This is a genomic window from Butyrivibrio sp. AE3004 (genome assembly GCF_000703165.1).
In the GTDB taxonomy this organism is placed as follows: domain Bacteria; phylum Bacillota; class Clostridia; order Lachnospirales; family Lachnospiraceae; genus Butyrivibrio.
The window spans coordinates 1-56,095 of the sequence record NZ_JNLQ01000002.1 but is presented as its reverse complement, the minus strand read 5'-3'; the positions used below and the strand labels follow the sequence as shown (position 1 = coordinate 56,095).

Annotated in this window: 69 protein-coding genes and 1 pseudogene (1 of these 70 cut by a window edge); 6 read left to right on the top strand and 64 right to left on the bottom strand. The window is 40.2% G+C overall.

Annotation, left to right across the window (positions count from 1 at the left end):
- From BV60_RS0102530 to BV60_RS0102505, 6 genes are all read right to left on the bottom strand, one after another.
- On the bottom strand, positions 1-625 hold the 5' portion of the coding sequence (locus BV60_RS0102530; protein ID WP_029319271.1) for a DUF6339 family protein. 119 nt of this gene lie to the left of the window's left edge; 625 of the gene's 744 nt are visible here — the first part of the coding sequence; the start codon lies at positions 623-625; its stop codon lies off the left edge, out of view.
- Between the two features lie 5 nt (positions 626-630).
- Positions 631-1,494, bottom strand: a complete 864-nt coding sequence (locus BV60_RS0102525) for a hypothetical protein (RefSeq protein ID WP_029319269.1) — start codon at positions 1,492-1,494, stop codon at positions 631-633.
- On the bottom strand, positions 1,478-3,439 hold the full coding sequence (locus tag BV60_RS23420; protein ID WP_051656466.1) for a hypothetical protein: 1,962 nt from the start codon (positions 3,437-3,439) through the stop codon (positions 1,478-1,480). Before BV60_RS23420 ends, BV60_RS0102525 begins: the two co-directional genes overlap by 17 nt.
- Before the next feature lie 12 nt (positions 3,440-3,451).
- A complete protein-coding gene (locus BV60_RS0102515; RefSeq protein WP_029319265.1) occupies positions 3,452-3,676 on the bottom strand; it encodes a hypothetical protein in 225 nt (74 codons plus the stop codon).
- Between the two features lie 186 nt (positions 3,677-3,862).
- The gene (locus BV60_RS0102510) at positions 3,863-5,284 is read right to left on the bottom strand and encodes an NYN domain-containing protein (protein WP_242840931.1); all 1,422 of its coding nucleotides are present in this window, start codon (positions 5,282-5,284) and stop codon (positions 3,863-3,865) included.
- Between the two features lie 78 nt (positions 5,285-5,362).
- Positions 5,363-5,548 carry a hypothetical protein gene (locus BV60_RS0102505; RefSeq protein ID WP_029319262.1) on the bottom strand — a complete coding sequence of 62 codons (186 nt, stop codon included), beginning with the start codon at positions 5,546-5,548 and terminating at the stop codon, positions 5,363-5,365.
- A gap of 437 nt (positions 5,549-5,985) precedes the next feature.
- Between BV60_RS0102505 and BV60_RS0102500 the strand changes: the two genes are divergently transcribed.
- On the top strand, positions 5,986-6,540 hold the full coding sequence (locus BV60_RS0102500; RefSeq protein ID WP_029319260.1) for a helix-turn-helix domain-containing protein: 555 nt from the start codon (positions 5,986-5,988) through the stop codon (positions 6,538-6,540).
- Between the two features lie 96 nt (positions 6,541-6,636).
- On the opposite strand, the pseudogene BV60_RS20785 reads toward BV60_RS0102500, so the two are convergent.
- The 28 genes and pseudogenes from BV60_RS20785 to BV60_RS0102360 form a co-directional block, all read right to left on the bottom strand.
- Positions 6,637-7,209 (bottom strand): annotated as a pseudogene (locus BV60_RS20785) (MT-A70 family methyltransferase).
- Between the two features lie 17 nt (positions 7,210-7,226).
- Positions 7,227-7,433, bottom strand: a complete 207-nt coding sequence (locus tag BV60_RS22975) for a hypothetical protein (protein WP_156035923.1) — start codon at positions 7,431-7,433, stop codon at positions 7,227-7,229.
- 20 nt (positions 7,434-7,453) lie between these two features.
- Positions 7,454-8,851, bottom strand: coding sequence for a relaxase/mobilization nuclease domain-containing protein (locus tag BV60_RS0102490; protein ID WP_029319258.1), 1,398 nt, complete (start codon positions 8,849-8,851; stop codon positions 7,454-7,456).
- Positions 8,852-8,912: 61 nt separating this feature from the next.
- Positions 8,913-9,242: a plasmid mobilization protein gene (locus BV60_RS0102485; RefSeq protein ID WP_029319256.1), complete on the bottom strand. Its 330-nt coding sequence runs from the start codon at positions 9,240-9,242 to the stop codon at positions 8,913-8,915.
- 1 nt (position 9,243) lies between these two features.
- Entirely contained in the window at positions 9,244-9,867 is a 624-nt protein-coding gene (locus tag BV60_RS24140) for a helix-turn-helix domain-containing protein (protein WP_330376176.1), read from the bottom strand.
- A gap of 7 nt (positions 9,868-9,874) precedes the next feature.
- On the bottom strand, positions 9,875-10,375 hold the full coding sequence (locus BV60_RS0102475) for a hypothetical protein (protein ID WP_029319252.1): 501 nt from the start codon (positions 10,373-10,375) through the stop codon (positions 9,875-9,877).
- Entirely contained in the window at positions 10,375-10,698 is a 324-nt protein-coding gene (locus tag BV60_RS0102470) for a hypothetical protein (RefSeq protein WP_029319251.1), read from the bottom strand. Before BV60_RS0102470 ends, BV60_RS0102475 begins: the two co-directional genes overlap by 1 nt.
- Entirely contained in the window at positions 10,698-11,912 is a 1,215-nt protein-coding gene (locus BV60_RS0102465; protein WP_156035922.1) for an ArdC family protein, read from the bottom strand. The genes BV60_RS0102470 and BV60_RS0102465 overlap by 1 nt, the downstream gene beginning before the upstream one ends.
- 71 nt (positions 11,913-11,983) lie before the next feature.
- Positions 11,984-12,739: a DUF4366 domain-containing protein gene (locus tag BV60_RS20780; RefSeq protein ID WP_035777030.1), complete on the bottom strand. Its 756-nt coding sequence runs from the start codon at positions 12,737-12,739 to the stop codon at positions 11,984-11,986.
- Entirely contained in the window at positions 12,726-13,046 is a 321-nt protein-coding gene (locus BV60_RS0102450; protein WP_029319248.1) for a DUF4315 family protein, read from the bottom strand. The genes BV60_RS20780 and BV60_RS0102450 overlap by 14 nt, the downstream gene beginning before the upstream one ends.
- A gap of 50 nt (positions 13,047-13,096) precedes the next feature.
- Positions 13,097-14,902 carry a C40 family peptidase gene (locus tag BV60_RS0102445; RefSeq protein ID WP_051656464.1) on the bottom strand — a complete coding sequence of 602 codons (1,806 nt, stop codon included), beginning with the start codon at positions 14,900-14,902 and terminating at the stop codon, positions 13,097-13,099.
- 17 nt (positions 14,903-14,919) lie between these two features.
- The gene (locus tag BV60_RS0102440; RefSeq protein ID WP_029319245.1) at positions 14,920-17,322 is read right to left on the bottom strand and encodes a VirB4-like conjugal transfer ATPase, CD1110 family; all 2,403 of its coding nucleotides are present in this window, start codon (positions 17,320-17,322) and stop codon (positions 14,920-14,922) included.
- A gap of 19 nt (positions 17,323-17,341) precedes the next feature.
- Positions 17,342-17,728, bottom strand: coding sequence for a PrgI family protein (locus BV60_RS0102435; RefSeq protein ID WP_029319244.1), 387 nt, complete (start codon positions 17,726-17,728; stop codon positions 17,342-17,344).
- A 17-nt stretch (positions 17,729-17,745) separates the two neighbouring features.
- Entirely contained in the window at positions 17,746-18,615 is an 870-nt protein-coding gene (locus tag BV60_RS0102430) for a VirB6/TrbL-like conjugal transfer protein, CD1112 family (RefSeq protein WP_029319242.1), read from the bottom strand.
- A gap of 225 nt (positions 18,616-18,840) precedes the next feature.
- Positions 18,841-19,053, bottom strand: coding sequence for a Maff2 family mobile element protein (locus tag BV60_RS0102425; protein ID WP_029319240.1), 213 nt, complete (start codon positions 19,051-19,053; stop codon positions 18,841-18,843).
- Between the two features lie 233 nt (positions 19,054-19,286).
- Entirely contained in the window at positions 19,287-21,050 is a 1,764-nt protein-coding gene (locus tag BV60_RS0102420) for a VirD4-like conjugal transfer protein, CD1115 family (RefSeq protein WP_029319238.1), read from the bottom strand.
- The gene (locus tag BV60_RS0102415; RefSeq protein WP_029319237.1) at positions 21,047-21,514 is read right to left on the bottom strand and encodes a PcfB family protein; all 468 of its coding nucleotides are present in this window, start codon (positions 21,512-21,514) and stop codon (positions 21,047-21,049) included. The genes BV60_RS0102420 and BV60_RS0102415 overlap by 4 nt, the downstream gene beginning before the upstream one ends.
- Before the next feature lie 11 nt (positions 21,515-21,525).
- Entirely contained in the window at positions 21,526-21,951 is a 426-nt protein-coding gene (locus tag BV60_RS0102410; RefSeq protein WP_029319236.1) for a hypothetical protein, read from the bottom strand.
- A 2-nt stretch (positions 21,952-21,953) separates the two neighbouring features.
- On the bottom strand, positions 21,954-22,148 hold the full coding sequence (locus tag BV60_RS0102405) for a hypothetical protein (RefSeq protein ID WP_029319234.1): 195 nt from the start codon (positions 22,146-22,148) through the stop codon (positions 21,954-21,956).
- A 139-nt stretch (positions 22,149-22,287) separates the two neighbouring features.
- On the bottom strand, positions 22,288-23,466 hold the full coding sequence (locus BV60_RS0102400; RefSeq protein ID WP_051656463.1) for a DUF5688 family protein: 1,179 nt from the start codon (positions 23,464-23,466) through the stop codon (positions 22,288-22,290).
- A 302-nt stretch (positions 23,467-23,768) separates the two neighbouring features.
- Positions 23,769-25,529, bottom strand: a complete 1,761-nt coding sequence (locus BV60_RS0102395) for a YARHG domain-containing protein (RefSeq protein WP_029319231.1) — start codon at positions 25,527-25,529, stop codon at positions 23,769-23,771.
- Positions 25,530-25,577: 48 nt separating this feature from the next.
- Positions 25,578-27,275, bottom strand: coding sequence for a hypothetical protein (locus BV60_RS0102390; RefSeq protein ID WP_029319229.1), 1,698 nt, complete (start codon positions 27,273-27,275; stop codon positions 25,578-25,580).
- Between the two features lie 268 nt (positions 27,276-27,543).
- The gene (locus BV60_RS0102385; RefSeq protein ID WP_029319228.1) at positions 27,544-28,404 is read right to left on the bottom strand and encodes a YARHG domain-containing protein; all 861 of its coding nucleotides are present in this window, start codon (positions 28,402-28,404) and stop codon (positions 27,544-27,546) included.
- A 251-nt stretch (positions 28,405-28,655) separates the two neighbouring features.
- On the bottom strand, positions 28,656-28,832 hold the full coding sequence (locus tag BV60_RS22965) for a hypothetical protein (RefSeq protein ID WP_156035921.1): 177 nt from the start codon (positions 28,830-28,832) through the stop codon (positions 28,656-28,658).
- A gap of 30 nt (positions 28,833-28,862) precedes the next feature.
- Positions 28,863-30,614, bottom strand: coding sequence for a KAP family P-loop NTPase fold protein (locus BV60_RS0102375; RefSeq protein ID WP_156035920.1), 1,752 nt, complete (start codon positions 30,612-30,614; stop codon positions 28,863-28,865).
- A 19-nt stretch (positions 30,615-30,633) separates the two neighbouring features.
- Positions 30,634-31,908, bottom strand: coding sequence for a PDDEXK-like family protein (locus BV60_RS21565; protein ID WP_029319226.1), 1,275 nt, complete (start codon positions 31,906-31,908; stop codon positions 30,634-30,636).
- A gap of 182 nt (positions 31,909-32,090) precedes the next feature.
- Positions 32,091-32,531 (bottom strand): hypothetical protein, encoded by a 441-nt coding sequence (locus BV60_RS0102365; RefSeq protein WP_029319224.1) that lies wholly within the window; start codon positions 32,529-32,531, stop codon positions 32,091-32,093.
- A gap of 9 nt (positions 32,532-32,540) precedes the next feature.
- Positions 32,541-33,527, bottom strand: coding sequence for a helix-turn-helix transcriptional regulator (locus tag BV60_RS0102360; protein WP_029319222.1), 987 nt, complete (start codon positions 33,525-33,527; stop codon positions 32,541-32,543).
- Positions 33,528-33,668: 141 nt separating this feature from the next.
- Between BV60_RS0102360 and BV60_RS0102355 the strand changes: the two genes are divergently transcribed.
- Positions 33,669-34,019: a DNA gyrase subunit A gene (locus BV60_RS0102355; RefSeq protein ID WP_029319221.1), complete on the top strand. Its 351-nt coding sequence runs from the start codon at positions 33,669-33,671 to the stop codon at positions 34,017-34,019.
- 185 nt (positions 34,020-34,204) lie between these two features.
- On the opposite strand, the gene BV60_RS0102350 is transcribed toward BV60_RS0102355, so the two are convergent.
- The gene (locus tag BV60_RS0102350; RefSeq protein WP_029319219.1) at positions 34,205-34,426 is read right to left on the bottom strand and encodes a hypothetical protein; all 222 of its coding nucleotides are present in this window, start codon (positions 34,424-34,426) and stop codon (positions 34,205-34,207) included.
- 226 nt (positions 34,427-34,652) lie between these two features.
- Between BV60_RS0102350 and BV60_RS0102345 the strand changes: the two genes are divergently transcribed.
- The gene (locus BV60_RS0102345) at positions 34,653-34,844 is read left to right on the top strand and encodes a hypothetical protein (RefSeq protein WP_029319217.1); all 192 of its coding nucleotides are present in this window, start codon (positions 34,653-34,655) and stop codon (positions 34,842-34,844) included.
- A 62-nt stretch (positions 34,845-34,906) separates the two neighbouring features.
- Here the strand turns inward: BV60_RS0102345 and BV60_RS20770 are convergent, their stop codons facing one another.
- From BV60_RS20770 to BV60_RS0102320, 5 genes are all read right to left on the bottom strand, one after another.
- Positions 34,907-36,568, bottom strand: coding sequence for a recombinase family protein (locus tag BV60_RS20770; protein ID WP_051656462.1), 1,662 nt, complete (start codon positions 36,566-36,568; stop codon positions 34,907-34,909).
- A 228-nt stretch (positions 36,569-36,796) separates the two neighbouring features.
- Complete coding sequence (locus BV60_RS0102335) at positions 36,797-37,504, bottom strand: PBECR4 domain-containing protein (protein ID WP_029319215.1); 708 nt, start codon at positions 37,502-37,504, stop codon at positions 36,797-36,799.
- 348 nt (positions 37,505-37,852) lie between these two features.
- The gene (locus BV60_RS0102330; RefSeq protein WP_029319213.1) at positions 37,853-38,062 is read right to left on the bottom strand and encodes a hypothetical protein; all 210 of its coding nucleotides are present in this window, start codon (positions 38,060-38,062) and stop codon (positions 37,853-37,855) included.
- On the bottom strand, positions 38,052-38,894 hold the full coding sequence (locus BV60_RS0102325; protein ID WP_029319211.1) for a DegV family protein: 843 nt from the start codon (positions 38,892-38,894) through the stop codon (positions 38,052-38,054). Before BV60_RS0102325 ends, BV60_RS0102330 begins: the two co-directional genes overlap by 11 nt.
- A 17-nt stretch (positions 38,895-38,911) precedes the next feature.
- Positions 38,912-40,399 (bottom strand): radical SAM protein, encoded by a 1,488-nt coding sequence (locus tag BV60_RS0102320; RefSeq protein WP_035777023.1) that lies wholly within the window; start codon positions 40,397-40,399, stop codon positions 38,912-38,914.
- Between the two features lie 93 nt (positions 40,400-40,492).
- On the opposite strand from BV60_RS0102320, the gene BV60_RS23995 reads away from it, so the two are divergent.
- Both BV60_RS23995 and BV60_RS0102315 read left to right on the top strand, forming a co-directional pair.
- Positions 40,493-40,624 carry a hypothetical protein gene (locus tag BV60_RS23995; RefSeq protein WP_255358081.1) on the top strand — a complete coding sequence of 44 codons (132 nt, stop codon included), beginning with the start codon at positions 40,493-40,495 and terminating at the stop codon, positions 40,622-40,624.
- Positions 40,617-41,147: a TetR/AcrR family transcriptional regulator gene (locus tag BV60_RS0102315; protein WP_197029509.1), complete on the top strand. Its 531-nt coding sequence runs from the start codon at positions 40,617-40,619 to the stop codon at positions 41,145-41,147. Before BV60_RS23995 ends, BV60_RS0102315 begins: the two co-directional genes overlap by 8 nt.
- 82 nt (positions 41,148-41,229) lie before the next feature.
- On the opposite strand, the gene BV60_RS0102310 is transcribed toward BV60_RS0102315, so the two are convergent.
- The 3 genes from BV60_RS0102310 to BV60_RS20765 form a co-directional block, all read right to left on the bottom strand.
- Positions 41,230-41,847 (bottom strand): flavodoxin family protein, encoded by a 618-nt coding sequence (locus BV60_RS0102310; RefSeq protein WP_029319207.1) that lies wholly within the window; start codon positions 41,845-41,847, stop codon positions 41,230-41,232.
- A gap of 19 nt (positions 41,848-41,866) precedes the next feature.
- Positions 41,867-42,724 (bottom strand): aldo/keto reductase, encoded by an 858-nt coding sequence (locus tag BV60_RS0102305; RefSeq protein ID WP_029319205.1) that lies wholly within the window; start codon positions 42,722-42,724, stop codon positions 41,867-41,869.
- Between the two features lie 133 nt (positions 42,725-42,857).
- On the bottom strand, positions 42,858-43,214 hold the full coding sequence (locus BV60_RS20765; protein WP_051656461.1) for a flavodoxin: 357 nt from the start codon (positions 43,212-43,214) through the stop codon (positions 42,858-42,860).
- Positions 43,215-43,347: 133 nt separating this feature from the next.
- Between BV60_RS20765 and BV60_RS20760 the strand changes: the two genes are divergently transcribed.
- Positions 43,348-44,046 (top strand): LysR family transcriptional regulator, encoded by a 699-nt coding sequence (locus BV60_RS20760; protein WP_051656460.1) that lies wholly within the window; start codon positions 43,348-43,350, stop codon positions 44,044-44,046.
- 305 nt (positions 44,047-44,351) lie between these two features.
- Here the strand turns inward: BV60_RS20760 and BV60_RS0102290 are convergent, their stop codons facing one another.
- The 21 genes from BV60_RS0102290 to BV60_RS23410 form a co-directional block, all read right to left on the bottom strand.
- Positions 44,352-44,645 (bottom strand): hypothetical protein, encoded by a 294-nt coding sequence (locus BV60_RS0102290; RefSeq protein ID WP_029319204.1) that lies wholly within the window; start codon positions 44,643-44,645, stop codon positions 44,352-44,354.
- Between the two features lie 2 nt (positions 44,646-44,647).
- Positions 44,648-45,079 (bottom strand): DUF6017 domain-containing protein, encoded by a 432-nt coding sequence (locus BV60_RS0102285; RefSeq protein ID WP_156035919.1) that lies wholly within the window; start codon positions 45,077-45,079, stop codon positions 44,648-44,650.
- A gap of 128 nt (positions 45,080-45,207) precedes the next feature.
- On the bottom strand, positions 45,208-45,708 hold the full coding sequence (locus tag BV60_RS20755; protein ID WP_051656459.1) for a replication initiator protein A: 501 nt from the start codon (positions 45,706-45,708) through the stop codon (positions 45,208-45,210).
- A 9-nt stretch (positions 45,709-45,717) separates the two neighbouring features.
- Positions 45,718-46,125, bottom strand: coding sequence for a replication initiator protein A (locus BV60_RS0102275; RefSeq protein WP_051656458.1), 408 nt, complete (start codon positions 46,123-46,125; stop codon positions 45,718-45,720).
- Positions 46,115-47,101 carry a ParB/RepB/Spo0J family partition protein gene (locus BV60_RS0102270; protein ID WP_029319198.1) on the bottom strand — a complete coding sequence of 329 codons (987 nt, stop codon included), beginning with the start codon at positions 47,099-47,101 and terminating at the stop codon, positions 46,115-46,117. The genes BV60_RS0102275 and BV60_RS0102270 overlap by 11 nt, the downstream gene beginning before the upstream one ends.
- A 14-nt stretch (positions 47,102-47,115) precedes the next feature.
- A complete protein-coding gene (locus BV60_RS0102265; protein WP_029319196.1) occupies positions 47,116-47,898 on the bottom strand; it encodes a ParA family protein in 783 nt (260 codons plus the stop codon).
- Positions 47,886-48,137, bottom strand: coding sequence for a DUF6462 family protein (locus tag BV60_RS0102260; protein WP_029319195.1), 252 nt, complete (start codon positions 48,135-48,137; stop codon positions 47,886-47,888). Before BV60_RS0102260 ends, BV60_RS0102265 begins: the two co-directional genes overlap by 13 nt.
- A gap of 2 nt (positions 48,138-48,139) precedes the next feature.
- Complete coding sequence (locus tag BV60_RS0102255) at positions 48,140-48,487, bottom strand: DUF6462 family protein (protein ID WP_330376171.1); 348 nt, start codon at positions 48,485-48,487, stop codon at positions 48,140-48,142.
- Between the two features lie 454 nt (positions 48,488-48,941).
- Positions 48,942-50,189 carry a site-specific integrase gene (locus BV60_RS0102250; protein ID WP_029319193.1) on the bottom strand — a complete coding sequence of 416 codons (1,248 nt, stop codon included), beginning with the start codon at positions 50,187-50,189 and terminating at the stop codon, positions 48,942-48,944.
- Between the two features lie 128 nt (positions 50,190-50,317).
- Positions 50,318-50,590: a DUF6462 family protein gene (locus tag BV60_RS0102245; RefSeq protein ID WP_029319192.1), complete on the bottom strand. Its 273-nt coding sequence runs from the start codon at positions 50,588-50,590 to the stop codon at positions 50,318-50,320.
- A 42-nt stretch (positions 50,591-50,632) separates the two neighbouring features.
- Positions 50,633-51,217 carry a hypothetical protein gene (locus BV60_RS0102240; protein ID WP_029319191.1) on the bottom strand — a complete coding sequence of 195 codons (585 nt, stop codon included), beginning with the start codon at positions 51,215-51,217 and terminating at the stop codon, positions 50,633-50,635.
- A gap of 129 nt (positions 51,218-51,346) precedes the next feature.
- Complete coding sequence (locus BV60_RS0102235; protein WP_255358140.1) at positions 51,347-51,583, bottom strand: helix-turn-helix domain-containing protein; 237 nt, start codon at positions 51,581-51,583, stop codon at positions 51,347-51,349.
- Positions 51,584-51,812: 229 nt separating this feature from the next.
- On the bottom strand, positions 51,813-52,466 hold the full coding sequence (locus BV60_RS0102230) for a hypothetical protein (RefSeq protein ID WP_156035918.1): 654 nt from the start codon (positions 52,464-52,466) through the stop codon (positions 51,813-51,815).
- Between the two features lie 160 nt (positions 52,467-52,626).
- Complete coding sequence (locus BV60_RS0102225) at positions 52,627-53,028, bottom strand: helix-turn-helix domain-containing protein (RefSeq protein WP_029319188.1); 402 nt, start codon at positions 53,026-53,028, stop codon at positions 52,627-52,629.
- A 478-nt stretch (positions 53,029-53,506) separates the two neighbouring features.
- Complete coding sequence (locus tag BV60_RS0102220; RefSeq protein ID WP_029319187.1) at positions 53,507-53,776, bottom strand: hypothetical protein; 270 nt, start codon at positions 53,774-53,776, stop codon at positions 53,507-53,509.
- Positions 53,777-53,941: 165 nt separating this feature from the next.
- Positions 53,942-54,136: a hypothetical protein gene (locus tag BV60_RS0102215; RefSeq protein WP_029319186.1), complete on the bottom strand. Its 195-nt coding sequence runs from the start codon at positions 54,134-54,136 to the stop codon at positions 53,942-53,944.
- A gap of 65 nt (positions 54,137-54,201) precedes the next feature.
- Positions 54,202-54,357: a hypothetical protein gene (locus BV60_RS22960; protein WP_156035917.1), complete on the bottom strand. Its 156-nt coding sequence runs from the start codon at positions 54,355-54,357 to the stop codon at positions 54,202-54,204.
- Positions 54,341-54,658: a hypothetical protein gene (locus BV60_RS0102205; protein WP_029319185.1), complete on the bottom strand. Its 318-nt coding sequence runs from the start codon at positions 54,656-54,658 to the stop codon at positions 54,341-54,343. The genes BV60_RS22960 and BV60_RS0102205 overlap by 17 nt, the downstream gene beginning before the upstream one ends.
- 177 nt (positions 54,659-54,835) lie before the next feature.
- Positions 54,836-55,087, bottom strand: coding sequence for a hypothetical protein (locus BV60_RS23415; RefSeq protein WP_051656457.1), 252 nt, complete (start codon positions 55,085-55,087; stop codon positions 54,836-54,838).
- 521 nt (positions 55,088-55,608) lie between these two features.
- Positions 55,609-55,884 (bottom strand): AlkZ-related protein, encoded by a 276-nt coding sequence (locus BV60_RS21555; protein ID WP_442856310.1) that lies wholly within the window; start codon positions 55,882-55,884, stop codon positions 55,609-55,611.
- The coding region (locus tag BV60_RS23410) for an AlkZ-related protein (protein WP_330376169.1) at positions 55,862-56,095 on the bottom strand (234 nt) is incomplete at its 5' end. The genes BV60_RS21555 and BV60_RS23410, both read right to left, overlap by 23 nt.

Here is a 56,095-nt window from a genome sequence, read left to right as displayed (position 1 = left end):
CAAAATGGTATCTTCCGATTTTTTCTCCCCTATCCTCACGCTCTCTTATTGCATCTATTACCCCCAAAATCAGTTTTTTGTTAGCAGCAAAACCATTAGAAGATAGAAGCACAATCAATGACGCATAAGCATTTTCACAGACAAAATTAACCGCCTCATAATGCTTATCGCTATCAGCATCATATAGCAAAAAGCCTGTCCACCATAACCTAGCTAAACAATTAATAAAACAACTTCTCTTTGTGCCTCTCATAAATAAGAAAGAATTTAAAACGTCTTGTTTATCTCCAGATTCTAGTTCTTTACATCTTCTATATCTAACATAATCCCAGAACTGACAAAAAAGCATACCAGCCCATAGCCTTTCATCTGTAGCAATCGCTGGGCTTAAATCCTTAAGTGCTTCATATATTATCCTGACATTTTCCGCATCAGTAATAGTATAATCTCCCTCCGTAACAAACCTAAACTCATTGCATTGTACTTTAGATTCTTTTATCCATCCATTTTCTGAGAATCTTTTTATAAACCACCTATTCGTGTCATCTTCAAAGTGATCTTTATATTTTTCAAAATTGAGTTTAATATCATCAATAGCCCTTTGATCCAAATACATCAAAACCATATAGACTATCCCATCCTTTCACTTCTATCCTGTAGTTCTTTAAAACTTCTTGCTATAGGATCCGAAAAAACTTTCTGGCATACTTTGAGCAAACTATCATCCTCTGCTGAAATATTTTCAAGCTTACAATCATTTTTTTCCAACAGATCTCTGATTACCTGAAACCAGTGTCTTGAAGCAACATCTTCTTCATCCTTGCAAGCATGCATCCTCTGCAGCACAATCATCAATGCTGGCATAAGAACCAAACTAAAAGCTGTTGCTTTAAACCTATTTTTCCCCAGATTTCTATACAGATCATAAACTTCTTCCGTTAGTCCTATGATTATATGCTCATCATTATCGGTATTAACTGCTATGGATCCTCGCTTACTATCATTTAACTTCTCTATTGTAATAATGGACGGAAGCGAATCCAAATCTCTATCATCATTCTTTATCTTAAAATCTTTTGCTGTCCCTACAGCAATTATCTGATGGGCAGAAAGGTTAAAAGTCTGGCCCGCATAATCAGGATGGAATTTTTTAGAAGAAAACCCTTCTACGTTTTCAGTTAGCACCACAAACGTGCGTATTTCAATAACTTTAGATACTTCAGTACTATCTAATCTAAAACTCAAATAAGGTTCATACGATTTCAATATTGTCCTATAACATGTTGATGGGCATTCCACATGTGCAATAAATTGAGCCTTTTTGCTATCTATTAAGTTTTCAATATCTTCATTATCAAGCTCGAAGAATAGCTCTCCAGTAATCTCTGAAAATTGTGTTTTTACAACATACTCAACTCTGAACGATGAATCCAAGTAATCATCACCAAAATCGTTTAATATCGGATATGGAGACAAACTATCTTTTATTCGCATAATAATCCACCTCCATCATGCAGTAACCATCAAAATCCACCTTTAGCTCCAACGTAATTGTCTCTCCCTTTCTCATATCATCAAGCTGTACAGAATTGCCAATTATACCCGAAACAGCTGTTGATTCAGAGCCAGATACAATTGCTGCTTCTCTTATTGGCAAATCAAAATCGCTCTGTTCCCCAGAAATAGAAAATTTCAGCTTACCTTTTGATGCATCAGATGGAACAATCATTCTTAAGGTATATACCCCATCACTTGCATTCTTGCATATGAGTCTTTTTTTTACGCTTATTTCTTTATACGAAGTTGGATTTTCTTCCTGTTCTCCATGCCCGTTATCATTGTCTCCATTATTCGGTCCTGGCTCAGGTCCTGGATTTGGGCCTGGACCCGGTCCTGGATTTGGGCCTGGCGGATTTGGTCCCGGATTTGGTCCTGGCACAGGTTGTTTTTCATGGCTTCCGCTGCCAACTCCAGATACCATTTCATCCACATCAACTAAATCTAACGCTTTTGATTTTTTATTATTAGGAATTCTATCAGCAGTATCTATATTGATTATCCTCGTGCTTAATTCGTTTTTTTTCAGTTTTTCCTCTTCATCGCTAATAGTATCTGGCAAAAAATCGCTTGCTCCTATTGCATCCATTGATGTCGTATTATCCTTGGCAAAGCTATCTATTACACATCCTTTTATGTACCTTTTAAAATCAGCCAAAATTGCTGTATACCTTTTGACCTCTCCTCGACATCTTCCTGGCTCCCAAGCATCATGAGAAGGAACCTCCATCTTTTTGAATGCTTCATTCATATTATCGCCATCGATTATCATGACTCCAGAAAACTCAATGGATCCACTAATTCTGTTTTGTTCCAAAATCCGCATACCAGCTCGTCTTGTAATCAACACTTTCCTATTCAAGCCTTCTGATTCCTGCAAATATAACGTGCACTCTCCATCCTTAAATCCATACTTCTCACCATATACTTTTGAATCAAGCTTTATCTCTTTTATTGTAGGATCATTAGAAGTCAAAATATGATAGTAATCCAATAATTCCTTTGCCTCATCTGATTCATAAGGATTAATCGCTGCCATATATCTAGGAAGACTATTTTTATCTATAACCTTATCTTGGACTTTGACAGAAAGTTTACCTTTAATTATCGAAACCATGAAGTCAAACAGAACAGCATTCGTAAATGTTTTTTCAAAATCATCAACCTCATGCATTCCTATTACATAAATATCTGTCCCTGAACTGTTTCGCTCATAATCTGGATCAAACTGTGCCAATTCTGATATTGCAACAAATCTTTTATCATCCGAATAATAACATGTCCCAGTAGTTAAGCCACCAACAGATTCATCTTCAAATGACACTAGTTTTGCGACACCTATATTGGACAGCAATCCTTTGGTATCTTTTGACGAGTAAAATACCGTTCGTAAATCTGAGCATGCAAAAGACGCGGATTTTCCAATGCCAAAACTGCCACCTGACCCTTGTCCCTTATTAGATGAGCCACTCTCTTTTACAAGTCTGCTCCAACTTGTCCCTTTTTCACATGTATCAGATCCTTCTAACCCTATCGTATTATGGTCACTGATTCGTAAAACACTCACCTTTTTTTGTGATATGACCTTTTCAGCTGTCTCAAAAAACTTAAACGCATCCGGTTCGTTTCTATTACTTTTTTTGCATTTAGTAATAGCATCCTGCAATGTGTCAACATCTGGTATTCGTTCTCTAGGCACGTCAAACAAAACAAATTCAACCTCAACAGGTTTTTCTGTATTAGTCAGAACAGCATCTAAGGCGTTTTGGACGTTTTCACGTACAAGTGACTTATTCATGTTAGCTGTAAAAGTCTCTATTCCCGCATCATTTATTCCTACTATTGTAGAATTATTATTTGAAATATATCTCCAGCGTTTCATAATCACTTCTCCTTACAACTCAAACTTCTTATTTTTCTGTTTTGACTGATATTTGGCTTTAGTCAATCTAAGCTCATTTTCTATCGCAGAGAAGATTTTTCTTATATCCTCTTCACTATATTCGTAATTCGACTTATTGGCGCAGTTCCCGAGCAATCTAATCTGATCAATTATCTTATTTGTCCTACCCTCTGCTACTCTTTTGAAGCGTTCACTTTTTTCCTTTTCTGTCGACATATATATTCTCCTATTATAAGCAATACTTTGCATATATTAGACAATATATGGCGTATATTGTCAACATGTATTATATATTACCCCGATGTCAAAAAGGGCAATCCCCTGTAAAAGACTGCCCCAATAATCTCCGTTATTTATACTATCCATTATTATTTCAATTATTGTCTTAAAGTAAATCAAGTATTACTTTTTAAATCTATAAGACAACACTACCTCGCCATCTTCTTTAACATCAACTGATAGTTGATTCTTTACCTTCCTCTTGATGAAACCTTCTATCTCAGCATCGGTCATATGAATCCTTGTTCTATTAAGAACATCACACATCAACTCTTTCAGATTCAAATCAAGAGATGCCTTTACTGACCTTGCCAGTTCCTTCTGAATAGCCTCCATCTTAATATCGTCTGCTCCACCAGCATAGAAGCTATCTATATAACAATAGAAAACATCATTTTTTATTAACGTCTCTTTCAACGCATAGCTTGTCTTCTCATGCTCCAGCATTACTAAAAACTTCGCCTCAGGAAGTTCTTCCATCAATCCCCAGTAATCAGAGTCGCTTGATACCAGTACAAATGAATCCACATTATTTGTATAGAACTCCTTGCAGGTGCGAGCTGCAACCTTTACATCTGCCAGGGACTTATTATCCTTAAGGCGCTCTATCATTATGTACTCAACCGGAATCTTTACATATGATCCAAGCAGTTCCCATGCCGATGCAGCATGAATATCGTCGAACAAAATGATTTTCTCTATTTTTTGCAAACGCTCCGGTTCCAAATTCCTAATCGCAGCACACAGACTATATGGATCGGAGTTTTCACAATCAACTATAAATACACACTTATCACTGTTTTCAATAAAGGTATAAATATTTGCTTTTGTCTTCTCACTGACATCTGAAACCAGACTGAGATTCTGAAATTCATCATTGTTCCATCGATACAGTAATGTAACAAACTTCCTGTCATTAAGAAGTATGTTTCCCTCATCCTCTGCAGGCCAATTAAGATACTGCTTATAAGGATAACAGTTCATGTTTTCATAGTAATAAGCCGCTGCCTTTTTTGTTCCCTCTTCAGACAAACCATCTGGCATGATAAAAATGTCAGAAAGATAGTTCCAGTTAATCCACTCTGGAAAGAGATCCCTGCAGTTATTGATACGGCTCTTGATATTCTGATTAAGATTTATCAAGTAAGGCGTGGGCTCCTTCATATGAACATATATCTCAATGCCATCATCTGAAAGCTGCTGCATAGCATCCAATGGCATGTACTCAGGCATCCCAAGAATACTTCGACCTTCCTGTTGAATTCCCTGGCATACTTTCAGAAAATTATGTTCAAGCTGAGTCCTTAGTATGCATAGATTTCTTATGATGCGAGCCTTCTTATCCATCTCCAATTTCTTGTATATTGCAAGCTTTGGTGGCTCAGCCTCGTTTTCAAATATCCGTTTATTTATGCCAAGAAGGTAAGCAACCTTCGACACTATATCGTATTGCTCACCATGCAAATTGGCATGTTCCTGTTCATTTATCATTGAAAGCACATCAGAAAAATCTAATGATGTACTGCTATTTGCACTAATACCCATACACAAAATACCTCAAATTATATTATAAGCCGAAGCCCCCAGGCCAACTTATTAAAGATTGCTAAAAAGGATAAATTTTCACATATCATCAAGTTCACCCTCCAGGAAAAACCATCCCATAAGCCTGTCTTCGTCTCTCTCTCGTCTAAGCTGCTCCTGTTTACGATCAAACTCTCTGCAATCTTTCTTACTCATGCTGCTGACAAGATTTTTATACTGAGCATCAGGTATTCTTACATACTTATCTCTTTTTCCAAAAAACATAACTGCTCCTTTCTGCAGCTCACAAAGGGCATGCTATTAACATAAATATATATGTGGCTATTCCCAATAAAACTTTTATCTTTATACTCATGGCCGCCTCCTATGCTAAGTCACCGTCTCGTTTACAGAATTCATAGAACTCGCACGTCACACAAAAATGTTTACAAAACTTATTGTTTCTATGAATGCATTTCTTTATCCAATAAATCAGTCTGCTCATGGCTATCACCTCATTTGAAGCTCATTTCACCTTACACTCTATTAATGACATATCTCGAGTCCAATAAAAATGACAGTTCCATAAGTCCACTATTTATCTGAATCTGTAATCATTTTTCATTCGCAAAAAAATATAGAATTGTTGTTTTATGTCCTACACTTTTCAAAACTAATTCGATAAGCTTAATTCACAAATAGTTTACGGAGGTAATTTGAACATGAAAAGCAACGGTATCTCTGCAGATGACCGACATTTTTATAAAGAAATAGCAAAAAGACTGCGCATAGAAAGACTCATGAACAACCTAACTCAGGAAGAGATGGCTGAAATAATGGACGTGTCTCCAAGACATTATGGCAGGTATGAATCCGGGAGATATCCCATTCCCTTCGACAAGATAAGTGTTCTTCTCGAGGCCGGACTAGATTGCTACTATATAGTTACGGGAGAAAGATATTTTGACAGACTGTTCATAGATGGATTAACAAAAATGCCTGATGAAGAACTATTTGAACTCGCAAAAGATTTACCGGAGTCGTGCAAGTCATTACGGCCTGGTGAAGAATGCATCGCCGATATTATAACTGATCGCGAAAAAGCATGGAGTCTTATCATAAAAATAGTGTCCTATGGTCGTAACCATCATAACGATCCATACATAAGTGATACTTCCATTGACGGCTTGATAGCTCTCCATGCAGAGGAAATTGAACAAGCTCTTGCTGGAAACAAGCAATATGAAATGTTGAAGAAGGGATTTGCACAAGACTAGTTTTCCCACAAATAAAAAACACCGGAGGGCATCTCTGCTCTCGGGCATAATAGTCACTTCTTATTTACGTCATCTCTTATTGCTGGCAATAAACAATCATGCCACCAACTCCAAATCATTTTCCACTTCATTCCCCCAGGTATCCCAACCAGGAGTCTTTTGCCTAGCAAACAGTTCCACTCTTGAAACATCACCCATGAGATTTACGATCCTATCTCTTGTCTCTGCAGGCTTCTTACTATGCTCCTCGATGTGACTGATGATGACCTAATGAACATCCCTGCCAATTCTTTTTGGATGACCTTTGGTTGCAATGATGCACATCTCGACATTGGATCTTGTCCAATAGCCAAGGCCCATGAAAAGAGAATCCGATTTCTTATTCTGTTTCACCCAGACAAATGCAACTGTCTTGTAAGTAAATCCCCAGGCATCGATAACTGCAAACGCTTCACGTAAATTTGGAAATGTCACCCACATGAACAGCGCACAATTCTCCGCAGCAATATCCGCTACAGGTAATGCACAGATATCCTCTAGCTTCATGGTAGGATAATGTCTATCCGCATTTCTGCCCTTGCCTTTTTCAGAATGGACTCTGAATCTCCAGGGCGGATCCGCATAGATCACTTCGTATTTCTTTTTGTTATTTTCATTTTCTTTTTTCATTTTTAAAAATCCCCCTTTTAAAAAGCATCACCTGCCCCATCCCCGGTAAACCGGCACGCTAACGTGGCAAGTGGGGCAGATGTGTCCACATTCTGCTCACTTGTTGGGGCACATCCCCAATCCCCTCGCATCAGATTTGAAAATCTGACTACGCTTCTTCGAAGCTTTTTCTGGAAATAGCCACCGATGATTACCGGCAAAGAAACAAATATGGGCACCGCCATGGATAGCGATGCCCTGATGCTTAACGTGTATGTTCCTGATGTTTTGTTTCTTTCTGCTGACCATCAATGCCAAGTATCTTATCAATGTCATACTTCGCAACCTGATATGTCTGCATATCTTTTTTCACTTCTTTGTATTCTGCATAAGCAGTTTTCTTTTTCGCCAGGACTTCTTCATACTCAGCGGTCAACTCTTTTACCGAAGGAAGCTTTCCTTCTATCCTGTTAAAAGAATCCTTTGCAGCTTTGTGAGCCATGATATCATCCTTATGTTCTGCAAAAAACTTTTTGCTGTAGCCCGATTGTCTGTACTGAGTATACACATCCTTGGTCTTTCCATAGGTAATGATATTTCCACGAAGCTCTGAGATTTCCTTTAATCTTTTTTCATAAGCCTTTATATCGCTGCTGACTTTATCAAAGCGGTCTGCTTTATCTCCTGCTCTCTTTTCCAGCTCAGCATAACTTCTAAGTCCCTGCTCCTGAAAAAAGATAAGAGCCTTCATAACATTTTTTACATTGTACTTCTTTGCCCAGGTCTCATAGCCAGGACCTTTTCCCTTAGCAATGATGTCCTGAAGATTAAGGAGAAGGTCAAAACTATCATCCTTATATGAAGGTTTCTTTTCTTTGTTAAGGTCAGTCCCTTTAGCTACACCTTCAATTTTCTTCCTGAGCTCATCCTCCGTATATCCTTTACCCAGAGAACGAAATCTGATGAAGCGCTTCTGCCCTTTTCCTCTGACAGATGTATGCTTGCCTCTCTTAATCTCATAGCCCTGTGCCAATAATTCTGATAGAAAATCCTCAAATGTCTTTGGCTTTTTTGAAAGAGCAATGTCTACTGCATCACGAAGTTTGTCCCGGAAGCTCGGACCTCTGTCTTCATGGATGTATGTTGTCTTACTATGATATGGTTTTGGAGCAATGATGGAATAACCATTTTCCAAGCAGACGATATTACTAAGTCGTCCCAAAGCCATTCCCGATCCGAGGAAATCCCTGAACTTTCTATGACAATCAAGCGTAGTAGAGTTAAAGATCACATGATTATGAACATGAGCTTTATCAGTATGTGTTGCCACAACAAAAGCATGATTTCCTTTTGTAAATCTCATTGCAGTTTCATAACCGATGCGGTTCGCTTCCTCTGGTGTTATCTCGCCCGGACGAAACGACTGCCTTATCTGATATGCTATGACCTCATCTTTTCTCTTCCGACCTGTGATCTGCTCATAATTTCTTTTTGACAAAAGAAACTCTTCACTGGCTGTCTTTGGATCACACGCATATGAAGTTACATAAGTACCATCATCTGTTTTGTCAGGGTTCATAGCGTAATCAGTTCTCTCGCTGAGACACTTATGAAGCGTCCTGCCCTTTGTATGATGTAATGCAATCAGTCTTGTTGCTGCCATATTTCCTCCGTGGAATCAAAAAAACGGCCATGAGACTTTTACTAATCCCATGGCCATCCAACTATTGTATTGCAGCAAGGCGGGCAAGAACCCCCTTTACTGCTATCCATATTTCTTCCTGCTGTTCTTTAAGCTGCTGGATATCATGCTGGTAAATACTGCCATTCTCATTTGCTTTCTTTGCATACTGATTAAGATTGTTGCTGTTGATACGCATGAGCCTGACCACTTCTTTTATGTCCGACAAGTCCAGGACAATGATATAACCATCAATTGCCATCTTCTTGATATAAGCACTTAGGTTTTTTACACCTGCGGAATCCATCTTTGCTTTGATCATATCCTTATCATGGTCGGATATCCTAAGATGGATCTCTGTGTTCTTTTCCATATCAAAGCACCAGCTCAGGGGCGAGTTGCCTGTGAGGTCTGTCATCTGCTTCGGGCTTGCAGTCATGAAGCATTTTCAAAAGAGATGTCTTCTCTTCTTTTTCTTTAACACTGACCTTGGGCATGCTGACTTTCTCTGTAGCAGTTTGCCTCTCATAAAGCTTTTCATCCTCATCAGGGATTCCATTGGCGTTATCATCAATGACATTGACTGTGTTATTGATTATTCCATCACCAATCATATTGTCATTCTGCTCTATCTGGTCTTCAAGTCCTCTTCTGACATTACCGATTGTATTGGGATCAAGTTCCTGAGGGAGCTTAATACCAAACTCAGACCTGACTTTATACTCGATGAGTGAAAACACATATGCTGGCATTGTCCGGAGATTATTCTCCCAGTCGCTCATGGTCCTGTAAGGAATATCAAGATATTCAGCAAACTCTTTTCTGTTCATACCAGTCTGTTCACGAAGCTGCGTAAAACGTTCTCCCTGTGAAACATCTCCGGTGATCATGGGCATGACATTTGTATCCCGTTCCGCTCCTATATTCTGAGTCGGGGCAGAGATGGTTCCATTTACTTCATCCCACTTTTCTATGGGTATTCCTGTTCTTGGTTCCATAACGATATCACTCCCTTCGCTGCTTACTTTGGGGAAATCGTATCTCGAAGTGAGACCTCTGTTCCTCATCAATGGTCATGTCAACATAGCAGCTGAACTTATTGCCGGTCCTTTTTGAAACACAGTTTTCCAGCTTTACCGTTCCACAGTTCACAAGATCATCGGCGACTTCTCTTGTCATCTCCTTGCCTATTGCCTGGAAAAATCTGTTGTTCTTCCATAAAGCAAAATGGCACTCCATGTTATCACAGAAGAATCCTTTCTCCCTCTCGATAACATGAGTGCCACATAGAGGACATTCACCTACTATTTCCTCTTCGTTGTATACCTGCTTTGTACCGCTACCATCATCGAAATTCCCAAATGGAAGTTCATCACCGCCACTCTCTGCAGCTTTTCTCTGTCTAAGGGCAACAAGCCTTTTCTCATTTTCTTCATCACTCTCAAATGGAATGTAGCCGTCATAATCTTCGGCATTGATCCATCCATCATCTTCAGGTATTCCCATCACAATTCCTCCTTCGGATCGACATATGGATATGCGACCTCACGTTCATATTCACGTTCCCAACTGATCTTATAGTTCTCAACAAGGATATCCGCCATGTCCTTTATGGACTCTGTAAGATCCTTTGATGACTGGAACAAGTCTCCCACTTCTCCAAATATGGAAAGCTCATCCTCTGCAAGCTTAAGGCCTCTTTCTTCCGCAACAGCCAGATCCTTTATAAGCTGGGCTATTTCTGAGCCCTTCTTAAGAGCCTTTAGAAGTTTTATGTTTTCCTCAAGGAGCTCTATGTTCCTTGAAGCATAATCATGTCTCTTACCCATCAGATTGCTACCCCCTTTGCATCTTTACTGTCATTTCCGGTCATTTTATTTTTGATTTTGTCTTTCTCAAGTCTCAGTGAATCCAAAAGAGACGGCTTCTTTCCTCCAGCACCATCGGGTAAAATGCGTACTGTTCCAAGAATCCGTCTCTCCGCTATCACTTTTTCTTTCGGTTCATCCACTAAAGGCCAGTCATCATCTGCTCTGTTATTTTCGACAGAGGATTTTTCAGATGTGTTATTCCCAGTAGATGCAACTGTCTTCTCCTCATCCCTTGCCTCTGTCTTCTCTGATTTTTCAGTCTTCACCGGCTCATTATCCGGTACAATCTCAGGATGCCTCTCCTTATAGATATCCCTAAGTTCATTTTCAATCTTTGTGATGATCTTTGATGAAGCTCTCCTGATAGTATTCAGGGAATCCTTTAGTTCCTTCATGTCTGCATCCGTTGTATACCCGGTTAGATATGGAAAGCTGTAGGCATCTGTATCATAGCCCATATACTTAAGTACAATGCAGGCTGTTCCTTCTGCTTCCAGTTCTTTTCTGTTCTTACTGATATCTTTAGGTGCATCAGCATGAAGCATGGCATGTGTGATCTCATGAAGACATGTCTTTACTGTCTGCAGCTCACTCATGTCCTTCTGGATCGCAATCCTCTTATCAGCCACATGATAGTAGCCCTTCGCTCCAGACTGTATATCTTCAAAGCCAATCGGAACAGGACTCAAATCCTTGAGAACTCCCATCATAAGTTCAAACTTATCGACTTCACCCTTGAGCTCATCCACTCCAACCTTTGGCAACTCTTTTCCATCAGTCTGTGAAACATCAAAAGTAGTCTCAGCCTTAAATCCCATGACCTGGTATTCTTTTGTTTCCTTCACACGCTCACCATCAGAGTCGATCACAGGCTTCCCATTTGAATCAAGCTTATCTACTTCCTTCTGAACTGTATAAGGCGCCGGGGCAATGATCCTTATGCCCTTCTCGCCTTTTTTCACATAACGTCCCATCTTCTTCCATCCATCAAAGCCCTGACACAAAGTAGCATCAGGTCTCTGCATTGCAATGAGCATGCAGTTGTTCATGGAATAATGCGGGAATTTTGCCATGACAGCGAGGAGTTTTTTGTACTCCCCACTGTCGCGGACTGCCTTCACGCCATCAGTTAGCTGGTCTGTCAGCTGCTTTAACCTGTCTTCTCTTTCCATCCTTTGACTCCTTTTTCTCTGCTCTTCTCACAGCTTTCACATAAGCAATATATCTGGACTTTCTGGCCATATCACTCATCCCCCTCATCATAAGAAGTCTCTGCTTCCGTCTCAGGAATATCGTCCTCAGTTTCAAAATCTTCTTCATCATCACTGCCAATACTGTCGAGGTAATCCTGATCTGTATAATCCTGGTCGGGATCTACTCCGGTACTCTTTTTCTTATTATTCTTGGTTGATGTGTAATACATGAAACCACCTGCAGCACCAAGACCGATGATAAGTATAAATGCCATGATTGCATTTACATTTACCGGCTTTTTCTCAGGTTCGGGCTCCACCACTGGTTCGGTTTCCGGTTCAGGTTCCGGCTCTATCTTAACCGGCTCGGGATCCTTTTCCTCTTCCTTTCCGATTCCTGTAACTTTTATGTATTTATCCACCTGGTCATCATCCATAAGTGATAAAAGATCTGACTCATCAACCATGTTGAGGAAATGAACATTTTCGTTTCCCTCATCATCACGGTCAATGATGATATAAAAATAATTGCCGCTCTTTGTCATAACAGTGATGAACTGCTTGCCGCCTGCTTCAAGGGAGCCATAATCATCAACAAGCTCCATGTTGCCATCAGGAGTTAGTGGTCCCCATTTTTCCTCCACCGGAGTGTCGGGAGTTTCGGGTGAATTTTCAGTTTCCTCCGTAAAACAGTCAGGTCCTCCTGCAAAAGCAGTCACAGGACTAAAACAAAAAAGTGACCCCATAAGAGCCACTGATACGCCAAGAGTCTTAACTCTGGCACCTATTAACTTAATAGCTTCCATTTAAGATTTCCTCCATCTCGTTGTTTTCTTTTCCGTGGTCATCACTGTCTTTTACAGGATCCCCAGAATCAACCTTGTTACTTGTTTCCTTTTTCTTCTTTGGAGCAGAAGGTTTTTCATCCTTGACTCCAAGGTACTCTGCCAGCTGCTCAGGTGTCATCTTCACTTTCTCAGCAAGTCCTACAAGTGCAGTTGCCTCTTCTTCCTTGAGCTTCGCCGCACTTTCTTCCATCTTTGCCCTGGCTTCCTCGAACCTTACAGTATTCCTTTCATGTTCTGCTCTTATCCTTGTTAATTTCTCAAACATGCTTTTCCTCCAATGAAATCCCCCTGCAAAGCTGCAGGGGACTACATAACCTACCCAATACGTCCAAATCCAAGGAAGTGCGACTGCCAGTAGGATGTGTTTATACTCGAATAATGAACAGGGTTACCTGCATGGATCATCCAGCCACCACCCACGTAGATTCCGACATGACTAGCGCCGGGAGTATCATATGTGCCCTGGAAAAAAATAAGATCTCCAGGTTTTGCTTCCGAAGGTGACACCGGTGTTGTCCTGGCCCGAAGTCCATTAGCTGTGAGTCGTCCGTAATTCCAGCCGTTGCCACAGTGGTTGATTACCCAGCTTACAAAGCCAGAGCAGTCAAATCCCGAAGGGCTGTATCCTCCCCAGACATAAGGAACACCAAGATACCTTTCTGCCTCCGCTAGCATCCTGGCAAACTGTTCATCTGACAGATATTCCCCCGGAACGTGGTGCTCATCACTGTCACCGGGATGGGAATCATCCGTGTTGTAATAATCATCCTCACCAAAGAGATATTTCCTGTTTCCATAGGTGAGCATGAGAAGCTTTACACGTTCTTTTTGTGCTTCTGTGAATCCCAGTTCATCAGGGACAACATCAAGGGTATGATTTACAAGATAAACATTTAGAATGTAATAATCGTATTCCTCTGTTATGGTTTCCGTATATGGTTCCCAATAACCTCCGTCTTCAAAAGAATCATCCTCTACCCAACGGATTCCGGATACTTCCACTTCCCTTTCCCTGGTCTCAACCTCTTCCTCAGTGGTCAGTTCATACTGGATCTCAAATATCTCCTGCAGTTTTGCCTGTACATCCTCACGCTTGTATGCTTCAAAAAGGACTGTCAAGATTGCTGCCAGCTGATATGGGTTATGCCCTATCTCATCGAGATGATAGTTAATTTCGTCATAGTCCGCGTAATCTGTCTCTATGTTATCGATATCATCCTGAAGGCCTGCCTCCAGTTCCTTATAGTCATCCTCAGCTCCGAGTATGTCCTCATCTTCAGCAGTATATGAAGAAGCAAAAACCACATCTCCGCTGCCGCCTCCCATGGCAGAGCATGAGCTCATCATACCCATAACTGCAATTATCAGAATAAAAACAAGAACTATTATCGCTGAGGCAACAGGATTATCCTCCACAAACTCTTTTACTGTTTCCCATAAAAGAGCTGCCATATCTTCTGCTTTGTCAGTGATCTTACGTCCAATCTTGCCGCCGTTTTCTGCAGCCCTGGCCTGCTTTTGCATTGCCTTTTTTTGCATTTCCCTCTGGGCTTTCTGCTTTGCTGCTTCCTTTTCAGTGTCCAGTTCTTTTCTCTTATGCATCTTGTTGCTGTACTTTTTGTTTTTCGCTTTTGATGTAGCACTGCTGACTGCGCCACTTGCAATATAACCACCAGTATCAACAACCTCTTCTGCCACAACTGACTCATCTTTCCCGTCATCAGTGGAACCAACCATATCAGAAACTATGCCAATTCCGGTCAGCGCATCTGCAGCTGTTCTGGAAAAAGCCCCCGAAGGTTTACCATCCGCCCCGGTATTACCGTCCGTACCTTTTCTTGCAGTCCGCTGTGCTTCTTGGTCTGCTTTCCTTTTAGCTTCGGAATTCTTACGATTCTTCTCAATATCATTAGCCTTCTTCTGACTCTGCTTATGGATTTTATGTTTTCTTTTCTGTTCCTCTGCAGTGTCCCTGTTGTCAGCTCTTCCATTTCGAAGCTTCTTCTCGTAGTACCTCCTTGCGGAATCCTTGGTTTTCAATTTATTGGCATGGGTCCTGACTTTATTTTCATCTACGGAAGCCTCATCACGAGGCTCCCTTGTGTATAATCCTTCATCCATTACATGTCTCCCATCGTTTATGCGGTGGTTTTATTCTGTTCTTTCTGCGCCGAAGTCTCCGAGAACTTGGTATTGATAACCTCATACAGCTTGGTCTCTTTAGGGAATCTGTCAATGAACGGCAGTATTACATTTCCATAAAAAATAAGCCCTTCACCTTCTCCCGAATGTGTCACATACGAAAGCTGGTGTGGACTTATGTTAAGCTGTTTTGCAAGGATTGCCCTGTCCCCTACGGCCTGATTGAGCATTAAAATGAAGTCAGAGTTTTCAAATATATTTTCTACTTCCCTTGATGCAAGCAGGTCTTTGACGTTCTGGGTTATACCTGTCGGCATACCTCCCCACTTTCTAAAGCGCTTCCAGATCTCAACTGTATAAGCTGCTGTCTGCTCTTCACGAAGGAGCAGATGCATCTCATCCATGTAGTAACGGGTGGACTTTCCGGCTTCTCTGTTCTCTGAAACCCTGCACCATACCTGGTCCTCAATGATGAGCATACCTATCTTCTTAAGCTGTTTGCCAAGATCCTTTATGTCAAAGCAGACAAGACGGTTGCGCAGTTCCACGTTTGTCCTGTGGTTAAAGACATTAAGTGATCCTGTTACATAAATTTCAAGTGCAGTTGCAACGTATTTAGCCTCTGGCTCATCCTGCTTAAGGAGCAGGTTGTAAAGATCTTCCAGTATCGGAATATTCTCTGGTATCGGATCCTCAAGATACTTTCTGTAGACCTGACGGACACATCTGTCTATAACAGTCTTTTCCGTGGGCTGCAGACCATCCTTTGCTCCCATGATAAGTTCACACAGGGAAAGGATGAAATCCACCTTAAGCATCACAGGGTTATCATCCTCCGAGTAGTTCATGTTAATGTCCATGGGATTGATGTACTGGTCTGATGTGGGACTTATCTTTACCACCTGACCGCCAAGATACTCCACCATCGCTCTGTACTCATTTTCCGGATCTGATATGATGATATCATCATCCGTAACAAGGAATGAATTTACAATCTCCCTCTTAGCTGCGAAGGATTTACCTGCACCGGGAGTACCAAGGATGAGGCCATTAGGGTTCTTAAGCTTCTTTCTGTCCACCATGATAAGGTTGTTTGAAAGAGCATTAAGCCCATAATACAAAGCGCCCCTATGATCCTGAAACAGTTCCTGTGTAGTAAAAGGAACAAAGATCGCTGTACTTGAAGTTGTCATGCCACGCTGAATATCAACCTCGTTGTAGGCAAGAGGCAAAGTACTTACAAGTCCCTGCTCCTGCTGGAAATCAAGGCGTACCAGATTGCAGCTGTGCTTCTGTGCAATGGATGATGCCTGGAAGATATTGTTATCAAGCTCTTCCTTGGTCTTTCCTGTGTTCATGATAAGAAATGTCAGAAGAAACATTCTCTCATTCTGTGACTGCAATTCCTTAAGGAGGGCCTTTGCGTCCTTTCCGTAAGTAGCAAGGTCTGAGGGAATAATCTCCATATCATACCCGGCTCTTACAGCCTTTTTCTGTTCTTCTATCTTACTTCTGTCGAGCTCGGTGATAGTATGCTTTACAGTTTTTATCGCCTCATTCTGATCAACAGAGTGCAGATGCATGGTGACTATCTGACTTGATTCCATCCCTAGAAAATCAGCCAGCATCCTGTCGCTGACATCTGATGCATCGATTGATAAAAAGCTCATGGAACACCAGGTATCTCCCATCTTAAAATACCTTCCATTAGGAAATTCAAAGGAGCTTGGTGCAATAAAGTCTTTTACAGAAAGACCACTCTTTGCAAGGTATCTCCAATCAAAATGGAATTTCGCATTATCTCCCATATGAAGTTGCTTATGCATGAGAGCAAGTCTCTGCTCTCCATTAAGAGTTTCAGCTAACACACCAAGTCTCTTGAAGTTGTTCAGGATATCCATTTCTATATGGATTAGTCTTGGCTTTGCAGACCTCATGGAATCCGCGTGGATACCAAAAGTGATGTACTTTACTTTTGTAAGTCCGTTATTACCTGCCTGCATGTTACGGAGCAGGATTCCTGAGTACTCATCCCTTACATCATTGAAGGGATCATTCTGATGGACTATCGCAATCTTTTTCTCAAAGTCTCCCACTTCAGTTGCGAAGTTCATGAATGAAAGTTCAAAATGAACCGAACTGTCAAAGAAGTTTAGGAATCCACACCACTCCTCAAATATCTCGGTCTTATCCTCCTGCTGTGCAAGCTGATAATTGATATCCTGGAACTGGATGGTCTTTGTGTAATAGTCCATTCCCACTCTGATTATTCCATCCGGAAATACGCGGTCAAAGGGGAGCGTCTGCTGTGCAGTCCTCGGAGTCCCATCATCCTTCTTCGCATTTTTTATTATTTCTCTTACCTGTGCCTGCTCACTCTTTGATAAGCCTTCAGGCATCTGGAACTGTCTTGTGTTCTTATTTTTTCTCCACGGAACTACGAACAATTCTGTCCACCTCCCTTTCTGCCCTGGCTGTCCGCTCCAGAGCCGAATAATAATTATCCGTTTTATACGGTCGTTTTCTTGGCCGCACAAACACGGCCTCTATGAAATGCCCAAGATATACTTCCAAAGGTCTTCCATTTTTCTCGTAAAGTGCAAAGAAGAATATTGGCATCATTATGATCATCATGCACATGATAGCCACATTTACCGGAGCCATGCTCTTTATAAGAAAAAATGACGGAACTCCTATGAACGCCGCCACCAAAAAACATCCTAACTGTCTTTTTGTCAGATTTAAGATTATTTTGCTTTTGACCTTTGTAAGATCTCTTGGAACTGATATATATGAAGCTGCCATATATCTCCTTCCTCATTTTATGTGCACTGCAGGATTGCCTTGGCTACTGTGTTTGTCTTAAACAGTGAAAATGCCAGAAGCAGTGTATATCCTACAACTCCCCAAAGGGAACCTACGATATCGCTTGAAAATGCAAGTGTCTGTATAAGTGCAGCATAGATACCAACGCATATCATGATAAGGAATCCCTGAAGTCCTAATGCAAACAGGCTCTTTCCATAATTGATACAGACTGAGCTCTGTTCCTTGTTAGCAAAAGTAGCGAGTGGTATCGGAGCAAGGGAAACATACATATAGATCTCGATCATTCTCACATAGATGATGACAAATATGAGTTTCGAAAGGATCTGCGTTACGATCATGATTATTGAGACCTGGAAAAACAGTGCAAAAATGCTCCATATATCCATAGCCTCTATGGTTGCCTGCATCGAGGCAAGTGCTGATGCATCAACCGCTGTTGTGGCTGCAATGACTCCGCCCGCATTTAATATGATATGCTGAGCTACATCAAATACCGCCATTGTGAAATCAAAAGTATGCGAGATTATCTCTACTGCAATGGCTGTCTTAAACACCCATTTGAAAATGAACCATGTTTCAAAATTCGCCAGGTTGTTGTAACTGATTATCAGCTGTATCAGCTCATAACATGCTACAAACGTAAGGATTATTCCCGCTATCGGCATTATGACCGTCTCTGAGATATTTCTTATCATTCCAAAGACTGTCGGATTAAAAGCTGAAGGCGTTGTACCCACATCTGATGCAATCGTTCCAACCTGGTCATTTACACAGTCAAACATGGTCTGCAGTACACTCATAAGGTAGGGAATTATCATATCTTTGAGATGCTGTTCTATCTCTTGAAATAATGTGTCAAACATATCCCTCCTAAGTTTTTACCAGCTTGTTGCTGGGTTGTTTTTTAGATTGTTTTTAGATTGAGCCAGACTCGGAAATGTAGCCATTTCCTCGTTGGCGGATATCCGCCAACTGGAGATATGCAGAAAAGTTTTCGCTGGAGCAAGCTCCGCTCCAACTTTCTTGCAATCTCCGCCTGGCTCTGTATTTTTTCCTTATTCAGTTGTAATTTCTTCTTCCTGGGCTAATCAGAAAAGTCCTGAAAGAAGGGGAACCACAGTTGTTCCAAGGAGGCAAACACCACCTCCGGCCATCAGCTGCTTCATTCCCTGTGACTTGGCTCCAGGATTATCATTGCCATATCCCTCAAGAAGGTTTACAATACCCCATACACCAAGGCCTGCGCCTAATGCTACTACAATTGTCTGTAATGCCCCTACGGCAGAAACGAAAAATGCCATAACACGTTGACGGAAAAACGTATATAAATATACTTTATATAGTTTCCGACATCCTCCTTCCAATATTTTTTGTTGGTAAGCGACACCACTCGTACTTCTGTGATGCCGGTTGATAGTTGCTTTCCGGTACCCGTCGACTGATACCGGACACATGGCCATGCCGCCTGTTTCCAGGCAATATATAAAGCCCTGAATGCATGCCTTTTATTGACATAACATCGGGCTCCATATCATTACTCTTCTACTGTTTCCTCAATAACTTCATACTCGTCATCGGGTTTTAGTTTTAGTTCATGATCGAGGAATTTCTCGACATCGAACCAGTTCTTCTTATCAGCATCCGCAGTATATTTATACATTGGATGCTCTGTCAGATCATATTTATCCGACAAAAATGGTCTTACGCCACGCACCTGTACGATGCATTTGCCGCCATCCATTACTGCAAGCTCATCAATGCTCATAAGATCATGTCCGAGCTTCTGATAGTTAAGGTTATAACTCTGCGATGTTCCCCTGGACTCACCTGTGTTATACATGTCGATGGTCTCTTTTCCCAGACTGGTATTAAGGTCTTTGAGTGTTGTCTGTTCAGAGCCACCAAGGAAAATCTGACTATCACAGTTGCCTATGATGGTCTCGGAGTTATCCTTGTAGATAGCCTTAAGCTGCGACTTTGCCTGAAGCACAAGCGCCGCAGAAATCTCACGGCTTCGAATAGTTGCCATGAGCTTCTCCAGGTTCGGGATCTGTCCGATATTCGCGCACTCATCGATAAGACACCTTACATGAACAGGAAGCCTTCCCTTATAGACATCATCAGCTTTTTCACACAGAGTATTAAAAAGCTGCGTGTAGATCATACTGATAATGAAATTAAAAGTGCTGTCTGTATCTGACATTATGAGGAACAATATCGTCTTCCTGTCACCGGTCTTATCAAGCTCCAGCTCATCATAACTCATGATCTCTCGAAGCTCGGCAATATCAAAGGGCGCAAGTCTTGCTCCGCAGCTTACCAGGATACTCTTAGCTGTCTTTCCGGCAGCTAATTTATACTTGGAATACTGCCTTACCGCAAAGTGATCAGGATCCTTTTTCTCAAGTCTCTCAAAAAGAATATCAACCGCATTTTTAAAAGACTCGTCATCCTCCCTGATCTCCATTGAATTGATGAACTCCACAAGTGTGTTGAAGTTCTTTTCCTCCTCAGGAGCCTCATAATATATCAGGCCGATAAGAGCCGTATAAAGCAGCTTTTCAGCCTTCTCCCAGAAAGGATCTCCAGGAGTACCCTCCCCCTTGGTGTTAGCCATCAGCGTAGTCACCAGCTTCAGGATATCCTTCTCCGAATGAATGTAGGAAAATGGATTATAATGCTGGCTCTTCTTAAAGTTTATGGTATTGAAAACCTTTATCTCATAGCCTGCCTTTAAGAACACGTTACCAACTTCACCCAGGACCTGTCCCTTAGGATCTGTAAGTACGTAGCTGCTGTGAAGCTGTAAGAGGTTAGGTTTTATCCAGTTTCTGGTCTTACCTGAACCGGAACCACCGATAAGAAGTACATTCTTATTCCTTGCATGGATCCAGTTCTTTGGTCTTGAGTTCATCATTAGCCTCTCTGTTTTTGACAGGATGATGTTGTTCTCAAATACCGGATCTTCAAAAGGCTCTATGTCCTCCTGTTTTCCCCATCTCGCTGAGCCGTATTCCTTTCCATGCCGAAAGGATTTTGCATTCTTCCCCTTAAGGTAGACCGCTAGCCTCAGCGCCAGTCCGCAGACAATACCTACAGTAAGGTCAAATGGATTGAAGCTTGGCAGGATATTCGCAAAAGCTTTTGAAAAACCGCCATATATCACAAGCCCCTGGAGTTTTTCTGACATGTTGTGTCCCAAGGCTATTCTCCAGGCCTCACCAAGATTTGTACAAAAAAGCCCCACCAGCACGTAGGGAATATTAAGGATTATCAGTTTCTTTGTTTTTCTATTCATCTGACGTACTCCTTAAACTTCTCTTTTACTTTGCGTGGAGCCTTTGCAATCTCATCCTTAATCTTCTTAAGTTCCTTGAGAAGACTGGGCTTACCCTGCAGTTTGACTACTTTCGCAGAGTACTCCTTTACCACTGCGGTTATAGCATCCATGTCCTTAGCCTTGAAAAAGCATGTAAAGCGTGGAGGATCTGCTGTCTTGTCCTTTACAATGGCAAAATCAACACCATACTTGTTCGCAATTCTCTTGAAAGTCCTGATGCTCTCTCCGCTTACTTCCATGCTGGAAGCACCCTGACCTTGCTTTATAAGCTGTTTGACAGTCTGCTTTCCTTTGCCGGCAGTGAACTTTTTATTCTTCCTGTGCCGCAGATATGCCTTTAAACAATTCAAGAGAATACGCCCCGAGACTTTTCCGGTATTTATTGCAAACCGGACAGTCTTCTGAGATACTTCTTCATTCATAGGCACTTACCTCATGCAGCTCTATGATCAAGCTCAATAGCAGGAAAAGTATTTCCATGATCATCCGTAAGGAACATAGTCCTTCTCTCAAAAATAAACTGGATGATACCAAGATCTGCCTCTGTCAGAGACTGTGTTTCACCAGTGAAGCCGGTCTTTACCACAAGTGCATCGCCCTCAAGAAATAATCCAAGTTCATTTTCCAAAAGGTTCTCATCTGCACATAGCAGATGATAGTCTGCCCCAAGTGGCCATCCGATTACATTCCTTCCAAAATCGGCGAGAATATTTCTTATTCCTGATGAGTCCACAAGACTCTTAATTCCGCCTACTCCCACCAGCACACCTTTCCTCTTGGTCAGAGAATCCCTATATGCTTTAAAGGAAATCGCTTCACCATTTGTTTTTTCTAAATCAACAGCAAATTCTTTATCCATTTTTATGCCGCCTTTCTAAGTTTGTTATGCTCATCCATGATCTTTCCCATGCATGGAAAGCAGAATGTTTTTCCAACGCCGTAAGGACACGGAGTCTTGCAGTTATGGGGCTTTAGTCCGACAACCGGAATAGGATCCCTTGTCCCCTGAAAAGACTTCCCTCCACTGTATTTATCTCTGTTATATGCCTGTGACATTTTTTAGATTCCTCCTATGTTCTACGAATTTTGGAAAAAGAAATGGCACCAGTCTGGGATTTACCACAGACCAGCGCCACTATATTGGGTTATAGGTGATATACGGATTGCTTTACTTCGTTTCCGCAATCCCATATCATCATATCGCTACATCACCTTTGGACTTTACGCCCTTATCAATCACATCCTTTTCAGGGCGCTTTGAAGCCTCTTCCTTTGCAGCCTTGAGCTCCCCGATAAGAGATTTCTTTTCTCCGGACTTCTGTCCCATCTCCGCTTCTCTTTCCTTTACTGCTTCACGAAGAAGATGCTTTTCACCAAGCTCAAAGATCTTGTCCTTTGAGTCGTAGTGGTAAACATTGTCAGTGAGCTTCTCCGAAGGATCAACGGTTGTTGCATTTACTTCCCTTACCATATTCTCGAGAGATTTAAGATCCATCATTCCATTGTCAGGAACGATAAGAAGCTCATGAATACTGCTGGGGAGAATATAAAAATCGCCACCAGCTCTTTCTGCAGCCTTATCCATGAAATCCTCATAGGCAAGGACCCCTGCACCATGAACATTATCAGGAACCGAAGCCACAAAAATCTGCTCCTGCTCCGGTGGAATATTAAGGCCAAGCATCTCCAGATCCTCAACACCCATCTGCTTTGCAAGCACCTCTGCCATGCCCTGGATGACGATAGGTCTGATCTCAGGCGCATTTTTCACAGCATCTGTATGAAGCTGCTCAGGAGTGACGCCGTAGTTATCAAGCATCTTGTTTGTCACCACGACGCTGGCACCCTCTCCCACAATATCTTTTACATCGAAGCGGTAGATAACTGCCATGTCCTCAATGTCCTTATGAGGCACAGTCTCAAGGAGCTCTGCATTTGTCTCAGCTGAAACAACCTCCATAACCAGCTTGTTCTTCATGACATCATAGTTCTGAATGTCATTTATTCCATTGCTGATTGTAGGCGCATTCTGAAGAGCCTGAACAGTCCTGTCCACCATAGCGCCTGCGATTGTTTTCATATCAGTTTCATCCTTGGCATATGCTGCATAAGCCTCAGTAACACTGATGTTTACACCAACATCTGAACCGGTATGCTTTATTGTGAAAGCATCATATGTCTCATTGACCTTATCAACGAGGCGGTTCTCAACCTCAACATCATGAATGCCCTTATCCTCAAAGTTTTTTTCAACAAGATCCTTGAAGTTGTCCTTGAACTCCTGATAGCCTGCCTTGTCAGCAGCCTTATCTGCATATTTCTCATCCATTTTTTTAGCGTAGTTTTCCATATCTGTTGTATTAACGTTATCCATAGTTTCCTCCGATTATTGTCAAATTAAAATGAGCACCAGTCTTCCGTGACGTCCCGGAATCTGATGCTCTAAGTGAACCAAACACAAACAAACCAAAAGCTTTAACATTTTTAAAGAAAGAAAGGAAAAAATTCTTTTGCAAAAGAAAAACGCCTTGAGGTGTGGGATTTCGTATCTCACATCTCTTGGCGCATTATAATAATATCATGCCATTTTTCCGTTGAAAAGATGAAAAAATGGGGGATTCGAGGGTATTTGGGGGTATTAGTGTGGAATCGAGGTTTTTTGGGGGATTATAAAAATTACTCCAGCGAAATTCTTACCGTGTTTTTAGGAATGTAAGTATCCTTCTTAATTTTGAAACTGTCTTCACTAATGTTAAACCAAATCGTAAATGATCCCAGCTGATATCCATCTATATCATAACAGTAGAATGTTTTATAACTATTGATTTGCGGGCCTGTACCTGTAATGGCATAACTAAGTTTTAGATACTGGCTCCCTTCTTCAACGCCTAAAACATCAAATGTATCTACGTGAATTCTGCCGATATCAAACGGTGCTTGAGGATACTCAATTCCATACGCAGATGTTGTTGATTCAGAGACTGATTGAGACTCAGCCCCAGCTCCCTCAGCAAACTGGTCTTCAGAAGAATCTACTGTACTATTTCCTATAGAATTCTTCAAAAGAATTACATTATCGCTCTCAATCTTACTCATTAAGGAAGCCACTTCACTCATATCATCTGTAAGAGCTCCGTCCGATTTCAAATCCCAATACCAGAATTTGGATGTAAAATAATCTGCTAGGTCTTGTTTCCCAAATTTAAATCCATGTCTAGCATACATTTCATTAATTATCATCTGGTACACGTTTCTCCCATTAACTTCTCCACCAGATTTCTCCCATATAGTCAAAACATCCGCTTCTGTTAATACCCTTGAATATACGTCAGGATACAGTAACTGACTGTCTATATTATCCATGCCACAAAAATATATCATGGCATCCTCATCTGTACTGAAGATTACATAATCTCCTATGGTATCTGTTCGTCCTGAGTAATCTTTATATACTTGTGTTATCAAGTTCTTCCATTTTGATTGATATTTTCCAGGGATACTATCAACCTTTGCATCCTGCTTATATAATTCGAATCTTAATCCTTCTCGAATCCCTTTTGCTGCAGTATAAATGTATCTAACTCCCCCATCTGATTCTTTATCTCCAAAAGAATCATCATAAGTCAGTTCGTTAATCTTCATGCTGTATTTGTTTTCATCAGTTGCCGGGTCAGACATCTTCCCACTGAAAAAGGAGTAGCAACAGGTTCCATTCGGATACTCTGCATTTGATTCTGATCCATTTTCAACATAATACCCCCTGAATTTTCCATCAGATCGAAGATGGATAACTGTTTGCCAGTTAGTTCCATCATAGAATACAAATGAGTATGGTAAATCTGTAGGAAACATATTTTTTTCTACAGCACTATCTGTACTTTTAGTTTGGGTATTCTCTTCTGTTATGGCCTTGGTAGTTGATTTTGAAGGATACTCCTCTTTTTCATCCGTAGTTTCAGATATATAGCTTTTTTCTGTTACCGCATTATTATAAGTATTAGTATTGGTTTTTGTGTTCTTTCCTGATAAGCCAATCCCATCCAAAATAGCGAAGTAAAAAATCCACATTATCAATATCAATATAGGCTTTAGTAATGTATTATATTTTTTGCTCTTTAAAATATGAATCGATGACATTATAGGGAATAGAACTATCCAAAGAAAAACATCAATCCAAAACGGTAAAAACGGTTTTTCTTTAGGGCTTTCTTCCTCAACAGTATAAACAGGCTGCTCATATTGGGCTTCTGCCTGTGCCCGCTGTCTTCCTTTTTCAAATTCATAGCCAGCCTGCTCTGCACCATCATACTTAATATGTTGCACTTCATGATCAATTATTACCTGAGCTCCACAATGCTCACAAAATGCACGTTCTCTATCAGCGTCGATTCTCAATAGTGATCCACAATGTGGACATGTCAAATCTATCAATTTCATATGCAATCACCCTCATCCATGACAGATAATCGCCACATTACTTACAGCTTACATAGGTTCTTCGTTCCAATACAGATAAACACATGAGTCTAATTTGATGACATTAGCCCTGTTTGGATCAATATCCACATCCATAAACATATCAGCTTTCCCATCACTTCCAGTATCAATATTAAGCCTTACATAATTGTCTGAAACGTAGTATATTGTTCCCCCACCTTCGCGATACTCATAACTGACAACACCAAGATCCTCTATGATTTTATCTAAAGCAATCTCCGAACGATCAGAATTCACAAAATCCTTTAGTTTCCCCTGAAGCATATATCCTACGCTGTCATCATCTAAATATGCCTCGAAAGTATTATCATTCCATCCGCCCAAAAAGACTATTTCATATGATGAATCCGGTATGCTGGAAATGAAATAGCAATTATGATAAAACTCTGCTTCATTCCCTGTCATATTAACAAAATCCGAATATCTTATATTGCGATATTTCAAAATATTGCTATCTATATCTATTATTTTATTATCAGCTGCCTTAGATACCGTCTTTTTATTGGCAGCATCAATAATCGCAGAGATATCTTTAATCTCATTCCACTCAGGCTCATCAGCATCTGTTATCTTATTCGTTATTCCAAGCTCTTTTTCTCTCTTTGAAATCATGTCCCCGACTTCTGACATTGTATAAATAGTAACTCCGGCATCTTCAAAAGCTTTTCTATACGGACTATTCTTTCCGTACAGCTTCTCCTCAACTGACGGTCCGTATTCAGGGCCTCCCTCATCATTCCAGAAAGCATACGAATATGTCATATTCGCATCACCTTCCTCTTCAAACCTATATGACCAAACTGCACCGCCATCCTCACATAGTGATTCAAGATTTACTTCAACCGGTTCCCAATCCCAAAACAATTTTAAAGGTGTCAAACAATTACCTGCTTCAAATGTTTCGCCATAAACAAAATTCCATCCATCCTCTGTGAGAATCCTGTACTCATATTCATCAGAAGCAAAGCCACTATATGTTCCTGTACTGATATAACCGTATTTGTTGATTGTAACAGCGTAACGAAAAACTTCCTCATTCTCATATAAAAGCTTTAGCTGACCTTCTACATTATTAACCACAAATTTGTAATCCGTATAGTTTTGTCCGCTTGAAAATTCTTCATCTCCCCAATCTGTTGTTATAGAAACAAGCAATTGTTCTGACCCCTTATCCATGGAATCTATGTATGCGTATTTAATGGCTTTTACATTCAATTCATTATCTTCAGCCAATATCCGATGGATTATCTCAGATAACAGATACGCTTGGCCATCTTTTTCTTCATAATTAAAAAACGCACTGTGAAGATCTCCAAAAAGCCTATAGGATTCAATGATTACAGGCTCTTCATTTGCAAGAAATTTTTCATATGATTTTTTTACATCTGAAGGATTTGATACTGCCCCCATTTTCCCAGCAGCATTTTTTTCAGGTTCTGAAGCAGTCGGTACCGCCTCGTCAAGAATAGCGTTGTCTTCTTCATCACTTAGCATTTTTTCAGAATCACCAACACTACTTTTGTCCAGACTAATATCCTCTTTGCTACTCTGATTCTCCTCTGAAATAACAGAACTCATTTCATTCAAATTTAGCGGCTTTACATCTGCACGATTAGTTGCACATCCAAAAAGTGCAGAAGCAACCATAGTAACCAATGCATATTTATAAATATCTCTTTTTCTCATAAAAAGGCCCTCATAAGTGAATACTACTATACTAATTCTAACATCTTGCTATAGTTACATTTATAAAATAACAATTAACAAAGCATAGGCTCTTAGCAATATTTAAGCCAGATCATATCTGCTTCACCTCATTACATAGTTATTATGCTCATGAGAAAATGATAGCAAATTAGATGTACATTCTTTTGCACATAAAAGGCCTAAATAATTAATTGTGCAAATAAATAGGGATGCCACATGTCCAAACGCTGATGTGACACCCCACTTTCTACCTATATTTTGAAAGCAAAATAATATTTGCTTTTTCGTATTCATTAAAAACATCCTCTGAAAATTCAGCTTGTGAATATTGCGGATTATACCAGTTTTTTGATGAGAAGTATTCATTCAACTCAGGAGTTTTGAATGCCCTTCCTCTTCTGGCATATATCTCGTTTATAGCTATCCTTATTTCATCCTTGTTAAGCGTTTTCACTTCATCATCCGAAAGATATCTCTTATCAGAATCCGAAAAGATAAAGTCCGATTCTGTTCGAATATCAAGTTGTTTATCCTGTTCCGATTGTTCCTTTGCAACCTGTTTATGCTGAACAGAAATGTTCTGATCTTCGTTCTTGGGCTCTTGAGTTGTGTTTTTAGAGCATGCCCTGAACATAATCACAATAAGAATTAAAAGTATAAGTCCCCCACCTGCTGAACCATTCTTCTTGCCACTACCTCTAGTCGAGCCTTTCTTCCCAGTAGTATATGTTTTCCTTCCTCTTTCATAAGATTGTTTCTGCGCTTCTTTTCTCTTATTTGCGTCTTCTTTTTCTTTCCTCTTTTGGGCTTCTTCTTGTTCTTTTCTATTCTGGGCTTCTATTTGTTCTTCATTTAGCATAACGCATACTTGTAAAAGAGAATTTCCATCAGAAAGCTTACGATTCCTAATATCTCTGGTACAATCTCTATCCTCATCCCAAAAAGCTAGTTTTCTATTATTCCTATCATATAAATCAAGCCTTCTTACTCCTCCCCTTATTTCACCTATTCTATTGTTCTTCCTGTCATATATATAGACTCTCCCATCAAGCCGTTCTTCATACTCACCAATTTTAGTATTTCTTCCGTCCAGAATAGGTTCACGCATCTTAATTCCTTTCTGCTAAAGCATTGTTGAACTGAGATACTCGTATAAGTAACTGGAATATTACTGTTTACATCACACCTAGCCCCAAGATTAATTCTATCATTATCGCTTCTAGGAATATATTAACTACGCATTAATTATTCTTTGCTCTTATGAAATATGTAAATTGCAAACATCAGGCATACATTATTGGTCAAAAAAGGCGCCAGGAATAATAATCTTTCCCACCGCCCATTAATCAAAACATCAGACTATTTGGCTGTTGTCATACAGTTATATCCTCCGCAATATGGACAAACATTCACAGCCTTCTGTTTTGGATATGGAGCCTTCCCCTGACATGCGCACCTCTCACACCATACTTTTCCGCATTTTTTGCACATTTTCATATTTGCTCCTGTACGGTTACATACTTGGCATTTTACCATTAGAGACCTCCTATTCTGTCATACACATACTCATTGCTCATAATTATTTACTTTTTCATTTACAGCTTCATACGCATTTTTGGTAATCGTCGCTATCTGGTCAGCAATGCTTGTATCATTTGCATTAACTCTTAGCACATTATTATAAATATATCGCCCCCATTCCTCTTTAACAGGAACTATATTTAGCTTAAGCGGATTATCTCCAAACACATCGAAAAACTTCTGCTCCATTCCTTTTCCATCACGAAGTGATATCATGACACTTACGCTAATAATGAATTCACTTATCCTGGAGAGATAATACTCTAAAGTGCAATCAAATCCTACGGGAACATTCCATGCATACCACCCCGAGATATCCGAGAATTTTACTCCTTCACGAGCTTTTCTGGGCATCCATGGAGTAAACTTCCCAATATTGCGCAATTTTTCTGCGGTTTCTTTTACAATGTCCTTGTTTCTGTTCCGATACTCCCATTCTTTTGAATCAGAATCCGCAGTCTCCGTGGTTGCATTTACAGATGTAACGACAGAGCTCTTAAGAATTGTCTTGAAATTACTTATCTCTTCTTCCGACAGCTCTTTATCTCCATCCATCTGCAAGGCATCCATGAAATGAGGAATAAACACTTTAACTCTATCTATTTCATAACATGAATCGTCAGAGCCTATTCCATATATTTCCCTTAACGCTGCATCTAACAGGGCATCTTCCGTAAATGCTGCAAAAGTATCACCATCTATCCGAGTCGATGTAAAGTATAGATAGAGCTTTTCATAACACATCTGTACACAGATAATGGCAAATAGAATCCTCTTTCGAACATCATCATCTATATTTCTAACAGTTGATTCCGTAACTATATCTAGGAGTTCATAAGTATTGAATAGTCTTTTCATACTCCTGGGATTAAATCCTATAGAAGTCTGAATAAGATTAAAAAATAATGTCACCTCAGATTCTGAATCCGAAATATTCATTTTTTTCATCATTCCACGAACATATCTGTGGATATCATAACTTGCTACCGGCATTTTAAACGGAAGTTGGATTATTTTATCGAAGAAACTTCTTCCCTTTTCTTCTGTGACTTCATTCCCATACTTCTGCCGGATACCAAGAGTTACGACTTCATAATCCACCGCCAAGACAAAGACACACTTATCACAGTCAAGAAATAGTTTCAAAACCTCAAGAAGCTCAACTGCCTTGGCGGGTTGCAACCTGTCAAGATCATCAACAAAAACTACAACTCTGTCCCGATGTTCTTTTTCCAACTTACTATCAACAGCGGTTCTGAATTTATCTTTCAACTCACTAATTTCTGAGGCAAAGTCTACTTCCTGCGCTGGACCTTCAAGCGAATTACTAATTACTCCCGTTATTTCTCCACCCAATGTATAATCAGATACATTGCGAACTACTCGCTTTCCAAAACCTATCAAGCCATTTATTATCTTTTTCCTGACATCATTTTCGCAATCAAGCCCTTTTAGGATTACATCCATCATTGAAAATGCGAGGGCATTTCCCATATCAAACTGTGAAAACTGCCATGTATTGAACCATATAGGCCATACAGCGCCTTGCATATTAGCCTTCATCATGTTCATCATACTGGTTTTGCCACTCCCCCAGTCGCCCTGGATGGATATTGTCATTGGTGTCTCACAGCTCCTAATAAAGCTGCATAAGGCATTTACATAAACTTCTACATTAAAAAGGTCTTCATTTATACTGGCAACAGGTTTGTCAGGATATCCCATAGTTCTAATCAACTCTTCCCTCCTAACTTTCCTAGGACTTCACACTAGATTTGAATTTTTTCAAGGTCTGGATTACTTGTTCAACAAACGCTTCCTTTCCATTTGTATCATATAAAGATAAATAAGCCTCATTCATTGTTCTAAAATCTGGCTCATTATCTATTATCTCCTGGTTATTTGATGTGACATATTCCCAATATAGCCACCATCCTTTTTCATGCTCTAGCTTATCAGGCTCAAATACAAGCGCTTTTGCTTTTGAAATAAGCAGTTCTGACGGATTATCCTCTGTAAACAATTCACCATCTTCACTTCTACGCATAATGGCAAATCCTACATAAGCTCTCCACTCTATCTCAAATCTCAAAATAAAATAATACTCTGTCCCATCTTCCAGTTTATCCAATAATCCCATATTGTACGTTAGGGCCGGATATGTAGATGAGCTTAAGCGCCTTGAATAGTAATCATCCACGCTCTTTCTATAGTCCCATGGTTCATTCAGTAAAGGGTCATAATCTAAATTTGTTTCATTGTCCACTTTATCAATAATGTCCTCAAATAACGAATGTAACAACGCTGTTTTCTTCCGATTTAAGGATTTTTCGATTTCAATAGCTGCTCTCATGCAATCTGGTGAATCTATCATTTCATCAATTTTCATCTCAATTTCACCTCTTTTGCGATTTAATAAAGCCTCTAACGCTTTACAATACTGCCTAATGATATCTTCAGATTCTGAATCCGGACAATTAACTCCTTCCAACCAAGACAAAATATCAAACCACGAAATAAGCCGTATATCTTTCAACAAACTCTTATTCCAGGAAAGGCTTCTATATGAAGGCTTGTTTCCATTTATTGTTAGATAGAACAGCGTTGCTTGCTTACCATCATCATAATAATTCTTTGTATAGTCTAAATAATCAGCACACTGATTTTCTTGATCATCAGCGTATATTTTTGCTTCAATTGGCACAAAGACTTTTGGAGTCTTTATAACAATATCTATTCTACGATTGCTATTGGGAATACAATACTCTCGATACACTTTTGCTGAACGAAAGCTTCCATCACTTATGTCTATCCCTAATACCTGTTTTGCAAAGCTTTCGACATAAACGCATTTACTACCAATCTTGTAATTCAAGATTCCCCACAGAATTTTGCACATTATAAGCTCATCCGTTTCTTTTCCGAGAATGCTTATAATGTTCATTTTATTTCTAGATGCATCGTCGACCACTTTTAAGTCTTCCAGCTTATCCAGCATAGCGGTAAGTATTTTTTTAGAAGGACAATCCATATATATACCTCTAAATCACAGAATCTGCATAATTCATTCTCAAAACATGATGATTTTTCCCTGCTAACGGTATTGGTACATTCAAAAACATGTTACCAATATTATGCCCCATTTCCCCAGCAAATAAGTCAAATCCATATATAAAAAAAACATAAACTTCTATGTTTATATTATTGTTTTTCTCATACGCCCTTGATTCGTGTTAACATAACTGACTGCCCTGATAGCACTTTAAGTATAGCCACTTGGTTCCTTTCAAATAATTCACACCCGTAAAACACTGCATCAAAAGGGTTATCAAGACATTCCAAATAATTAAGTGTTAATCTCAAACAAAACGAAATCTTCTTTTCTTCAGAAATATAAAATCTTCCATGAGAACACATTTCATTCATACTGGATATCAGTATATTCATATTACTTCTACTACTTTCATTAACACATAGAAAAGCAGATGTTGTAATAGACACTATTTCATTTTCAAATTCAACAGCCATTTCAAATGCTTCAAGCATCCTACCAGTATGGACAACTGTGTCTAATGTTCCATCATCATTTTCAATAAACAAGTCCTCCCCACCCGCTTTGCTTAAGATTTCTATAAACTGTACTTCTGGATTCATAAGTCTACCTCAATTATGATACTTGGCATACATTGTTTCCGTATCTTTCTGCAGCTGCTTTCTAAGTGATTCAGGCCTGATCACTTCTACATAAGGTCCATATTGAAGAGCCCAAAACCGTAACGCCGACGTATTACATCTAACCCTAATAAGCATTGATTCTTCCGTTCTACTCACAATACTAAAATCTGTTCCGAACCAATCCACTAGTTCCGACATCATATCAGATGTGGTTTTTATTTCAGCGGAAACGCTTTCTCCACTAAACATGTATAAATGCTCAGCCATGTGCTTGGGAAGATTTAATCCATTTTCCAGTTCTGGCACTTGACTCATGGGTTTAATTTTTTCATCAAGAATCCTAACCTCTGTCATCTTATCTATTCTAAAATGAGCAACATTATCATACTTATCATAGTTAGCAATAAGGTAGAATCTGCCATTATTAGCTACTATCTGATATGGATTTACCTTATACAATTCCTCTCGTTTTGGATGTAATTTGAAATCTATACCAACCTCGTTATATACAAATTCAATCTTCCGTTTTTCAGAAATAGCATCATTTATAGCATCAAGTGCGTACATTGCCTGTTTGTTTATAGTCCTGTTCAGCTCCGGAAGATTACTCACGTGAGATACCTTAGCATTAAAATAATTACTTGCAAGACTCCTGATTTTGTCTATTAGTCCCCTTGCTTGCTTAGTAGATATTGACTTTGAAAAAAGCACACTGTCTATCAGGATACGTAGCTCCGACTCGTCAAATTCTCTCTCGAGCAACCGATATCCTTTATCCATAGAAATGTCATATCCCATTTCTTTAAGAGATATAATGTTATTTTTTACCGAACGTCTGTCACACTCCATTCCATAGTTCTTATCCAAAAGTTTTATAATTTCCTGCTGCGAAAGTGCATGTTCTTCATCAGAATATTTTCGTAAAACCTCAAGAATAAGCATATTTAGCATTTTTTTATTTCCAGTCGCATACATATAAATTGCTCCTCATACCAATTTCAACTGCTATTTTAGGAATCTACTGATTATAATTTATCACATTATATGTACATTTTTTTGTACATTTATTTTGTAAGAATATTTGTATAAAAAATGAAAAATATTTAGGAGGCTTCTATGATCGAGGATCCCTATGAAAAAGAAGGTTATGTATATGTTTTCGATTATAATTTAGGACAACCAATATATTACACAACCGAAGAATACGCTGCCATTCAGCTTGAACAGGGAATAAAACGAAAAAAAAGCAGATTACAAACACTGGAAGCTTATTTAATAGCACTAGATAACATAGACACGGTTGTCCGAATTATTAAAACCTCGAAAACCACAAGAGATGCAAAGAAAACCCTCATTAGTGCCCTGAATATCACTCAGAAACAAGCATCAGCCATTCTACAACTTAAGATTGATAAACTCACAAAAATGAATCATGAGGAAATAAAAGAAGAATACAAAAAATTATAAGAAAAGGCTACACAAATTATAATGACTCTGTTTGCTATCCCCCTGCTTCACAAACGTTTCTACATGCTATACACTGAAGTTGACACTATTAATCGCAAATTTTCATTACACAAACGGACTCTGAAACCAACTAATCATTGATTCCAGAGTCCGCTTTGTGTTTATTATTAACTTATTACTTGATGTCAGTTAGCCAATTCTTTCACAACTTCAAAATGTTTATTCCATTTCTGCTCTATCCCCTGCCAGAAATAGGTCAGTTCCCCATTTGGATACAGGCTGATTGAGTGACTTGTAATCTCCGAAGGGTTATCCTTGGAATCATAATACATCGCCTCATCATGTGCGCTCTGCTTCTCATAAACAAATCCGTCAATAGTTATCCTTCTTGGGAACTCAGTTATCATCACTGCCTCCTATGAATATGAACACTTTGATTGGCTGTTTCTACCTTATATTGTATATTGGATCTATTTCACATACAACATATAGCGTTTGTTATTTATTTTTTCTTATAAATATTTCCCTCTTATTTTATAAAGTTTTAATATATATGGTGTATACTCTCATAAAAGAACACTAGATGTTGTATTTTTTATAAATCTTTAATGTTCTTTACGGGAGGAAGAATCTATGAGCAAGAATAATTCTATAAGCAAAGCTTTCATTGGGAAATCTTCACCTAAGATTGTAGACACAATCAGGTTTAACAACCGTTATATGGATCTTGAGACCGTAAAAGAGAAAGCTACCGGCATAATATCCGCTGTGATATTGACTGGTATAGTAGCTTTCTCTTTTTTATTTATCGCTACATGTTTTTAGAGAATGGAGCATACGGGACTTGAACCCTCAAGTTTCCTGTTGCGCACCATTTTCTTTTTTACTTAAACCGCACGTTTTATGCGACCTTTGGTCTTGGGTATCATAAGTGCTTTATCGATGCATCCGATAAACCTATAATGCACTTCAACCCTCATTATCACCCGATTACCTTCAGACTCTTTTTCATGCACAAGGATCTTATCTATCAGATTGTGAGCGATATCTGCATCCATTTCTGTAATCTCTCCACAGGAGCTGATCAGGTTGATGAAGCTCTCTGTATCCTTTCTCTTGCTGCTGTTTTTAACGATGTTTTCCTTGAGATTTCTTACTTTTTCGTCAAGAGCAGTGCTCTCAGCCTCATAATCTGAAACAAGGATTTTGTAACGATCTGTAGAGATTACTCCCAGTGCCCGGTCTTCATAGAGCCTTTTGATGATGATATTCAGTTCATAAATCCTCTTGATTGCTTCATCAAGCTCAGCTCTGCTGTCATTTCTGGTCTTTTCTTTCTCCGCTGCAGACAGGCTCTCTACATACTTTTCAAAACCATCCTTGTCTTCGGTAATCCAGGTAAGTATTCTGTTAATATCTTTTAACAGCAATTCTTCAATCTGCTCAATCGTAATGTAGTGCTGGGAACAGCCACAACCCACGCCTTTTCTTTTGGCAAAGCCGCATACATAATACCCGATTCCCTTATGAGGTGGTCTTCTGATGATAAAATGCATCCTACTACCGCAATCTGCACAGAAAATTAGTCCCCTGTAAATATTCCTTGATGATGCAGGATTCCTTGGCTTTCTAACGGCCACCCTGCTCTGGGCGATGCGAAATACTTCCTCTGTGACGATTGCTTCATGGTTGTTATAGCATTTTACCCACTGTTCTTCCGGGATTTTTACCGGACGCTTATCCTTAAAAGACCTCTTGGTTTCCCTTAACGAGAACAGGTGCCCTATGTACACGGGGTTCATCAGGATATCGCGTACAGACCTCTGGCACCACTCAAAACGTTCCTCATCATCCGGATCCGACTTGTTTATGCCATCCTTATCAAGATGATAAGAACTCGGACGTGGAATTTCTTCCGTTTTCAGAGTCCTAGCTATTTCCGTACACCCCTTGCCGCTGACACACATATCAAAGATGCGTTTTACCACAGGAGCATTGTTCGGATCTGGCATAAGATGATTATGCTGTTCAGGATCTTTTATATACCCATAAGGCGGGCGTCCATTCACGTACTCTCCGTGTTCAGCGCTAATCCTTCTGATGGTCTTTATCTTTCTGCTGATATCCCTTGCATACCACTCATTTATGATATTCTTGAACGGCGCAAATTCATTTTCTCCATTCGCAGAGTCAATACCATCATTGATTGCAATAAAGCGGACATCATGTGATGGAAAAGCCACCTCAGTATAATAACCTGTCTGAAGATACTCCCTTCCGAGTCTTGAAAGATCTTTTACAATGATGATCCCTACATCTCCACTTTCCACCAGGCGTATAAGCCTCTGAAAGTCAGGCCTGTCATAATTTGTTCCGGTATATCCATCATCAACAAAGAACTGGCAATTGCCAAATCCCTGATCCCCGGCATATTTTTCAAGCAATGATTTCTGTGACACTATGCTACAGCTGTCCTCATAAAAGCCATCATCTCGACTGAGTCTGCAATATAATGCTGTTATTCTGTTGTCATGAAGCTGCTGATACATATAAATCTCCTTTCCGCAGCTTCATACGGAATTCATTTATGCCATTATACCAAAGATAATAATTCATGCGTCACAATCCATATAAAACTGCTCACACAAATCTCTATTGGTCACATAGATAAAAAATCCGGATACCATGGATGTTTCAATCCATTGATATCCGGAAGTCCTTTATCTACTGTATATTTCGGCATCATAATCCATAAACTATATATTCTAATCTCGCAGTTAAACTGGCTTTGTAATCCTCTCCTCATCGGAAAAGTCTATCTTATCTCTAATTGCTGGTGGAAGATCTGAGACCGCAATACCTTTTGTCACACATCCCACTACTTGCCTGAATCTCTTTTCAGAGCTATCCTTTACCAGCACCGCAATAACATTGAAGTAATCTGTTGCATAATCACCTATTATGCCATTTAGCATAGTAACAGGAACAGGAATCATGCCTTCTTTCCTCTTGTCAAAGCCAAGGACTCCCTTGTTGTTTCCCATTGCCATTTCAAAAGTATTCTTAATGGTTATCTTATTATGCACACCCATCCTGTATGCCTTAACGCCCTTATAGTCGAACATGGAGGGAAAGACTTCCAGTTTGGCTGATGTAGTCTTCTTACTCTCTTTATATGTGATGTGCTCTTTTTCTATAGGCTTTTCCATATGATTAAGACATTCCTCATAAAAAGCCTCAGCGCTAACGTAGTTATTTACCCTACATCCGACCAGATGGATAAAATTCTCCTTCTTGCAATTTGCAATGTAATACTTATACTCTGCATCGTCAGAGTTTTTCCTATAAATGAACATTACCTCTTTATCACAGATCAGAGAGTACGCGTTAGCAGATTTACAAAGCAGTTCTTTTATTTCTTCATCCGACTTGATTTTTATGCTGTTATAATTCCAAGAGGTTGTCGTAATCCTTTTTCTTGCCATTATTTACCCCAAATCAAAGCAAAAAGCCCGGTTGGTAAATCCAATCGGACTTGGTTTTGCTCTAGTTTTCTGATTTTATAGATGCCCGCCATCTTGCCTCGCGGCACGGATTAACCTATCCGTAAAAGGTTTTGATGGTCTCCTGATAACGACACGCGCTACATTAAGCCATCTCGGAGTTCGAGTTTTTACACTGTCAGAACCAGTGGGAGAAGCTCCTTATCTCCATAAAGATGAGCACGCTCATCTGGCAATTAAAATATAACATGTGGGGTGGCAAATATCAATATAGTAGGCAACAATTTTATATTTCTTTCACATGTAGTTTCAATTCTTGATACCATAACCTCATTCCTTTTCAACAAATTGAATAGGCTGGAATCTGTCAGAATATACCAGTTCTACATACGCATTTTCGCTGTTGGGGTCAGTCTCATTAGGATTCCTAATTATATCTCCATAAAGCTTGAAGTCCCATATCTTGCTGCCTTCTCCCTGAATTCCCGTAGCACCACTGAACCATTTAATAAGCGAAATATCTTTCTTATCATTTGGCAATAAACAGCACCCCTAGTGTTCCCGGACCACAGTGCGACGAAACAACACTTCCTGCGCGGGTCTCAAGGATTTCTTTGAACACGCCAAGACTACCCAGATATTCTCTCACAGATTCAACCACTTTCCTGTCGCATCCGGAATGGGTTATAAATACGCGCTCCGGTCTGGCATTTTTCAGGTCAGCTTCCATGTCCCTGACATAATCAAGTACATAGCGTCTGCTTGATCCGCGATATTTCTTTTCCGGATGCATGGCCCCGTCAGATACAGCGATACGCGGATGGATCTTCAACGCTGTTCCAAAGAAGGCAGCAAGGCCAGAACAGCGACCGCCCCTATGTAGATAAACAAGGGTATCTATCACAAAGCTTGCACGAACTTTATCTTTGGTTTTCTCTATCTCGCTTGCTATTTCTTTTGCTGTCTTTCCTTCTTTTGCCAGCTCTGCAGCATACACTACCAATAGTCCGATACCTGTGGAAAGATTTGCAGAATCAATAACATGAACTCTGTCAGACATGCCAAGATCTTCTGCAGCAAGTCTGACATTGTTAAAGTTTGCCGACATTGAAGATGATATCGTGAAAATAACGTATTCATCTGTTTCTGACGGATCCAGGTATTTGGAAATATCCTCAATGCTGGCCGCTGCTGTCTTGAGCGTTTCTCCATGTTCATCAGACCATTTATGGATCTGTTCGGGAGAAATATTGACGCCATCGAGATATTCCACATCCCCGAGTCTTACATATAGCGGGATTATACCGATGTCGTATTTTTGAATCAATTCCGGTGACAGATCACAGGTACTATCTGACAGAATTTTTATCATTATTTTCCCCCAGGCAATTATGCGCCTCTGTTCTCTTTCTTCTTGGATTCCTTAACATCAGGAAATTCCAGTTTTTCTGCGCTTTCTATATTTTCTTTTGCATAGTTCTCGTAAGATTTTCTGTAGTGCTTCTGGTGAGCCCAGATATCATCAGCTACAGGTCCCCACTCTTTTGAATAATTATCACATTTTGCGCAGAGGTGTTCAACGCTTTCTTCTGATTCTTCATTGGTGCCATGGGCTCCGGATCTTGCTACCATCTCTCTAAGAAGCTCGGGATTTTCAAGCATAGGACATGGCCTTAAATGATTCTTATTAAAGGGCTGTCCCTTATGATATTCCATGAAAAGAGGGCTCTTTAGCATCTCAAGGATTGAGTGAGTATGGATATTGGTGTTGGAGAAGTGGACAAATACGCAGGGCTCAGCATCTCCGCTTGAATTGATGTGGAAGTAGTTTCTTCCGCCAGCGATACAGCCACCAACAGCTTCCCCGTCATTTTGGAAATCCATTGGGAAGAATCCGATATCGCACTTATCACTTCTAAGGAACCTGATCTGTTCCACCATCTTTTTTCTCTGCTCTACTGTTGGCATAAGCTCTGGAACAGCATTGTTACCAACCGGCATGTAGTGGAAGAAGAATCCGAATCTTGCGCTTTTTTCAGCTATGAACTCGATGAATTTAGGATCAGTTACTGCATCGATATTATTCCTTGTATAGCAGATGGAAGTGCCATATACAATTCCGTATTTCTTAAACAGGTCCATGGCTTTCATAACAGCATCGTAGTGACCAATTCCACGTCTTGCATCATTAGTATCCGGAGTACCTTCGATAGAAAGCTGGAACGTGATGTTTCCAAGCCTTACTACTTCCTTGCAGAAGTCCTCGTCGATTAAAGTGGAGTTATCAAAAATAGAAAACTCTACATCATTGTGCTTTTCAGCAAGGCGGAGCACATCCTTCTTTCTGACAAGAGGCTCACCTCCTGTCATCATGTAAAGGTAAACACCCAGCTCTTTTCCCTGGGTAACGATCTTATCCATGTCTTCAAAAGAAAGATTGTGCTTGGGGCCGTAGGTTCCGGACCAGCAGCCCTGACAGTGCATGTTGCAGGCACTTGTTGGATCAAAGAGAATAAGCCATGGTATATTGCAGCCATACTTTTCCCTGTTAGCCCTTATCATCTTAGTGCCTCTGAAAAAGGCCTCATAACCAAGGTTGAGCATTGTCATCTTGGCAACATGAGGATCTGTCTCATCAACTACTTTATTCAGAAACTTGACCCATCTGTTATCGGGATCCTTAAAAGCATTCCTTACCTGATCAAGCTTTTCTTTTCTTGTGGCATCTTTCCCCCAAAATTTCTCTGCCTGGTCCACGAGCTTTAAGTATGTTGCTGTTCTGTTCTCAGACTTATCCAGATTTGCAAGAAATCTGTCTATCAAAATACTGAATGCCTGTCTCTGTGCCTTGTGAGAAATAGTTTCTATAACCTGCATACTTGTTTTGCCTCCCCATGTAGTGTTACAATCATTCTGATGTTACAAGTGTAACTCCGCCAAAAGACGAATACAACGGCTCTGAGCTCGGACATGACAGTAGCAATACCATTTGGAGCGATGTTACATAATCGTACATTTTGTAACAGCGAGGAAAAGAAATATGACTACCACAAAAGAACCTTTGACAGAAATGCAGAAAAAAGATGTTCTGCGGATGAATAATAAAGAATCTAACCAGCTGACAAGAGAATGTCTTCAGCTTGCGCTGATGCACCTTATGGGAGAACACCCATATGAAAAAATCACCGTCAGCGAGATCGTGCGTCGTGCCGGAGTGTCAAGAACGGCATTCTACCGTAACTATGCAGACAAAGAAGATATTTTGCATGAACTGGGAAACAAACTTATAAAAAGGATTGCTGATATCAGCGAAAAACCAGAGTTTCACGAGAACCCTCATCGGTGGTTTGAAGATGTTTTTAGAACTGTCCGTGAGGATAAGGAAACCATTACCTTATTTGATCAGGCAGGTATATTACAGCGTGAACTCTTTTCCGGAAGATCCATTTCAGAGCTTCTCTACCCTGCAACAGATACCGAGACAAAGTACATCAGGCTCGCTTCAGAAGCAGCTTTTTTCCAGATACTTATCAGTTGGTTCAGGGACGGGATGCATGAAAGCGAAGAGCATATGGCAGATATCTGCGTATATGTCTTTGAGAACACACTGAAAAAACTGCCATAAGATAAATTGGTGCGCATACGGAAACTTGAACCTCCCATTCCCTCACCACCACTAGACAGTTTAATTCCGATAGTATAACTTTCTACCTAATGAAATGTGTCCACTGATGTTCTTCCTTCTCAGGAAGTCCATACTTTTCTTTTCCAAGAGCGATGCTCTTCATAAGGAAAGTCATGTTTCTTGCAAGCGTTCGCATGGTCTGAAGACCTTCCAGATCCTGCTCCGCCTCTCCCTTTTCTCTGCCATGAACACTGTTCCAGTACTGGCTTGATGCAACAGGCATTCCACTGATTGTGAAATACTTATTGAGTTCATCATATGTAGCAGAACAGCCACCACGTCTTGCTATAGCTACTGATGCTCCTACTTTCATTGTCTTGTCAAAATGAGTGCTGAAGAAAAGTCTGTCAAGACATGAGATAAGCGTACCATTAGCTGATGCAAAATAAACTGGTGATGCCACTACCAGACCGTCAGCCTCCTCAAATTTCGGAGCAAGTTCATTTACCACATCATTAAATACACACTTGCCTTTTTCGGCACATGCGCGGCATGCAATGCAGCCCCTGATATCCTTGTTTCCGACAAAAACAACTTCCGTCTCTATGCCTTCTGATTCAAACACCTTTACCATTTCATCAAGAGCAATACTTGTGTTTCCGCCCACTCTGGGGCTTCCGTTAATGATAAGTACCTTCATAAAAAACCTCCCTCTCCAATCAATGCAGATTCAGTACGAACTTCACAAACTCAGGACTATCATGGTTTACGATCTCGCTGTGTCCCAGATCCTTTGCAGCCACCTTAGCCATCTCTTCATCAGTGAGTTCAAAATCCCAGATATCGATGTTCTGTTCCATTCTCTCCACATGCACTGACTTGGGGATGATGGAAACACCTCGCTGGGCATTCCACTTCAAAGCAACCTGAGCTGCACTCTTATCATACTTCTTTCCAATCTCTGTAAGAACAGGATCTGTGAAAATCCCATGTTTTCCTTCTGCAAGAGGTCCCCAGGCCTGAGGAACAACGCCATAAGCCTTCATATTCTCAATTGCTGCTTCCTGTGCAAAGAAGGGATGAAGCTCTACCTGATTTACAGCCGGAATTACTTCTACTGTCTCGCAGAGGTTTGTAAGAATAGCAGGATAGAAATTTGCTACACCTATAGCCTTTGCCAGACCTTCCTTGTATGCCTTTGTGATCCCGCGGTAAGCTGCGAAGTAATCACCCATTGGCTGATGAAGGAGAATGAGGTCTGCATAATCGAGTTCCATCTTGCCAAGCGATGTCTTTACAGCTTCATAAGCAGCTTCCTCACTCTTCATGTCGTTTACCCACACTTTGGTGGTTATGAAAAGCTCTTCCCTTGTGGTCAGACCATCAGAAATAGCACGGGCAACTGCTTTTCCAACAGCTTCTTCATTTGCATACGCGGCTGCAGTATCGATAAGACGGTATCCAGTCTTGATAGCGTTATAAACTACCTCTTCGCATTCTTTTAAGTCCGGAATCTGAAATACTCCGAATCCCTCAAGTGGCATCTTTGCTCCTGTGTTAAGTGTAATGTACTCCATAATAGAAATCCTCCTTCTTATCTGAAATTATTCTGTTTGAGCCATTCATCCAGCCCTTCTATTTCCTTGTTAAATAGTCCTGCAACAACATCCGCATTTCTTGCTGACGCTTTTGCATCCTTAAGTGATGTGGTCATGTAGTTATGATCATCTGTATAAGAGTTCGCAAAAAGATAAATCTTTTTCCTTTCCAGTCCGGATAGGATTCCAAAAATCTCCATACAGGAAGCGGTGATGTGTACCACCAGATAGGAAATGCCAGAATCAAGCTGTCGTATTTTTCCACATCCGGAAGAGGTGTCTTTATCTCCGGTCTTATCTTCTTTTCTATCTCTTCCTTTGCCTCTCTATATGCACAGGTGTTGTAATCTTCACTGTAGGGTACCTTTCGCTCGATCCTGAACATATCGGCTCCGGTCTTCGCCACAATCCGTTTGGCAATCTTCTCTGTATTTCCGCTCCATGAGAAATACGCTACAAGTGTCTTCATTTAAACCGCCTCCTGTTTTATATGCGATGTTTATGTTCTATGTTTTGATGATACCCCGTATATTCAGCTGTGTAAAATTGAACTTTCGTATTATAATATACTTGTTGCGTATATTAATCATTGGGAGTATATCATGATCGAGACATATCTTTTGGAGCATCTTGTAGCTTTTAAGAATCACAGAACATTATCCGAAGCAGCAGAAGCACTTCATCTTACGCAGCCTACACTTACCAGATCCATGAGCAAGCTCGAGGACGAGTTTGGAGTAAAGCTTTTTGAGAGGGAGAAAAAAAGACTGTATCTTAATGATACAGGTAAGGTAGCTGCAGAATATGCAGAAGATATTCTTCACATGCATGAGGCCATGGAAGAACAGGTACGTCTTTCTGACAGAAGAAGCAAGACCATAACTGTAGGATCCTGTGCACCTGGTCCGCTTCTTGAGCTGATGCCAAGACTATCAACGACATTTTCTAATATGGCATTATCAACAGAGATGACAGATGAAGAAACCCTTATTACAGGGATTAATAACAAAACATATCAGATGATAATACTCAACCATCAGCTTGAAGGTGAGCTTTATCATTCCCAGCACTGCGGCTCAGAACACCTTTGTGCATCACTAATACCGGAGCATAAACTTGCATATGAAAGCTCCATCACGTTCAAGCAAATGGATGGTGAAAGTTTTCTCATGGTATCTGAAGTCGGAGTATGGGATGCCATCGTCCGAAAACATATGCCAAAGTCGAAGTTTCTTCTTCAATCGGGAACAGAATCCTTATGGAAGTCGCAGAGACTTCGTCCTTCCTGCCTTCTCGACTGACCTAACCAATCGCGTTCTTGGAATGCGTCACAACAGATTTTCTGTTCCATTTTCTGATAAAGATGCACAGATGGACTTCTACTGTATTTGTCTGAAGTCAGAGTATAAGAATTACATAAACTGGTTCAAGAGATTATGATATTTCTTCATACAATGAATCTCCGGAGTGGCGCGCAAAGTGGGACTTGCTCCCGTGACCCTCACACTGCCAGTGTGATGCGCTCCCAACTGCGCTAATGCCCCAGACCTCATGTATATGAAGTCAGCGTGCTACGAAAAATAACACTTCCATTCGATTATATCACTTATGATGCCAGTATTTCGCTGATTTTATCGCCAATTCCTTCAAGCGCCATTCCAACTGCAACAGCAGCAAAAGTTATGAGGAATGCTCCGAATGACATACCAACAGAAATGGCTACTGCCCCCCACATCTGCTTGCTGACATACATGATGATTATTACAAGCATCGCAAGGTAAAATAGCCCCAGGATAACGCAGCCGATCCTTGAAAGCAGTTCCACCCATGTCCTGATGAAGCATACCATCAAGAATACCGGTAACAATATGATTTTCAGTAAAAGCTTTAAAACAAACATTTTTACCCCTCCATAAAATCTTCATAATCCGCATTGTTATTGTCAGCCACCTTTTGATAATTACTCTGTGCACCCTCATTGCATTCAGCCTCAAACTGCATATCTGCTGTCCCGGACACATTAAACAGCATTGCAAGAAGGTATGCCCTAGAATTATTTGGTGTCTTTTTGAGCTTAGACCAGTTCTCTATCACTGTTTCAAGCTGGAATCTGTTAAGCTTCATAAAGCGACCTTTAACTACATTCAGCTCTCTTTCTTCTCCAGCGATTGTGATTGTGCTGCGTCTTGAAGTAAGCACATCAACAATCAGATCCTCAAGTCCACGTACTTTGCTTTCCCAATGCGGATATGCACTGCAGATAGAATCAGTCCCTATGTCTTCCCTGACATACAATCTTGTAGCTGTTTCATCAGAGTCACATCCCATCCCCATCAATCGTCGAAGCCTTAGTATTACTTGGATAGATATGGATAAGATTATTATTATTAATTTTATTTTTATTAATAATATTCTTATTAGGGTCCCGATTATAAACTTCTAGAGTGTTAGAATTTAAACTTCTAGAAGTCCCATTTATAAACTTCTTGAAGTTTACATTTTGGGATTCTGAAACTTCCGTTTTTTCTTCTGAATCCCCTATTAATAAACTTCTGAACTGGAACAGTATCTTCGTTTTCATATTCATCTGCAGAGTAATCGTATTTTGCCTCAACTATTCTCATGACATAAATTCGAGATTGCCTTCCCTGGCCACACTTCACACGTTCTATAAGCCCGATTCCATTGTCCGTATCAAGCTCTTCCAAGACTTTAAAAGCTGTATTTCTGCCCACATTAAGCTCCTCCTGAATACTCTCAATAGAGAAATATATGAAGGTTTTACCATCTTTATCGATCTGATTATTTATAGCTGATAATTTCATCCTATCCAGCATAATTCCATATAGAACCTTAGCATTTGAAGATAGCTTTTTTAGTTCCGGATCATGTTGAAGTGCTTTCGGTAAGACTATAAAGCAATTTGAAGCAGGCTCTTTTCCGTTAAAATACTCAAATTTCATTTCCCCTTTTTATCCCCTTCCTTTATCCAGAGATGCAATTTTTGCACCTCTGGAACCATTATCTTCATCCTTGTAGATGAAATTCTTAACGTAGTACAGATTGGGCATACCCTGTCCTCTTGTTTCTATATCAAGGATCCCTATCTCCTCCAACTGTTTTAATGCCGCACTGATTGTTCTTGTAGAGAGCCCTATATCCTTATGCATCTGTTCCAACGGGTATATTACGTAGAGTCTTCCCAATTCATCTCTCCACCCATTTCTGACTGCCATCTTTATTCTCTGAAGCAAAATTCCATAAACAACTTTCGCTTCTATAGATAAGGACTCAAATGCATCATCCAAAAACATAAGTAGTGGTATCTCAACCATGGCATATTGCATGGCCTGCCTGCCGTAATGATAATCAAGTTTCATCCTGTACCTCCTTTTGTGATTCTTTCCACTGCGCCAAGAGTTCAAGGATTATTCTTTCTCGTTCTCTTGCTGGCATGTGTGACGGAAAATATTTATTCAGCTTCTTTTCTGAGATAGCTACTTTTCCGCTTATCTTAGGTTCAGGCAATGCAGCATTCATAACCTGTATGACTGTATATTGCGTGAGATTATCCAGATTGGGATGATTCTTCAGCGCTTCAATCTGTTCCTGTTTTAAGAAGCCATTTTCGAGACGATACTCATAAACCCATCTTTGAACATCCTTATCAAAATATGAAATCTCTGCCCCAAGACCAATTGCGATTTTCTTTTCGTCGACCATATCCAATAATTCCGGAAGAAGTTCTGTAAGACGGATATATTTTTTTACTTGTGTTTTACCCATTCCATATTCTTCACCTGCAATGGCTGCAGCTTCTTTCTTACGGGTTCCATCAGCTGCGGATTCATCATTTAACTTCCGCCGCTCAGTGGCGGAAGTACCTTCATCCAACTTTCGCCACTCAGTGGCGGAAGTCAAATCTGTCCTTGCACCCTGTCTTCTCATGACATCCATTTTCATCTTTAAGGAAAAAGCCCTTTCACTTGGAAGTATTTCCTCTCGCTGGACATTACTATCGACCATTGCTATTACAGCTTCATCATCAGACAGTTCCTTTACAATTGCCGGGAGTGTATCTACCCCAGCTATCACAGCTGCATGCATTCTTCTGTGTCCTGAAATCATTTCATAACCACCATTGTTATCCGGTCTGACAAGTACAGGGGAAAGAATTCCGTTTATCTTAACGCTTTCAACCAGTTCTGACATTTTCTCATCATCAATAACCTTGAAAGGATGATCCTTGAACGGATGGATCTTATCTATCTTTATTTCCTCTGTACCGTCCTTAAATGTTGGAGCCCCAAGAAGCTCATCTACAGTTTCAAAATGTATCTTTTCTCTTTTAGCCATAATCGAAGTCCCCCTTATGAATTACTTGAAACAAAATCTGTAAGTTCCATATATGCTCCGGCAACCTTGCCCTTCGGGTCATACTCGTAAATACTCTTGCTCATTGCAGAAGTCTCTGTAGCTCTTATTGAAAGCGGTATCTCTGCAGGAAGTACTCTCAGAGTTTTTCCATAAACTTCATTGACCTCAGCTATTATCTCTTTTGCATAGTTGGTTCTCTTATCCACCATGGTTAAAAGAATTCCTTCTATTTCAAGTTTTGAATTGAGCCTTCGCTTTACGGTATAAATCGTTTTAAGAAGTGCCTGGAGTCCCTTTACAGGGAGGAATGCTGCAGCACATGGGATCAGGCAGCTATCAGCACATGCAAGTGCGTTTACTGTCATTACTCCAAGTGATGGCATGCAGTCGATTATGACATATGAATATTGGTTCTTTATCTGTTCTATATAATCTCTGAGCACAAGTTCTCTGCTCATGACATTAACAAGTGATACCTCTGCAGCTGAAAGCCCGATATTTGAGGGAAGCAGGTCAAGGTTTTCACTATGATGCAGGATTGCATAGCCTTCCGGTATATCTTCCTCGTTTACAATCTTTTCGATCACGTCTACAATAGTGACATCAAGATTATCTGGTTCCCTATAGCCAAGGCAGATTGAAAGACTTGCCTGGGGATCGTTATCGATAAGGAGCACCTTATGTCCCTTATTTGCGAGACCTATACCAAGGTTCATGGCGGTTGTGGTCTTAGCTACCCCACCTTTCTGATTTGCGATTGCGATTACTTTGCACATACTTTTTTCCTCCCGTCTTTTCCGTTTTTTCTGAGATAATCCTCAATGATTGATCTTTTGATAAGAACCTTTTTATGTAATTTGTAAATTGCTCCGGCTCTGTCAGCAGCCCTTGTGACTGATTTATAACTCATCTGGTAATAGTAGATTGCCATTTTGATAGTGATGAAACTTCTCTGTGCAAACAGGATATCTTCATCATCTATCTGATCTGAGAACATCCATATCGTTCCAAACATGCTCAACCCTCCCTGTCCTCTAATACCTTTTTCTCTCTATTTCCATTTGTCTGATAGAGACCGGCAGGCTGATGGAATTTTTCAAGGTATTCATCAAAAATATCCCTGTTTATCAGGACAATCCCATCTCTTCTGTAAATGGCTCCGCACTGATCAGCCATCTCAAGAAGCTTTTTGTGTTCCAGGCTGTAAACAAGCTCAGCATCTCGGTACCTTAAAAATTTCTTGTTCAATGTCCTTACCACAAGTTTTTCCTGAATTACGGTTCTTGTTTCTGTGTCTCGCTCATCTTCTGCCATGTAGTCCTTATTAATGTCAAAATGTGGTTCGTCTGCTTTTTTCTTTCCCATGATTTTTCTCCTTTTTATTTTTTGTGCCGAAGAGAATCATTCAGAAAAAGCCAAACAAAAAAGCTGCTTCTTAGAAATTTTTACTTTCTAAAAAGCAGCTTTCATTACTTAATGTAAGCCTATGTCTCTCTATGATCATTTTTGTCTATCTGACATAACTTGGTAAGTTTTAGCCACGTTAGACATCAAAGTGTTGTCAAATTGTTGTCAAAATCCGTATCCCATGCTTGGAAGCCGCATGGTTACTGGCTTTTTCAGTCGATGTGCTTTAGTGTCGGGATCTCATTTAAAATTCCTCCACCACCTGGAATGTCTTGGAAATACCTGATTTCCGGCTCTCCAAAACCATGACCGGTTCAGCCTATACTTGACATGTTTGACCGTCTATTTGTTGTCAAAGTGTTGTCAGATCTATTTTATTGTTGTCAAAAATGATCAGAGACAGTGTCGCTCTTTAAAAAGCATCATTCCATCTGTCTACTAACTTGTTGAAGGACACCTCGTTTCTTCTGTCGGATGAGTCAGCATAGACATCAAATGTTGTCACCACGCTCTTGTGACCCATGATCGACTGGATTACTTTGGGGTTGTCCTCAACTTCACAGAGTCTTGTAGCAAAAGTATGTCTGCAGATATGACATGTGAAATGAGGGATGATTATCGGTTCTCTCTTTTCTTTCTTTGCCTTAAGAATTTCCTCTGCGTTGTGATCCGTGTAAATTCTCTTGATCGCCCGATTGATATCTGCTGCAGTAAGGCAGCCTCCGTCTCTGTTCTGGAAGATGAAACCACTCATTCCATCTATCACAGTAGCGTTGAGACCATTGCCATCCAGCTGTAACTCTTTTTCGACCTCGAAAGCATCCTTGACAGAGCTCATCATCGGAATAGTTCTGATACCCGCCTTGGTCTTGGGAGTCGATACTCTCAGTCTGCACTCACCTGTCTTCCTGTCAGTATAATATGAAAGACTGTGATTAACGCTGATTCTTCTCTTCTCAAGATCAATGTCTTCCCATCTTAGGCCGATGCATTCGCCGATTCTCATTCCGGTACCAAAAAGCACCGTGAAGATTGGCCACCAATGATAGTATATAGGACTGTTTGCAACGTACTCCTTAAATGCTCTCTGCTCTTCAACTGTCAGAGCTTTTTTGGGTACAATCTCCACTCCTTCTCTTTTTGCAATCTTACCCATGATCTTATCGGAAGGATTCCTTCTTATTATATCATCCATCACCGCAAGATCGAAAATCGGATGAATGATACCATGCACTGATTCCAGTGTGTTATACGAAAGATTTCTCTCCTTCATAAGGAAATAATAAAACTGGAGAATGTCTGAGTGTTTCAGGTCAACAACTCTCTTGGATCCGAGGTTATCCTTGATATAGCGATCATACGTATACCAGTAATTGGCCTGTGTTGAACCCTTGAGATCACTTCTCGTTGACATGTACCTGTTAAAAGTAAAATCGATAGTAGCTCTTCCAGCAGCATAGATGTCTAACCCGTCTAGCTGGTCTCTCTTTAGTTCATCCTCCTTGCGCCTCAGTTCCATCAGATCTTTGGAATATATGTATTTCCTATTACCATAAGGATCTGTGTAGGTGTACTGATATCGCAGGTCAGATTTGCGTTGCAGCTCTCCTTTTCTCAGAGGCCGACCTCTAAAGTCTCTCTTTGTGTCAGATTTAGCCATGTTACCTCCAATTAATAAGGCTGGCTTAATCCGCATAGATTCTCCCTGGCACAATTCTATTATGACTCTATGAAAAGCGCACCGCAAGAACTAAATCGTATTAACCAACCCTTATTCTACCTATATGATTATCTTCTGAATGTCAGTAAATATTCCTCCAGCACCGGTCCGTCAATTCGGATCATAGTTGTGCTGTACTCAAGGTATGCACCACATTCTTTCGCAAGTCTCCTTATGGTCTTACGCTCCATACCGAAGTACTCCTCTGCCTCCGGATACTTGAAAAAGCGCTTGCAGGCGTTCCTTGTCTCCTCTACTTTACTTCTCTGATTCATCATAAAAGCTTCTCCCTTCTTTAGAAATATTTCTTCTTTATAGAAAATAGGGTTGGCTTTATCCATAAGACTCTCTGGCACGAGTCTATCATGACTCCGATTCGAGATTCATGCAACAGCTTTTTCCAGTACTGCGAAGTCTATTCCATTTCTCATTTCCCTTCCCGCACATGATCGTACTGTTTTTCTAGCTTCTTTTATTCTGGTCTTTACAGAATCATGTGTGAGTTTTTCAACCTCCGCCAGTGTCTCCACTGAAGCTTCCTTTGAAATATACTTTCGAAAAATCCTTCTGTTCTGCGGATCTAAGCAGTTTACCACATTGCTGACTCTGAAATAATCATTTCTCATTTTCTGCAATGTGATGATCTGCGTCCTGTGCTTCTCGAAATCATCTGTCCATCTGAGTATTCTGTAATACTCACCATTATGGATTGCCTTTTCAATTTCTTCCCTGTTTGCTGCATCACTTAGTGTGGGATTACTGATGTTTGAAGTCTGAACTCTTACACCGAGATTTCCCAGCTCCTCGCGTCTGTTGTAATCAATTTCTTCCTTAATAGTGACGCTCAAGTTTTTCTCGCAGCAGTCAACGATTGCTTCAAAGTTTGAGAAATTCCGCAATATCATGTCTACCCGTTTTTCGATGGAAGCTTCATGATAGTCTTCCACAATGTTTTCAAGATCTAGCATCTTGCCCCTCCTACAAATAACTTCTGTTTCCCCAGTTTTTTGGCTACATATATAATTTTAGCTAAAAACTACTGGCGGAAGGTTCACTGATATGCGGAATATCTCTTCTTTTTGCCGTATTTCTCTGCACTATGCAGTATTCTTACAGCTCGTACTATCTCGCCCTGTCAGTATCCAGTCCGTTGAAATATCAAACTCACCGGAATATTTGACCACCAGATCCAGCGGAACAAGCCTTGTCCCGGTTTCATATGCCGAGATTATCCTGCCACTGGACAGATTGAACAGTTTTGCCACCGCCTCTTGCGTTAGGCCTTCACTCATCCTGAGCACCCTGAGTCTCTCCCCGACTTTCCTATCAGGCATTTCCTTCATAAGCCATGTCTCCTCCTTTCTCAACAAAACACGGACATATTAGCACATAAATACCGGGATTTAGTCTCACTGAAATCTCAAATAAATCTCAATTAAGTCTCACGAAAATCTCACAAAAATCTCACGATAGTCTCATGAAAGTCTCACGATAGTCTCATGAAAGTCTCACATAAATTGGCATAGTTAAAGCCCGGTCCATTACGAACCGGGCTTTTCTGCTCTATACAAATACAAACTCTTCACTTATAGGCATATCTATAATATCTTCTTCAGGCCTGTCAACAATTCCTGCCTCGATATCTTCCTCTTCTCTCCTCTTGGCATATATCCACATGAGAATTCCAAATAGTACAATTCCGTCAGGGCGTCTCCTAAAATATGTTGCCCTGGATATTCCCATTCCTACGTAGATAGCCTTGCCGTCCTTCACATTGTTTTCGCCTCTTAGAAATAGATCCTTCAATATCCGTCTTATCTGTTTCCCCTGGTTACGGGCATCAAAATCTACATCATAGTCTGTTCCAGAGACACTACCATCAACAAGAAGCTCTATAAGGTCCAGTATCATAGTTGCTTTTTCCATAAACCATCTTGATGTGACCACATCCCAAACAAAGTCCTCATATTCTTCATCAGTATATGGTTTTTTCCCTTTGATGATTTCGATGTACCTTCTTCTGATGTTCTGCTTTTCCTGCTGAATAGAGCCAAAAGTCTTTTTCCTGAACTTGTTTCCTCTCAGCGGATCACTCTGTCCCTTCGCGTACCTCTCTAGAAGTTTACAAGAATGCTCATGAACTTTATTATATGACATGTTCTCCCTTCTGCAAAGTTCAATTGCCAGTGCATGCGCTGATATACGTTTCCTCCTCATTTTTTCATATCCCTCCATTGAAAAAACAACAGTTACATCCCCTCTAAAAAATCTATCAAAAAACCGGGGACAGCAGTTGTTTCCTGCTATCTCCGGTCTTATGATGTCTTAAAAACTAGTTGCTGCTAACTCCAAAATCTCCAAAAAACAAGCTTCTTAACTATATCTGCTCTGAATCATCTGCGCTGTCTTCTTTATTTTTCCTTCTTGCCAGTCGTTGCTTCTCTTTCTCATACGATGTACAGGCGTCGATAATATACTTCACAGCACTCTTCCCATACTCATCAAGTCTTCTATACTTTCTGACATAAAAATCTTCCGTAGGGTTGTCTGTTTCTATAAGAATGGTTGTCGCTTCAAAAACCTTTGAAATGTCAAGATCAGCTGCATCGATCATACGGATTACTGTCCTGAAATCGGGATCTTTCTTCCCGTTAAGAAAATCCTTGGCAGTGTTGTAACTCACTTCTGCTTTTTCGGCAAGTTCTGCCGCAGGAATATCCTCTTTTTTGATCGTATTCCTAATCCTGTTAACAAGTTCCTTAACATCGTTGTCATTCATAATGAATCCTCTCTTACACTAATGTATTTTAACAACGGCGTCAGGAATTGAGAATTACCATTCTAATGAGATTTAAGTATCATTACAGTGATACACGTTTGTTGAACATCACGTGGATATAGCAGAATATACACAAAAAACGGAAACACAATATATGTCATTGGTTCCCGTTGCAATTTCACAATCTCACTTTGATTCACATTCTTCTAATTACGCTGCCCCAATAAAACCATTCACCTTCCTCTCGAAATTTACCGTACCACCTCCTGTTCCAAATGAAGTAATCAATCCCCATTTCCGTAAGCGCCGGTGTCAACAAGTGAAGGCGGATAATGCTCTTACCCATAATAAGCTTATCAAACAACGTGGGTTATAACTTGTACTTGTCTAATAGATGCACAATAAAAAATACTGCAACACATTGTGTCACAGTATTTTCATCCAACTTTTTAATTACAACAACGGTAATTCACCCAGGCTAACTCTCAAAGCGTTCTTTAACAGGCCTTAAATTTGAGACAGGTACCTCATCAGTACAATAGCATTTATTATCCCTTTGTTTGGCTTTTTCCAACTCAAATTGAAGGTAATCATTTAAGCGACCATCTACAAAATTCTGTGATGAGAATTCTTCAATAAGCTCTGTATAACATTTGGCGCGTCTCATAATGTCTGCTTTTAACAGTCTTAAGCTATCCTTATTTGTAATCGATAACGTATCTGAATAATCATCATCGCCTTCAATCATTGCAGTTATCAGCGGTAAGGCAAAATATCTTCTACTCCGCGTGCCTCGTATGTATGAACTTGGGGCTTATAATAAGGCTCAAGTTCTGCCAGTGAAACTATTTCTATTTTTTTTTAACTAAAAAAAGGAGCAACCATCGACGATTGCTCCCGCTACTCTTCCCATTTAGTTCACATCCCATCCATTCATCTTTTTAAACATGTTAGTGAACTCGCCCGGCAGCTTGGATCTCATGCTGCCTTCCAAAACCATCATCCTTTTCTGCTGTCTTAATGGCACAGGCCCGTTCTCTGGAGTAGCAACAACAATATCCACAACCTCAACGTTATAATATCGCTCGCCTTTTCCTAAATGGAGCAAGGAACTGATCTCCGATATTTATATTGTTGCCCTCATAGAAATACCAGTAAGGTTCCTCGTCCGGATCAATTATGGATTTTACCGCAACAAAATATCTTCTCTTCAGGTCTTACTGTTATGGCAAATCTTGCCTCTCCATCAAATGCAAGAATAGTGTCTGTACCCAGCACATTTCTGAGCCAATCGGACATATCATGCAATGCCTTATCTGTTGTTGGCATCAAACCTCTTATACCTGTATGTATCATCTTTTTCATTAGTGAGTTCCAGATCCCAGTATGATTCATTAGGGCCTGGCCAGTCTACTTCAGCCTGCGACAGTTCATATCCTATGCAGGCAAGGAAATAGTTTGCAGCCTCAGGTGAAATCTTTTCCTGGAACTGACGAAGCTTCTCCTGCTTATTATTTTCATCCCGGTATCCCGAAAACCAGATCCTGCCATCTCTTGTTAATGTGAAATGTTGCTCTGTTTCCTCTATTGCTCTTGTTGGCTTGCCTTCTATCCTGTTTATGGGAAACAAGCTTCATCTTTGTAGCAAAATCCCTCAAAACGGCATGTGCCTAGATTCATACAGTACGTCCTCCGCTTTTAAATCCTTTGGATAACATTGGTTCCTATCACATCAGTAACGCTTTAAAAACCATACTCTGGATTCTATTATTCTTCCCTCTGCTCCGCCATATATATTCCCCAGTCCTTAAACTCTTCCAGGGATATCAAATACTGACTTGCCCTCTTCTTCGTACCGGCTGCAGATTCCGGGATTATCTTTGGAAATCACATCCCATCCCGTGACAAGGTTATCAACCCGCTCTATCTTGTGTTCTTCCAAAAATCCATCAAAACTGCTTATGTCCCTGCTGTATATCTGCAGAACATTATATTTACCAAACATGATCTCATCTGAGCTCTTATGACCTCCAAAGCCAAATGAGGAGAGTCCGTTCATTGTAAAGAAGGCTACCTATCCCCTCAAGAATGGCTACCGCTTCTTCTCTGGAGCAGCCATCAATGTAATAAACATCTCTGTGCAGCGACTCTACAACGCCTGGCTTTACTTCCTGTTTCATCATTCTGCTTTGGCAGGAGTTTCCAGTATAAAGAAAAGAGGTTCATCATGCATCGCTATAAAATGGATCAGTACATCCTCTATTTTCCCAATGCTCACATTTGCAGTTATGGAATTACCTGAGATCTCATAGCCTTCATGTAAAATCGTATCTAATGAAATCCTGCAGCCTTCTTTTAGTCTTAGTATCTCCGCCCATAATCCTTACCTTCCACAACATTGCTTCCAAGCTATAGAACACTTATCTTCTACTATTCCTTTAGTAATTTCCTAAGAACATCCTCATCCATCTTTGGTAATGCTTTTCTGATATGTTTTTATTATTCCTGTCCAAAGATTCCTCCGGACTCCTCTTATAAGCTGATCTGCAAGGCTTGTCGCCCCAGTAGTTTTCAGCTATATCATATCGGCAGTTGGCCCCAGCCGTATTCATCGCCATTCTTACGCTTACTGTATTCATAATTTACCGGCACAACAACATATGTCTGCATCTGAAGCCTGGTGATCACTGTCTCAAATCCCTTGTTTCCACCCTTTTTATAATTCAAGCTGTCCTTAATCTCCCGAGTCAGTATTGCTCCTTGTCCAGAAATAAGATCCACAACATCTTTATCCTTATATGGTGCAAGCCCGTCATCAAATCTGGCATCAAAGTCATAACCATCCCCTGCGGTAATTACAGAAGTCCGGCCATAGTTTCAAACTGATAAATCCAGCTTTTTTCTCAAAGAACTTGCCATAAACAAGCTCTTTGTTCTGAAGAACCTGTCCTTTCCAGTCCCAGGCATCCCAATGGATTTTCCCACTCCAGCGTCCCTGATACCATGCATCATATGAAATATTCTCTTCCAGCGAGAAGCCTTCAATCCTTCCTGAAAAGAATGGCAG

What these genes read in the sequence shown, in the direction of transcription:
- BV60_RS0102525 (WP_029319269.1), bottom strand. Translation starts at nt 1,494, where the DNA reads ATGCGAATAAAAGATAGTTTGTCTCCATATCCGATATTAAACGATTTT.
- BV60_RS23420 (WP_051656466.1), bottom strand. Translation starts at nt 3,439, where the DNA reads ATGAAACGCTGGAGATATATTTCAAATAATAATTCTACAATAGTAGGA.
- BV60_RS0102515 (WP_029319265.1), bottom strand. Translation starts at nt 3,676, where the DNA reads ATGTCGACAGAAAAGGAAAAAAGTGAACGCTTCAAAAGAGTAGCAGAG.
- BV60_RS0102510 (WP_242840931.1), bottom strand. Translation starts at nt 5,284, where the DNA reads ATGGGTATTAGTGCAAATAGCAGTACATCATTAGATTTTTCTGATGTG.
- BV60_RS0102505 (WP_029319262.1), bottom strand. Translation starts at nt 5,548, where the DNA reads ATGTTTTTTGGAAAAAGAGATAAGTATGTAAGAATACCTGATGCTCAG.
- BV60_RS0102500 (WP_029319260.1), top strand. Translation starts at nt 5,986, where the DNA reads ATGAAAAGCAACGGTATCTCTGCAGATGACCGACATTTTTATAAAGAA.
- BV60_RS22975 (WP_156035923.1), bottom strand. Translation starts at nt 7,433, where the DNA reads ATGGCGGTGCCCATATTTGTTTCTTTGCCGGTAATCATCGGTGGCTAT.
- BV60_RS0102490 (WP_029319258.1), bottom strand. Translation starts at nt 8,851, where the DNA reads ATGGCAGCAACAAGACTGATTGCATTACATCATACAAAGGGCAGGACG.
- BV60_RS0102485 (WP_029319256.1), bottom strand. Translation starts at nt 9,242, where the DNA reads ATGGAAAAGAACACAGAGATCCATCTTAGGATATCCGACCATGATAAG.
- BV60_RS24140 (WP_330376176.1), bottom strand. Translation starts at nt 9,867, where the DNA reads ATGGAACCAAGAACAGGAATACCCATAGAAAAGTGGGATGAAGTAAAT.
- BV60_RS0102475 (WP_029319252.1), bottom strand. Translation starts at nt 10,375, where the DNA reads ATGGGAATACCTGAAGATGATGGATGGATCAATGCCGAAGATTATGAC.
- BV60_RS0102470 (WP_029319251.1), bottom strand. Translation starts at nt 10,698, where the DNA reads ATGGGTAAGAGACATGATTATGCTTCAAGGAACATAGAGCTCCTTGAG.
- BV60_RS0102465 (WP_156035922.1), bottom strand. Translation starts at nt 11,912, where the DNA reads ATGGAAAGAGAAGACAGGTTAAAGCAGCTGACAGACCAGCTAACTGAT.
- BV60_RS20780 (WP_035777030.1), bottom strand. Translation starts at nt 12,739, where the DNA reads ATGGAAGCTATTAAGTTAATAGGTGCCAGAGTTAAGACTCTTGGCGTA.
- BV60_RS0102450 (WP_029319248.1), bottom strand. Translation starts at nt 13,046, where the DNA reads ATGTTTGAGAAATTAACAAGGATAAGAGCAGAACATGAAAGGAATACT.
- BV60_RS0102445 (WP_051656464.1), bottom strand. Translation starts at nt 14,902, where the DNA reads ATGGATGAAGGATTATACACAAGGGAGCCTCGTGATGAGGCTTCCGTA.
- BV60_RS0102440 (WP_029319245.1), bottom strand. Translation starts at nt 17,322, where the DNA reads ATGCCTGAAGGCTTATCAAAGAGTGAGCAGGCACAGGTAAGAGAAATA.
- BV60_RS0102435 (WP_029319244.1), bottom strand. Translation starts at nt 17,728, where the DNA reads ATGGCAGCTTCATATATATCAGTTCCAAGAGATCTTACAAAGGTCAAA.
- BV60_RS0102430 (WP_029319242.1), bottom strand. Translation starts at nt 18,615, where the DNA reads ATGTTTGACACATTATTTCAAGAGATAGAACAGCATCTCAAAGATATG.
- BV60_RS0102425 (WP_029319240.1), bottom strand. Translation starts at nt 19,053, where the DNA reads ATGGCATTTTTCGTTTCTGCCGTAGGGGCATTACAGACAATTGTAGTA.
- BV60_RS0102420 (WP_029319238.1), bottom strand. Translation starts at nt 21,050, where the DNA reads ATGAATAGAAAAACAAAGAAACTGATAATCCTTAATATTCCCTACGTG.
- BV60_RS0102415 (WP_029319237.1), bottom strand. Translation starts at nt 21,514, where the DNA reads ATGAATGAAGAAGTATCTCAGAAGACTGTCCGGTTTGCAATAAATACC.
- BV60_RS0102410 (WP_029319236.1), bottom strand. Translation starts at nt 21,951, where the DNA reads ATGGATAAAGAATTTGCTGTTGATTTAGAAAAAACAAATGGTGAAGCG.
- BV60_RS0102405 (WP_029319234.1), bottom strand. Translation starts at nt 22,148, where the DNA reads ATGTCACAGGCATATAACAGAGATAAATACAGTGGAGGGAAGTCTTTT.
- BV60_RS0102400 (WP_051656463.1), bottom strand. Translation starts at nt 23,466, where the DNA reads ATGGATAACGTTAATACAACAGATATGGAAAACTACGCTAAAAAAATG.
- BV60_RS0102395 (WP_029319231.1), bottom strand. Translation starts at nt 25,529, where the DNA reads ATGAAATTGATAGATTTGACATGTCCACATTGTGGATCACTATTGAGA.
- BV60_RS0102390 (WP_029319229.1), bottom strand. Translation starts at nt 27,275, where the DNA reads ATGAGAAAAAGAGATATTTATAAATATGCATTGGTTACTATGGTTGCT.
- BV60_RS0102385 (WP_029319228.1), bottom strand. Translation starts at nt 28,404, where the DNA reads ATGCGTGAACCTATTCTGGACGGAAGAAATACTAAAATTGGTGAGTAT.
- BV60_RS22965 (WP_156035921.1), bottom strand. Translation starts at nt 28,832, where the DNA reads ATGGTAAAATGCCAAGTATGTAACCGTACAGGAGCAAATATGAAAATG.
- BV60_RS21565 (WP_029319226.1), bottom strand. Translation starts at nt 31,908, where the DNA reads ATGGATTGTCCTTCTAAAAAAATACTTACCGCTATGCTGGATAAGCTG.
- BV60_RS0102365 (WP_029319224.1), bottom strand. Translation starts at nt 32,531, where the DNA reads ATGAATCCAGAAGTACAGTTTATAGAAATCTTAAGCAAAGCGGGTGGG.
- BV60_RS0102360 (WP_029319222.1), bottom strand. Translation starts at nt 33,527, where the DNA reads ATGTATGCGACTGGAAATAAAAAAATGCTAAATATGCTTATTCTTGAG.
- BV60_RS0102355 (WP_029319221.1), top strand. Translation starts at nt 33,669, where the DNA reads ATGATCGAGGATCCCTATGAAAAAGAAGGTTATGTATATGTTTTCGAT.
- BV60_RS0102350 (WP_029319219.1), bottom strand. Translation starts at nt 34,426, where the DNA reads ATGATAACTGAGTTCCCAAGAAGGATAACTATTGACGGATTTGTTTAT.
- BV60_RS0102345 (WP_029319217.1), top strand. Translation starts at nt 34,653, where the DNA reads ATGAGCAAGAATAATTCTATAAGCAAAGCTTTCATTGGGAAATCTTCA.
- BV60_RS20770 (WP_051656462.1), bottom strand. Translation starts at nt 36,568, where the DNA reads ATGTATCAGCAGCTTCATGACAACAGAATAACAGCATTATATTGCAGA.
- BV60_RS0102335 (WP_029319215.1), bottom strand. Translation starts at nt 37,504, where the DNA reads ATGGCAAGAAAAAGGATTACGACAACCTCTTGGAATTATAACAGCATA.
- BV60_RS0102325 (WP_029319211.1), bottom strand. Translation starts at nt 38,894, where the DNA reads ATGATAAAAATTCTGTCAGATAGTACCTGTGATCTGTCACCGGAATTG.
- BV60_RS0102320 (WP_035777023.1), bottom strand. Translation starts at nt 40,399, where the DNA reads ATGCAGGTTATAGAAACTATTTCTCACAAGGCACAGAGACAGGCATTC.
- BV60_RS23995 (WP_255358081.1), top strand. Translation starts at nt 40,493, where the DNA reads ATGACAGTAGCAATACCATTTGGAGCGATGTTACATAATCGTACATTT.
- BV60_RS0102315 (WP_197029509.1), top strand. Translation starts at nt 40,617, where the DNA reads ATGAATAATAAAGAATCTAACCAGCTGACAAGAGAATGTCTTCAGCTT.
- BV60_RS0102310 (WP_029319207.1), bottom strand. Translation starts at nt 41,847, where the DNA reads ATGAAGGTACTTATCATTAACGGAAGCCCCAGAGTGGGCGGAAACACA.
- BV60_RS0102305 (WP_029319205.1), bottom strand. Translation starts at nt 42,724, where the DNA reads ATGGAGTACATTACACTTAACACAGGAGCAAAGATGCCACTTGAGGGA.
- BV60_RS20765 (WP_051656461.1), bottom strand. Translation starts at nt 43,214, where the DNA reads ATGAAGACACTTGTAGCGTATTTCTCATGGAGCGGAAATACAGAGAAG.
- BV60_RS20760 (WP_051656460.1), top strand. Translation starts at nt 43,348, where the DNA reads ATGATCGAGACATATCTTTTGGAGCATCTTGTAGCTTTTAAGAATCAC.
- BV60_RS0102290 (WP_029319204.1), bottom strand. Translation starts at nt 44,645, where the DNA reads ATGTTTGTTTTAAAGCTTTTACTGAAAATCATATTGTTACCGGTATTC.
- BV60_RS0102285 (WP_156035919.1), bottom strand. Translation starts at nt 45,079, where the DNA reads ATGGGGATGGGATGTGACTCTGATGAAACAGCTACAAGATTGTATGTC.
- BV60_RS20755 (WP_051656459.1), bottom strand. Translation starts at nt 45,708, where the DNA reads ATGAAATTTGAGTATTTTAACGGAAAAGAGCCTGCTTCAAATTGCTTT.
- BV60_RS0102275 (WP_051656458.1), bottom strand. Translation starts at nt 46,125, where the DNA reads ATGAAACTTGATTATCATTACGGCAGGCAGGCCATGCAATATGCCATG.
- BV60_RS0102270 (WP_029319198.1), bottom strand. Translation starts at nt 47,101, where the DNA reads ATGGCTAAAAGAGAAAAGATACATTTTGAAACTGTAGATGAGCTTCTT.
- BV60_RS0102265 (WP_029319196.1), bottom strand. Translation starts at nt 47,898, where the DNA reads ATGTGCAAAGTAATCGCAATCGCAAATCAGAAAGGTGGGGTAGCTAAG.
- BV60_RS0102260 (WP_029319195.1), bottom strand. Translation starts at nt 48,137, where the DNA reads ATGTTTGGAACGATATGGATGTTCTCAGATCAGATAGATGATGAAGAT.
- BV60_RS0102255 (WP_330376171.1), bottom strand. Translation starts at nt 48,487, where the DNA reads ATGGGAAAGAAAAAAGCAGACGAACCACATTTTGACATTAATAAGGAC.
- BV60_RS0102250 (WP_029319193.1), bottom strand. Translation starts at nt 50,189, where the DNA reads ATGGCTAAATCTGACACAAAGAGAGACTTTAGAGGTCGGCCTCTGAGA.
- BV60_RS0102245 (WP_029319192.1), bottom strand. Translation starts at nt 50,590, where the DNA reads ATGGATAAAGCCAACCCTATTTTCTATAAAGAAGAAATATTTCTAAAG.
- BV60_RS0102240 (WP_029319191.1), bottom strand. Translation starts at nt 51,217, where the DNA reads ATGCTAGATCTTGAAAACATTGTGGAAGACTATCATGAAGCTTCCATC.
- BV60_RS0102235 (WP_255358140.1), bottom strand. Translation starts at nt 51,583, where the DNA reads ATGCCTGATAGGAAAGTCGGGGAGAGACTCAGGGTGCTCAGGATGAGT.
- BV60_RS0102230 (WP_156035918.1), bottom strand. Translation starts at nt 52,466, where the DNA reads ATGAGGAGGAAACGTATATCAGCGCATGCACTGGCAATTGAACTTTGC.
- BV60_RS0102225 (WP_029319188.1), bottom strand. Translation starts at nt 53,028, where the DNA reads ATGAATGACAACGATGTTAAGGAACTTGTTAACAGGATTAGGAATACG.
- BV60_RS0102220 (WP_029319187.1), bottom strand. Translation starts at nt 53,776, where the DNA reads ATGATTGAAGGCGATGATGATTATTCAGATACGTTATCGATTACAAAT.
- BV60_RS22960 (WP_156035917.1), bottom strand. Translation starts at nt 54,357, where the DNA reads ATGCCAACAACAGATAAGGCATTGCATGATATGTCCGATTGGCTCAGA.
- BV60_RS23415 (WP_051656457.1), bottom strand. Translation starts at nt 55,087, where the DNA reads ATGAACGGACTCTCCTCATTTGGCTTTGGAGGTCATAAGAGCTCAGAT.